Source organism: Streptococcus sp. 2342, assembly GCF_013276795.1.
Classification (GTDB): domain Bacteria; phylum Bacillota; class Bacilli; order Lactobacillales; family Streptococcaceae; genus Streptococcus.
In genome coordinates this window covers 255,987-303,912 of sequence record NZ_VMLR01000002.1, presented here as the reverse complement: position 1 = coordinate 303,912, position 47,926 = coordinate 255,987, and the positions used below count along the sequence as shown (strand labels likewise).

General features: G+C 39.7%; 41 protein-coding genes (1 of these 41 running past the window's edge). 36 read left to right on the top strand and 5 right to left on the bottom strand.

Annotated elements, in window-relative coordinates:
• The first annotated feature begins 450 nt into the window (after positions 1 to 450).
• From HT689_RS02605 to HT689_RS02535, 16 genes are all read left to right on the top strand, one after another.
• Positions 451 to 903, top strand: coding sequence for a YhcH/YjgK/YiaL family protein (locus tag HT689_RS02605; protein ID WP_173225682.1), 453 nt, complete (start codon positions 451 to 453; stop codon positions 901 to 903).
• A gap of 18 nt (positions 904 to 921) precedes the next feature.
• A complete protein-coding gene (locus HT689_RS02600; protein ID WP_173280788.1) occupies positions 922 to 2,259 on the top strand; it encodes a sugar ABC transporter substrate-binding protein in 1,338 nt (445 codons plus the stop codon).
• 78 nt (positions 2,260 to 2,337) lie between these two features.
• Complete coding sequence (locus tag HT689_RS02595; RefSeq protein WP_173280786.1) at positions 2,338 to 3,222, top strand: sugar ABC transporter permease; 885 nt, start codon at positions 2,338 to 2,340, stop codon at positions 3,220 to 3,222.
• Positions 3,222 to 4,055 (top strand): carbohydrate ABC transporter permease, encoded by an 834-nt coding sequence (locus HT689_RS02590; RefSeq protein WP_023935698.1) that lies wholly within the window; start codon positions 3,222 to 3,224, stop codon positions 4,053 to 4,055. Before HT689_RS02595 ends, HT689_RS02590 begins: the two co-directional genes overlap by 1 nt.
• Positions 4,056 to 4,285: 230 nt before the next feature.
• Entirely contained in the window at positions 4,286 to 5,389 is a 1,104-nt protein-coding gene (locus HT689_RS02585) for a Gfo/Idh/MocA family oxidoreductase (protein ID WP_138704630.1), read from the top strand.
• A gap of 179 nt (positions 5,390 to 5,568) precedes the next feature.
• Positions 5,569 to 6,267 carry an N-acetylmannosamine-6-phosphate 2-epimerase gene (locus HT689_RS02580; protein WP_173280784.1) on the top strand — a complete coding sequence of 233 codons (699 nt, stop codon included), beginning with the start codon at positions 5,569 to 5,571 and terminating at the stop codon, positions 6,265 to 6,267.
• Positions 6,268 to 6,381: 114 nt separating this feature from the next.
• Entirely contained in the window at positions 6,382 to 7,710 is a 1,329-nt protein-coding gene (locus HT689_RS02575; protein WP_173225694.1) for an ABC transporter substrate-binding protein, read from the top strand.
• A 251-nt stretch (positions 7,711 to 7,961) separates the two neighbouring features.
• Positions 7,962 to 8,828, top strand: coding sequence for a sugar ABC transporter permease (locus tag HT689_RS02570; RefSeq protein ID WP_162278974.1), 867 nt, complete (start codon positions 7,962 to 7,964; stop codon positions 8,826 to 8,828).
• A 15-nt stretch (positions 8,829 to 8,843) separates the two neighbouring features.
• Entirely contained in the window at positions 8,844 to 9,683 is an 840-nt protein-coding gene (locus tag HT689_RS02565) for a carbohydrate ABC transporter permease (protein WP_001192006.1), read from the top strand.
• 227 nt (positions 9,684 to 9,910) lie between these two features.
• Positions 9,911 to 10,363: a YhcH/YjgK/YiaL family protein gene (locus HT689_RS02560; protein WP_173225697.1), complete on the top strand. Its 453-nt coding sequence runs from the start codon at positions 9,911 to 9,913 to the stop codon at positions 10,361 to 10,363.
• Between the two features lie 282 nt (positions 10,364 to 10,645).
• On the top strand, positions 10,646 to 10,840 hold the full coding sequence (locus HT689_RS09685; RefSeq protein ID WP_025169385.1) for a hypothetical protein: 195 nt from the start codon (positions 10,646 to 10,648) through the stop codon (positions 10,838 to 10,840).
• A gap of 82 nt (positions 10,841 to 10,922) precedes the next feature.
• The gene (locus tag HT689_RS02555; protein WP_173225702.1) at positions 10,923 to 11,567 is read left to right on the top strand and encodes a YesL family protein; all 645 of its coding nucleotides are present in this window, start codon (positions 10,923 to 10,925) and stop codon (positions 11,565 to 11,567) included.
• A gap of 173 nt (positions 11,568 to 11,740) precedes the next feature.
• Positions 11,741 to 12,658, top strand: coding sequence for a dihydrodipicolinate synthase family protein (locus HT689_RS02550; protein WP_050274060.1), 918 nt, complete (start codon positions 11,741 to 11,743; stop codon positions 12,656 to 12,658).
• 17 nt (positions 12,659 to 12,675) lie between these two features.
• Positions 12,676 to 13,560, top strand: a complete 885-nt coding sequence (locus HT689_RS02545; protein ID WP_023933715.1) for an ROK family protein — start codon at positions 12,676 to 12,678, stop codon at positions 13,558 to 13,560.
• 96 nt (positions 13,561 to 13,656) lie between these two features.
• The gene (locus HT689_RS02540) at positions 13,657 to 13,944 is read left to right on the top strand and encodes a hypothetical protein (protein WP_000150673.1); all 288 of its coding nucleotides are present in this window, start codon (positions 13,657 to 13,659) and stop codon (positions 13,942 to 13,944) included.
• Positions 13,934 to 14,284, top strand: a complete 351-nt coding sequence (locus tag HT689_RS02535; RefSeq protein WP_119920027.1) for a type II toxin-antitoxin system RelE/ParE family toxin — start codon at positions 13,934 to 13,936, stop codon at positions 14,282 to 14,284. The genes HT689_RS02540 and HT689_RS02535 overlap by 11 nt, the downstream gene beginning before the upstream one ends.
• Before the next feature lie 61 nt (positions 14,285 to 14,345).
• On the opposite strand, the gene HT689_RS02530 is transcribed toward HT689_RS02535, so the two are convergent.
• Positions 14,346 to 15,197 (bottom strand): MurR/RpiR family transcriptional regulator, encoded by an 852-nt coding sequence (locus HT689_RS02530; RefSeq protein WP_173280783.1) that lies wholly within the window; start codon positions 15,195 to 15,197, stop codon positions 14,346 to 14,348.
• A 193-nt stretch (positions 15,198 to 15,390) separates the two neighbouring features.
• On the opposite strand from HT689_RS02530, the gene pbp2b reads away from it, so the two are divergent.
• The 19 genes from pbp2b (at position 15,391) to HT689_RS02435 (ending at position 43,832) form a co-directional block, all read left to right on the top strand.
• Positions 15,391 to 17,448 carry a penicillin-binding protein 2B gene (pbp2b, locus tag HT689_RS02525; protein ID WP_173225722.1) on the top strand — a complete coding sequence of 686 codons (2,058 nt, stop codon included), beginning with the start codon at positions 15,391 to 15,393 and terminating at the stop codon, positions 17,446 to 17,448.
• Between the two features lie 10 nt (positions 17,449 to 17,458).
• On the top strand, positions 17,459 to 18,055 hold the full coding sequence (recR, locus tag HT689_RS02520; RefSeq protein WP_000966754.1) for a recombination mediator RecR: 597 nt from the start codon (positions 17,459 to 17,461) through the stop codon (positions 18,053 to 18,055).
• A gap of 175 nt (positions 18,056 to 18,230) precedes the next feature.
• The gene (locus HT689_RS02515; protein WP_173225726.1) at positions 18,231 to 19,274 is read left to right on the top strand and encodes a D-alanine--D-alanine ligase; all 1,044 of its coding nucleotides are present in this window, start codon (positions 18,231 to 18,233) and stop codon (positions 19,272 to 19,274) included.
• Between the two features lie 83 nt (positions 19,275 to 19,357).
• Positions 19,358 to 20,728: a UDP-N-acetylmuramoyl-tripeptide--D-alanyl-D-alanine ligase gene (gene murF, locus HT689_RS02510; protein WP_173225729.1), complete on the top strand. Its 1,371-nt coding sequence runs from the start codon at positions 19,358 to 19,360 to the stop codon at positions 20,726 to 20,728.
• A complete protein-coding gene (locus HT689_RS02505; protein WP_173225732.1) occupies positions 20,718 to 21,329 on the top strand; it encodes an NUDIX hydrolase in 612 nt (203 codons plus the stop codon). Before murF ends, HT689_RS02505 begins: the two co-directional genes overlap by 11 nt.
• A 90-nt stretch (positions 21,330 to 21,419) precedes the next feature.
• Positions 21,420 to 22,124 (top strand): TIGR02206 family membrane protein, encoded by a 705-nt coding sequence (locus HT689_RS02500; RefSeq protein ID WP_173225735.1) that lies wholly within the window; start codon positions 21,420 to 21,422, stop codon positions 22,122 to 22,124.
• 217 nt (positions 22,125 to 22,341) lie between these two features.
• Positions 22,342 to 23,715 carry a cell division protein FtsA gene (gene ftsA, locus HT689_RS02495; RefSeq protein WP_173225738.1) on the top strand — a complete coding sequence of 458 codons (1,374 nt, stop codon included), beginning with the start codon at positions 22,342 to 22,344 and terminating at the stop codon, positions 23,713 to 23,715.
• Between the two features lie 16 nt (positions 23,716 to 23,731).
• Positions 23,732 to 24,991, top strand: a complete 1,260-nt coding sequence (gene ftsZ / locus HT689_RS02490; RefSeq protein WP_000144272.1) for a cell division protein FtsZ — start codon at positions 23,732 to 23,734, stop codon at positions 24,989 to 24,991.
• Positions 24,992 to 24,995: 4 nt separating this feature from the next.
• Entirely contained in the window at positions 24,996 to 25,667 is a 672-nt protein-coding gene (locus HT689_RS02485) for a YggS family pyridoxal phosphate-dependent enzyme (protein WP_173225744.1), read from the top strand.
• Between the two features lie 9 nt (positions 25,668 to 25,676).
• Positions 25,677 to 26,216: a cell division protein SepF gene (locus HT689_RS02480; protein WP_173225748.1), complete on the top strand. Its 540-nt coding sequence runs from the start codon at positions 25,677 to 25,679 to the stop codon at positions 26,214 to 26,216.
• A complete protein-coding gene (locus HT689_RS02475) occupies positions 26,216 to 26,479 on the top strand; it encodes a YggT family protein (protein ID WP_100104129.1) in 264 nt (87 codons plus the stop codon). Before HT689_RS02480 ends, HT689_RS02475 begins: the two co-directional genes overlap by 1 nt.
• Positions 26,476 to 27,261 (top strand): RNA-binding protein, encoded by a 786-nt coding sequence (locus HT689_RS02470; RefSeq protein WP_173225752.1) that lies wholly within the window; start codon positions 26,476 to 26,478, stop codon positions 27,259 to 27,261. Before HT689_RS02475 ends, HT689_RS02470 begins: the two co-directional genes overlap by 4 nt.
• A gap of 8 nt (positions 27,262 to 27,269) precedes the next feature.
• Positions 27,270 to 28,151: a DivIVA domain-containing protein gene (locus tag HT689_RS02465; protein WP_345789531.1), complete on the top strand. Its 882-nt coding sequence runs from the start codon at positions 27,270 to 27,272 to the stop codon at positions 28,149 to 28,151.
• A gap of 252 nt (positions 28,152 to 28,403) precedes the next feature.
• A complete protein-coding gene (ileS, locus tag HT689_RS02460) occupies positions 28,404 to 31,196 on the top strand; it encodes an isoleucine--tRNA ligase (RefSeq protein ID WP_173225755.1) in 2,793 nt (930 codons plus the stop codon).
• A gap of 183 nt (positions 31,197 to 31,379) precedes the next feature.
• Positions 31,380 to 36,989, top strand: a complete 5,610-nt coding sequence (locus HT689_RS02455; protein WP_173225758.1) for a ZmpA/ZmpB/ZmpC family metallo-endopeptidase — start codon at positions 31,380 to 31,382, stop codon at positions 36,987 to 36,989.
• 144 nt (positions 36,990 to 37,133) lie between these two features.
• The gene (locus tag HT689_RS02450) at positions 37,134 to 37,826 is read left to right on the top strand and encodes a phosphoglycerate mutase (protein ID WP_000240129.1); all 693 of its coding nucleotides are present in this window, start codon (positions 37,134 to 37,136) and stop codon (positions 37,824 to 37,826) included.
• Between the two features lie 52 nt (positions 37,827 to 37,878).
• The gene (locus tag HT689_RS02445; RefSeq protein ID WP_173225761.1) at positions 37,879 to 40,290 is read left to right on the top strand and encodes a glycoside hydrolase family 95 protein; all 2,412 of its coding nucleotides are present in this window, start codon (positions 37,879 to 37,881) and stop codon (positions 40,288 to 40,290) included.
• Between the two features lie 130 nt (positions 40,291 to 40,420).
• Positions 40,421 to 41,122: an ABC transporter ATP-binding protein gene (locus tag HT689_RS02440; protein ID WP_173225764.1), complete on the top strand. Its 702-nt coding sequence runs from the start codon at positions 40,421 to 40,423 to the stop codon at positions 41,120 to 41,122.
• A 1-nt stretch (position 41,123) separates the two neighbouring features.
• Positions 41,124 to 43,832, top strand: a complete 2,709-nt coding sequence (locus HT689_RS02435; protein ID WP_173225766.1) for an FtsX-like permease family protein — start codon at positions 41,124 to 41,126, stop codon at positions 43,830 to 43,832.
• 195 nt (positions 43,833 to 44,027) lie between these two features.
• On the opposite strand, the gene tpx is transcribed toward HT689_RS02435, so the two are convergent.
• The 4 genes from tpx to HT689_RS02415 form a co-directional block, all read right to left on the bottom strand.
• The gene (gene tpx, locus HT689_RS02430) at positions 44,028 to 44,519 is read right to left on the bottom strand and encodes a thiol peroxidase (RefSeq protein ID WP_000256026.1); all 492 of its coding nucleotides are present in this window, start codon (positions 44,517 to 44,519) and stop codon (positions 44,028 to 44,030) included.
• A 121-nt stretch (positions 44,520 to 44,640) separates the two neighbouring features.
• Positions 44,641 to 45,570 carry a metal ABC transporter substrate-binding lipoprotein/adhesin PsaA gene (gene psaA / locus HT689_RS02425; RefSeq protein ID WP_172922047.1) on the bottom strand — a complete coding sequence of 310 codons (930 nt, stop codon included), beginning with the start codon at positions 45,568 to 45,570 and terminating at the stop codon, positions 44,641 to 44,643.
• A gap of 31 nt (positions 45,571 to 45,601) precedes the next feature.
• Positions 45,602 to 46,450 carry a metal ABC transporter permease gene (locus tag HT689_RS02420; protein ID WP_173280781.1) on the bottom strand — a complete coding sequence of 283 codons (849 nt, stop codon included), beginning with the start codon at positions 46,448 to 46,450 and terminating at the stop codon, positions 45,602 to 45,604.
• The gene (locus HT689_RS02415; RefSeq protein WP_000619142.1) at positions 46,447 to 47,169 is read right to left on the bottom strand and encodes a metal ABC transporter ATP-binding protein; all 723 of its coding nucleotides are present in this window, start codon (positions 47,167 to 47,169) and stop codon (positions 46,447 to 46,449) included. Before HT689_RS02415 ends, HT689_RS02420 begins: the two co-directional genes overlap by 4 nt.
• A gap of 177 nt (positions 47,170 to 47,346) precedes the next feature.
• Between HT689_RS02415 and pepO the strand changes: the two genes are divergently transcribed.
• Positions 47,347 to 47,926, top strand: the start of a protein-coding gene (pepO, locus tag HT689_RS02410; RefSeq protein ID WP_173225770.1) for an endopeptidase PepO. 1,313 nt of this gene lie beyond the right edge of the window; 580 of the gene's 1,893 nt are visible here — the first part of the coding sequence; it begins with the start codon at positions 47,347 to 47,349; its stop codon lies off the right edge, out of view.

The following is a 47,926-nucleotide window of genomic DNA, read 5'->3' as shown; positions in this document are numbered from 1 at the left end:
GTTTGAATTTGATTTTCGAAGAGTATAAGTGAGCAGCTTATAAATTCAATTCCCCAAATAGATTCATACTAGTATCTTTTGCAAAAAATAAAGGGCGACTTCCTTCATGAATATCAATTTCATCTATAAGGAAGGTAGCTCATTGAACTAACTTATTTATTCTGTTTGTCGCTAGAAAAATCAGACCTCCTTGTGAAGATTGAGGAGATACTGAATGAAAATCAAAGAAGAAACTAGCAAGCTAGTAGCAGATTGCCCAAAACACCGCTTTGAGGTTGTAGATAAGACTGACCTATATAATTCAAGGTGAAGCGACTGCGGTTTGAAGAGATTTTCAAAGAGTATAGGCTAGAGAGTGTAGTGTTTTTATGTCCTTCTAGTAGAAAATGCTAGACAGAAGAATGGGGAACTTGGATAGGAAAAATAGATTGAGAAAGGAGGTTAGAAGAGATGATTATTACAAAAATTAGCCGTTTAGGAACTTATGTGGGAGTCAATCCACATTTTGCAACATTAATAGATTTTCTAGAAAAAACAGGACTAGAAAATTTAACAGAAGGTCCGATTGCTATCGATGGTGATCGATTGTTTGGGAATTGCTTTACTTATCTAGCAGATGGTCAAGCAGGGGATTTCTTTGAAACACACCAAAAATATTTGGATATTCATTTAGTTTTGGAAAACGAAGAAGCCATGGCTGTTACATCACCAGAAAATGTAAGCGTTACCCAAGAATATGATGAAGAGAAGGATATTGAATTATACACAGGGAAAGTGGAACAGTTGGTTCATTTGAGAGCTGGCGAATGTCTCATCACTTTTCCAGAGGATTTACATCAACCCAAGGTTCGTATAAATGATGAACCTGTGAAAAAAGTTGTCTTTAAAGTTGCGATTTCTTAATGTAGAAAGGGAAGAACGATGAAAAAAATGAGAAAGTTTTTATGTCTAGCTGGAGTTGCGCTAGCAGCTGTTGCCTTGGTAGCTTGTTCAGGAAAGAAAGAAAGTACAACTAGTACTGAACCACCGACAGAATTATCTGGTGAGATTACAATGTGGCACTCCTTTACTCAAGGACCGCGTTTAGAAAGTATTCAAAAATCAGCAGATGCTTTCATGCAAAAGCATCCAAAAACGAAAATTAAGATTGAAACATTCTCTTGGAATGATTTCTATACTAAATGGACTACAGGTTTAGCAAATGGAAATGTGCCAGATATCAGTACAGCTCTTCCTAACCAAGTAATGGAAATGGTCAACTCAGATGCTTTGGTTCCGCTAAATGATTCTATCAAGCGTATTGGACAGGATAAATTTAACGAAACTGCCTTAAATGAAGCAAAAATCGGAAATGATTACTACTCTGTTCCTCTTTATTCACATGCACAAGTTATGTGGGTTAGAACTGATTTGTTAAAAGAACATAATATTGAGGTTCCTAAAACTTGGGATCAACTCTATGAAGCTTCTAAAAAATTGAAAGAAGCTGGAGTTTATGGCTTGTCTGTTCCGTTCGGAACAAATGACTTAATGGCAACACGTTTCTTGAACTTCTACGTACGTAGTGGTGGAGGAAGCCTCTTAACAAAAGATCTTAAAGCAGACTTGACAAGTCAACTTGCTCAAGATGGTATTAAATACTGGGTTAAATTGTATAAAGAAATCTCACCTCAAGATTCTTTGAACTTTAATGTCCTTCAGCAAGCTACCTTGTTCTATCAAGGAAAAACAGCATTTGACTTTAACTCTGGCTTCCATATCGGAGGAATCAATGCCAACAGTCCTCAATTGATTGATTCGATTGATGCTTATCCTATTCCAAAAATCAAAGAATCTGATAAAGACCAAGGAATTGAGACCTCAAACATTCCAATGGTTGTTTGGAAAAATTCAAAACATCCAGAAGTTGCTAAAGCATTCTTAGAAGCACTTTATAATGAAGAAGACTACGTTAAATTCCTTGATTCAACTCCAGTAGGTATGTTGCCAACTATTAAGGGGATTAGCGATTCTGCAGCCTATAAAGAAAATGAAACTCGTAAGAAATTTAAACATGCTGAAGAAGTGATTACTGAAGCTGTTAAAAAAGGTACTGCTATTGGTTATGAAAATGGACCAAGTGTACAAGCTGGTATGTTGACTAACCAACACATTATTGAACAAATGTTCCAAGATATCATTACAAATGGAACAGATCCTATGAAAGCTGCAAAAGAAGCAGAAAAACAATTAAACGATTTATTTGAGGCTGTTCAGTAGATGTAAAAGACTAGAAAATAGGTGGGCTAGTGAGCTGAAAAGCCCTAGCCCAATCTTGTAAAAGAAGGGAGAAGGAGAATGGTTAAAGAACGTAATTTAACTCGCTGGATATTTGTTTTACCAGCTATGATTATCGTAGGATTACTCTTTGTTTATCCGTTTTTCTCGAGTATTTTTTATAGCTTTACCAATAAGCATTTGATTATGCCCAATTATAAATTTGTTGGTTTAGCTAACTATAAAGCTGTGCTATCAGATCCCAACTTCTTTAATGCGTTCTTTAATTCAATTAAGTGGACCATTTTCTCATTAGTTGGTCAAGTTTTAGTAGGGTTTGTATTGGCTTTAGCTCCTCACAGAGTACGCCACTTCAAGAAATTATATAGGACCTTATTGATTGTTCCTTGGGCATTTCCTACCATCGTTATTGCCTTCTCTTGGCAGTGGATTCTAAACGGGGTTTATGGCTACTTACCTAATCTAATCGTAAAATTAGGTTTAATGGAACATACACCTGCATTTTTGACAGATAGTACATGGGCATTCCTATGTTTGGTGTTTATCAACATTTGGTTTGGAGCACCAATGATTATGGTTAATGTGCTTTCAGCTTTGCAAACAGTACCAGAAGAACAATTTGAGGCTGCTAAGATAGATGGTGCTTCAAGTTGGCAGGTGTTCAAGTTTATCGTCTTTCCACATATTAAAGTAGTTGTAGGGCTTCTAGTTGTTTTGAGAACTGTATGGATCTTTAATAACTTTGACATTATCTACCTTATTACGGGTGGTGGACCGGCTAATGCTACAACGACGCTTCCAATTTTTGCTTACAACCTGGGTTGGGGCACTAAATTGTTGGGTCGTGCTTCAGCAGTTACAGTGTTGCTCTTTATCTTCTTGATGGCGATTTGCTTTATCTACTTTGCTATCATCAGTAAGTGGGAAAAGGAGGGTAGAAAATAATGAAGAAGAAATCCAGTATTTATTTAGATATTCTCTCACATGCACTCTTGATTGGTGCGACTATTGTTGCAATTTTCCCATTGGTATGGATTATCATATCGTCTGTCAAGGGGAAAGGGGAATTGACTCAGTATCCAACACGATTTTGGCCTGAACAGTTTACATTAGATTATTTTATACATGTTATCAACGATTTGCACTTTATTGATAACATTCGAAATAGTTTAATCATTGCCTTAGCTACAACCCTTATTGCGATTATTATTTCTGCTATGGCAGCCTACGGTATTGTTCGATTCTTCCCTAAATTGGGAGCAATCATGTCGAGACTACTCGTCATTACCTATATTTTCCCACCAATTTTGTTAGCAATTCCCTATTCAATTGCCATTGCTAAAGTTGGGTTAACAAATAGTTTATTTGGCTTGATGATGGTTTATCTATCTTTTAGTGTTCCATATGCAGTTTGGCTCTTAGTTGGATTTTTCCAAACAGTTCCAATTGGAATTGAAGAAGCAGCTCGAATTGATGGTGCAAATAAATTTGTAACGTTTTATAAAGTTGTGCTACCGATTGTAGCACCAGGTATTGTAGCAACAGCTATTTATACATTTATCAATGCTTGGAATGAATTCCTGTATGCCTTGATTTTGATTAACAATACAGGAAAGATGACAGTAGCAGTAGCCCTTCGTTCACTTAATGGTTCAGAAATACTAGACTGGGGAGATATGATGGCAGCGTCTGTTATTGTAGTTCTTCCATCAATCATTTTCTTCTCTGTCATCCAAAATAAGATTGCAAGTGGATTGTCAGAAGGATCTGTGAAGTAATACTCAATGAAAATCAAAGAGCAAACTAGCCGCAGGCTGCTCAAAGTACAGCTTTGAGGTTGCAAATAAAACTGACGAAGTCAGCTCAGAACACGTTTTTGAGGTTGTAGATGAAGCTGACGAAGTCAGTAACCATACGCACAGTAAGGCGACGTTGACTCGGTTTGAAGAGATTTTTGAAGAGTATAAGTTAAAATTAGAAAGTTTATTCAATAATAAAGGAGAAAAACATGGTTAAATATGGTGTTGTTGGAACAGGGTATTTTGGAGCTGAATTGGCTCGTTATATGCAAAAGAATGATGGAGCAGAGATTACTCTTCTCTATGATCCAGATAATGCAGAAGTAATTGCAGAAGAATTGGGAGCAAAAGTAGCAAGTTCCCTAGATGAGTTGGTTTCTAGCGATGAAGTAGATTGTGTTATCGTCGCAACTCCAAATAATCTTCATAAAGAACCGGTTATTAAGGCTGCACAGCATGGTAAAAATGTTTTCTGTGAAAAACCAATTGCGCTTTCTTATCAAGATTGTCGCGAGATGGTAGATGCGTGTAAAGAAAACAATGTAACCTTTATGGCAGGACATATTATGAATTTCTTTAATGGTGTTCATCATGCAAAAGAACTCATTAATCAAGGAGTTATCGGAGACGTTCTATATTGTCATACAGCTCGTAATGGTTGGGAAGAACAACAACCGTCAGTATCATGGAAAAAAATTCGTGAAAAATCAGGTGGTCACTTGTATCACCACATCCATGAATTGGATTGCGTTCAATTCCTTATGGGTGGCATGCCTGAAACTGTAACTATGACAGGTGGAAATGTAGCCCATGAAGGTGAACATTTCGGTGATGAAGATGATATGATTTTTGTCAATATGGAATTTTCTAGTAAGCGTTTTGCCTTGTTAGAATGGGGTTCAGCTTATCGTTGGGGTGAACATTATGTCTTAATCCAAGGAAGCAAAGGTGCCATTCGCTTAGACTTATTCAACTGTAAAGGAACTCTTAAGCTAGATGGACAAGAAAGTTATTTCTTGATTCACGAATCGCAAGAAGAAGATGATGATCGGACTCGTATCTATCATAGTACAGAGATGGATGGAGCAATTGCTTATGGTAAACCAGGTAAACGTACTCCATTATGGCTATCATCTGTCATTGATAAAGAAATGCGCTATCTGCATGAGATTATGCAAGGAGCTCCAGTATCAGAAGAATTTGCAAAACTTTTGACAGGTGAAGCTGCCCTAGAAGCAATTGCTACTGCAGATGCTTGTACCCAGTCTATGTTTGAAGATCGCAAAGTAAAATTGTCAGAAATTGTAAACTAAATTTTGGTATTCTCCTATTATAGGTCGACTTGCTCCTCTGAAAGTACTTTTAGAGGAGCTGTTTGACTTGGCTAGTTTTTGAAACTGAAATCTATTATACTACAAACTCTTGAAAGCGTTTTAATTTTAAGGTATAATAATCTCATAGAAATAAAGAAAAAAGAAAGGGAGGAAAGAAGATGCCACAGATTAGTAAAGAAGCCTTGATTGAACAAATCAAAGATGGAATCATCGTTTCTTGTCAGGCTCTTCCTCATGAACCGCTTTATACAGAAGCGGGAGGGGTGATTCCCTTGCTGGTCAAAGCGGCTGAGCAAGGTGGAGCAGTCGGTATCCGAGCCAATAGTGTTCGCGATATCAAGGAAATTAAGGAAGTCACCAAACTTCCGATTATTGGGATAATCAAACGAGATTATCCGCCACAAGAACCCTTCATCACGGCTACTATGAAAGAAGTTGATGAATTGGCAGAACTGGACATCGAGGTGATTGCTCTGGATTGTACCAAGCGTGAACGCTACGATGGTTTGGAAATTCAAGAGTTCATTCGTCAGGTCAAGGAGAAATATCCTAACCAGCTCTTGATGGCTGATACTAGTATATTCGAAGAAGGACTAGCAGCTGTAGAAGCAGGAATTGACTTTGTCGGAACAACCTTATCAGGATACACATCCTACAGTCCAAAAGTGGACGGTCCAGATTTTGAACTCATCAAAAAACTCTGTGATGCTGGTGTAGATGTCATTGCAGAAGGGAAAATTCATACACCAGAACAAGCCAAACAAATCCTGGGATATGGAGTGCGAGGTATCGTTGTTGGTGGCGCTATTACTAGACCAAAAGAGATTACAGAACGCTTTGTTGCTGGTCTCAAATAACACAATCTTAAAAAAGAGGAGAGTGGTGGATGAGTAGGATGAAATGAAATCGCATACAAGAAATAAAGAACTTATTATCCAAGTTGGATACGCTTATTACATAGGAGAATACAAATGAAATTTAGAAAATTAGCTTGTACAGTACTTGCGAGTGCTGCGGTTCTTGGTCTTGCTGCTTGTGGCAATTCTGGCGGAAGTAAAGAAGCTGCCAAATCAGGTGGTGACGGTGCCAAAACAGAAATCACTTGGTGGGCATTCCCAGTATTTACCCAAGAAAAAACTGGTGACGGTGTTGGAACTTATGAAAAATCAATCATCGAAGCGTTTGAAAAAGCCAATCCAGATGTAAAAGTGAAATTGGAAACTATTGACTTCAAGTCAGGTCCTGAAAAAATCACAACAGCTATCGAAGCAGGAACAGCTCCAGACGTACTCTTTGATGCACCGGGACGTATCATCCAATACGGTAAAAACGGCAAATTGGCTGAGTTGAACGACCTTTTCACAGATGAATTTGTTAAAGATGTCAACAATGAAAACATCGTACAAGCAAGTAAAGCTGGAGACAAGGCTTACATGTATCCAATTAGTTCTGCCCCATTCTACATGGCAATGAACAAGAAAATGCTAGAAGATGCTGGAGTTGCAAACCTTGTAAAAGAAGGTTGGACAACTGATGATTTTGAAAAAGTATTGAAAGCACTCAAAGACAAGGGTTACACACCAGGTTCATTGTTCAGTTCTGGTCAAGGGGGAGACCAAGGAACACGTGCCTTTATCTCTAACCTTTATAGTGGTTCTGTAACAGATGAAAAAGTTAGCAAATATACAACTGATGATCCTAAATTCGTCAAAGGTCTTGAAAAAGCAACTGGCTGGATTAAAGACAATTTGCTCAATAATGGTTCACAATTTGACGGTGGAGCAGATATCCAAAACTTTGCCAACGGTCAAACATCTTACACAATCCTTTGGGCACCAGCTCAAAATGGTATCCAAGCTAAACTTTTAGAAGCAAGTAAGGTAGAAGTGGTAGAAGTACCATTCCCATCAGACGAAGGTAAACCAGCTCTTGAATATCTTGTAAACGGATTTGCAGTATTCAACAATAAAGACGACAAGAAAGTCGCTGCATCTAAGAAATTCGTTCAATTTATCGCGGATGACAAAGAATGGGGTCCAAAAGACGTTGTTCGTACAGGTGCCTTCCCAGTCCGTACTTCATTTGGCAAACTTTATGATGACAAACGCATGGAAACAATCAGCGGCTGGACTCAATACTACTCACCATACTACAACACTATTGATGGATTTGCTGAAATGAGAACACTTTGGTTCCCAATGTTGCAATCTGTATCAAATGGTGACGAAAAACCAGCGGACGCTTTGAAAGCCTTCACTGAAAAAGCGAACGAAACAATTAAAAAAGCTATGAAACAATAGTCCTTAGTTATTCTATAAAAAGTAGTTTTTTAAAGAACCTAAGAGTGTATACCCCCTTTTCCCTCTACACAGATAGTGTAAGAAAAGGGGGGCTTTTGTTTAAAATGTAAGAAATTGTCACGAAATTAAAATGAAGTTCTTACATAAGCGAATCATAAAAAATTTCATTTTGATTTTAAAACAGTTCAAGAAAGTCAAAAAATATTCTATTTGAAAGAGAGGTGCCTACTGTGAAAGTCAATAAAATCCGTATGAGGGAAACAGTGATTTCCTATGCTTTCCTAGCACCAGTGTTGTTCTTCTTTATTATCTTTGTTTTAGTACCAATGATTATGGGCTTCATCACAAGTTTCTTTAACTACTCTATGACTAGTTTTGAATTTGTGGGCTTAGATAACTATGTCCGTATGTTTAAAGATCCTGTCTTTACAAAATCTCTGATTAACACAGTTATTTTGGTTGTTGGCTCTGTACCGATTGTTGTTCTCTTCTCGCTCTTTGTAGCGTCACAGACCTATCATCAAAATGCTATTGCCAGATCTTTCTACCGTTTCGTTTTCTTCCTTCCTGTTGTAACAGGTAGTGTTGCTGTAACGGTTGTATGGAAATGGATTTATGATCCGCTATCAGGTATCTTAAACTTTGTTTTGAAATCTAGTCATATCATCACTCAAAATATTTCATGGCTGGGCGACAAGCACTGGGCATTGCTGGCGATTATGATTATCCTCTTGACAACGTCTGTTGGTCAACCGATTATCCTTTATATCGCCGCTATGGGGAATATTGACAATTCATTGGTTGAAGCAGCTCGTGTTGATGGTGCAACTGAATTTCAAGTTTTCTGGAAGATTAAATGGCCAAGCCTTCTTCCAACAACTCTTTATATCGCAATCATCACGACAATCAACTCCTTCCAAGTTTTCGCCTTGATTCAATTGTTGACATCTGGTGGGCCAAACTACTCTACAAGTACCTTGATGTACTACCTGTACGAAAAAGCCTTCCAATTGACAGAATATGGTTATGCAAATACAATTGGTGTCTTCTTGGCAGTCATGATTGCGATCGTAAGTTTTGTTCAATTTAAGGCGCTCGGAAACGACGTAGAATACTAAAGAAAGGAGACAGCTATGCAATCTACAGAAAAAAAACCATTAACAGCCTTTACTGTTATTTCAACAATCATTTTGCTCTTGTTGACTGTGCTGTTCATCTTTCCATTCTACTGGATTTTGACAGGGGCATTCAAGTCACAGCCTGATACCATTATGATTCCGCCACAATGGTTCCCTAAAATGCCAACCATGGAAAACTTCCAACAACTTATGGTGCAGAACCCTGCCTTGCAATGGATGTGGAACTCAGTATTTATCTCATTGGTAACCATGTTCTTAGTTTGTGCAACCTCATCTCTAGCAGGTTATGTATTGGCTAAAAAACGTTTCTATGGTCAACGCATTCTCTTCGCTATCTTCATCGCTGCTATGGCGCTTCCAAAACAAGTTGTCCTTGTACCATTGGTACGTATCGTCAACTTCATGGGAATTCATGACACTCTTTGGGCAGTTATTTTGCCTTTGATTGGATGGCCATTTGGTGTCTTCCTTATGAAACAATTCAGCGAAAATATCCCTACAGAGTTGCTCGAATCAGCTAAGATTGACGGTTGTGGTGAGATTCGTACCTTCTGGAGCGTAGCCTTCCCAATTGTAAAACCAGGGTTTGCGGCTCTTGCAATCTTTACCTTCATCAATACTTGGAATGACTACTTCATGCAATTGGTTATGTTGACTTCACGTAACAATTTGACTATTTCACTTGGGGTTGCGACCATGCAGGCTGAAATGGCAACCAACTATGGTTTAATTATGGCAGGAGCAGCCCTTGCTGCTGTGCCAATCGTAACAGTCTTCCTAGTCTTCCAAAAATCCTTCACACAGGGTATTACTATGGGAGCGGTCAAAGGATAATACTCTGCGAAAATCGAATGCAAACTAGGTCAGCGTCACCTTGCCATACTTAAGTATTGCCTGCGGTTAGCTTCCTAGTTTGTTCTTCAATTTTCATTGAGTATAAGAGAATATAGAGTTATAAGTGTCTACAAAATGGAGGGTATGCAGTTACTTTATGAAGTTTTGTCAGACACTTATCAACTTAAGAATGGTTTTAGTTAACTATCAGAAACGAAGGAAAGAGTATGATTTTTGACGATTTGAAAAACATCACCTTTTACAAAGGGATTCATCCTAATTTAGACAAGGCTATCGACTATCTCTACCAACATCGTAAAGATTCTTTCGAATTAGGAAAGTATGAGATTGATGGAGATAAAGTCTTTCTAGTTGTTCAGGAAAATGTCCTCAATCAAGTTGAGAATAATCAATTTGAGTATCATAAGAACTATGCAGATTTGCATTTGTTGGTAGAAGGGCATGAATATTCGAGCTACGGTTCACGTATCAAAGATGAAGCAGTAGCATTTGACGAAGCGAGTGACATTGGCTTTGTTCATTGTCATGAACACTACCCACTCTTGTTGGGTTATCACAATTTTGCGATTTTCTTCCCAGGAGAGCCACATCAACCAAATGGTTATGCAGGTATGGAAGATCAAGTTCGCAAGTATTTGTTTAAAATTTTAATTGATTAAAAATAGGATGAATTGTTTTTTGTAAAGCTTTGATAATACTCTACCATGAAATTGATCTTTGTGAGGTAGAGAAATGAGCTCTTATTGTCAGTATCTTTATTCAGAAATGCTATTGGTATAGCAGGATTGAAGTTCAGCAAAGTCTTTATGGCTGCGGCAGCAAGAGTAGGATTACTGACCAAGATTTCTGGAAGGATTTTACAAATAGCTGTGAATCTAGTTGATGTATATGGTTGTATAAACTTTTAAAATGTGAGAATGAAAGCACTTTGTATTTTTTTATTGAAAGCACTTTGTATTTTTTTATTGAATATGTTAGCTTGGACAGTGCTTGCAATGATAGTCCGTGGAGGGCTAGATGGATTTAATGAGCATACTTGGAGTACTATTTTAATTGCTTCGCTGTCCGGGATATATATAGATTATATGTCCATAGATAAAAATAGAAAAAAGTCCAAAAGAAAAAAGAAAAAATAGCTTTGTTCATGGTAGGGACTTATGAAAGCTTTACTGATAAAAAAGAAAATAGTTTACAAAGAAAAATGATGGGGGAGCAAAGATGTCACAAAAAGGAAGAAGTCTCATCAAGGCTGCATTTGATACAGATAATTTTCTAATGCGAATTAGTGAGAAGGTTTTAGATATTGTAACAGTCAATCTTCTCTTTGTAGTAACTTGTTTGCCAATCGTAACGATTGGAGTGGCTAAAATCAGCCTCTACGAGACCATGTTCGAAGTTAAGAAGAGCAGACGTGTTCCAGTTTTTAGAACCTATCTAAGAGTTTTCAGGCAAAATCTGAAACTAGGTTTTCAGTTGGGGATGTTAGAATTAGGAATTGTATTTCTAACCCTTTCAGATCTCTATCTTTTCTGGGGTCAAACAGCTTTGCCCTTCCAATTGGTTAAAGCTATTTGTCTAGGTATTCTGATTTTCCTTACCATTGTGATGTTGGCTAGCTATCCAATCGCGGCACGTTATGACCTATCTTGGAAAGAAATTCTTCAAAAAGGATTGATGTTGGCTAGTTTTAATGCTCCTTGGTTTATCTTGATGATTGCAATTATCTTTTTGATTTTGATGATTCTATATCTATCAGCTTTTACCCTTCTATTGGGAGGATCAGCTTTTATTCTCTTTGGTTTTGGACTTCTTGTTTTTTTACAAGTGGGAGTGATGGAAAAGCTATTTGCTAAGTATGAGTAAGGGGGGCAATTATTTCTGAAACTACTTTCAAACGCTCCAAACGCTATTCTATAAGCGAGAAACTAAAATCTAAGTGTCCATAAGATATTGAAAGCCTTTTCGGTAAAGTGTATACTAAAGAAGTAAAGAAAGAATCTGCTTTAGCAGAAAATAAAAATAATAGGAGAAAATCTATGTCAGATTTGAAAAAATACGAAGGTGTCATTCCAGCCTTCTACGCATGTTATGATGATCAAGGAGAAGTAAGTCCAGAGCGTACGCGTGCCTTGGTTCAATACTTCATTGATAAAGGTGTTCAAGGTCTTTATGTCAATGGTTCTTCTGGTGAATGTATCTACCAAAGCGTTGAAGACCGCAAGTTGATTTTGGAAGAAGTCATGGCAGTTGCCAAAGGTAAATTGACCATTATTGCCCATGTTGCTTGCAATAATACTAAAGATAGTATGGAACTTGCTCGCCATGCTGAAAGCTTGGGAGTAGATGCTATTGCAACGATTCCACCAATTTATTTCCGCTTGCCAGAATACTCAGTTGCTAAATACTGGAATGACATTAGTGCTGCAGCACCAAACACAGACTATGTCATCTACAACATTCCTCAATTGGCAGGGGTTGCTTTGACTCCAAGCCTTTACACAGAAATGTTGAAAAATCCTCGTGTTATCGGTGTGAAGAACTCTTCTATGCCAGTTCAAGATATCCAAACCTTTGTCAGCCTTGGTGGGGAAGACCATATCGTCTTTAACGGTCCAGATGAACAGTTCCTAGGTGGTCGCCTCATGGGTGCCAAAGCTGGTATCGGTGGTACTTATGGTGCTATGCCAGAACTCTTCTTGAAACTCAACCAATTGATTGCGGATAAAGATTTAGAAACAGCGCGTGAGTTACAGTATGCTATCAACGCTATCATTGGTAAATTGACTGCTGCACATGGAAATATGTACGGTGTCATTAAAGAAGTCTTGAAGATCAATGAAGGATTGAATATTGGTTCTGTTCGTTCACCATTGACGCCAGTAACGGAAGAAGATCGTCCAGTTGTAGAAGCAGCTGCAGCCTTGATTCGTGAAACCAAGGAGCGCTTCCTCTAATCCATAAGGAGGTATTTATGACACACTACGTTGCAATTGATATAGGTGGAACCAACATCAAGTATGGTTTGGTTGATCAAGAGGGGCAACTTCTTGAATCGCATGAAATGCCAACTGAAGCGTATAAGGGTGGACCTCATATCTTACAAAAAACCAAAGATATTGTAGCCAGCTATTTAGAAAAAGGCCCAGTAGCAGGTGTTGCCATTTCTTCTGCAGGAATGGTGGATCCTGATAAGGGGGAAATTTTCTACGCTGGACCTCAGATTCCAAATTATGCAGGAACCCAGTTCAAGAAGGAAATCGAAGAAAGCTTTGCTATTCCTTGTGAGATTGAAAATGATGTCAACTGTGCAGGTCTGGCTGAGGCAGTATCTGGTTCAGGTAAGGGAGCAAGTGTCACCCTTTGCTTGACCATTGGAACAGGTATCGGTGGTTGCTTGATTATGGATGGGAAAGTCTTCCATGGTTTTAGCAATTCGGCCTGTGAAGTCGGGTATATGCATATGCAAGATGGAGCTTTTCAGGATCTCGCTTCTACCACAGCCTTGGTGGAGTATGTAGCAACATCTCATGGAGAAGATGTTGATCAGTGGAATGGCCGACGCATTTTCAAGGAAGCCACTGAAGGCAATAAACTCTGCATGGAAGGTATTGACCGCATGGTAGACTATCTAGGAAAAGGTCTGGCAAATATTTGCTACGTTGCCAATCCAGAAGTGGTTATTCTTGGTGGTGGTATCATGGGGCAAGAGGCTATCCTCAAACCTAAGATCCGCACAGCCTTGAAAGAGGCTTTGGTACCAAGTTTAGCAGAAAAAACACGATTAGAATTTGCCCATCACCAGAATACAGCAGGTATGCTTGGTGCATATTATCATTTTAAGACAAAACAATCCTAGTTTGGCTCAGCCAAACTAGGATTTTCTAATCAAATTCCCTTGACTTTCTTTATAATTGTGAGATAATAAATAAAATATATAAAGGAATTATATAAAATGACTATAGCGAATTCAAGTAAGATTGTGACCTTCCAAGCTAATAGAGAATTAGTAAATGATGCCATGGAAGTGTTAAAAGAAAAAAATCTCTCTCTTTCATCAGCACTCAGATTATTTTTAAAGAATGTTGCCGTAACAAATGAAGTAGATTTACTGAGTGAAGAGGAATTAGAGAAGGAGTATTTGTTTAGACAATTACAAGCAGAAGTTCAAGAAAGTTATGCCAAGATTGAGGCTGGAAATTACTTGACAGATGAGGATGTCGTGACACGCTATGGATTATAAAAGATATAGGATTTTGTATTCTCCTAGAGTGATTGATAGTCTGGATAAAATATATCAGTATATAGCGGAGGAAATCGGTTCTGTAGAGGCTGCGAGACGAAAAGTAGCCAATATTAGAAAAGATATTAATCGGATAGAAATTTTCCCCCAAGCTGGATTTGATGCTGATGAAAAATTTGGTAAGAAATTAGACCCTCGCTACCAAACGCGAGGATTGACCTTGAGTAAGGATTACATTGTATTGTATACAATTGTTGAGGATACCGTCAGACTTGCTTATTTACTCCCTTCAAAAAGTGATTACATGAAATTATTCAAGACTAAGTCAAGATATGACTAATTCATAATCTTGAAGAGGTATATTTGGTGATGAATAAAAATCCTAGTTTGGCTTAGCCAAACTAGGATTTTCTGACACGTTTTTGTCTACGATAGCCGTTGAGTTTCTTATTTTCCCAGTAGCTATTAAAGATTTTTTCCTTGCTTTCGCGATTGATTTCCAAAAAGTAGGCATAAATCAAATCGATAAAGAAGAGCATAGGAAGTTGAGCGGATATTCGTTGGATATAGGAAGGCTGGCTGTGGGTGGCTACAAGAACAGTCTCTGTGTAGGCCTGGCTATCTTTATTGGGAACACTTGAAAAGAGTACAGTCTTTGCCCCCATCTCCTTGGCATCTAATAGACTATCTAAAATAGAAGGTGTTGTACCAGAAAGTGAGAAACCAAGTACGAGACAATTTTCGTCCATAATACTGGTTGTCCAGGCAAAGCCGTCTTGATCGGTCAAAGCTTCGCAGACCACACCCAGACGCATGAAGCGCAATTTCATTTCACGAGCAACAAGGCCAGAACTACCTGTTCCGAAGAAGTAGACACGCTCAGCATCTTCGATTAATTGGGCAATTCGTTCTAGTTGGACTTCGTCAATCAAGTCTTGTGTTTGTTCCCGCATATTGCTATAGCTTCTGAGGACTCGTTTGGTCAGTGGACTGTGCTTGAAGACTTGGTTGGCTTGATGTTCTGCCTCATGTTGGTATTGGAAAATAAATTCTCGATAACCTGTAAAGCCACACTTTTTAGCAAAGCGGGTCAGAGCAGCCTGAGAGATATGTAATTTTTGAGTGACCTGTTGGGAGGAAAGGTCATCTTGAATGGTTTCTGCTTGTAAAAAATAGCGAGCGATTTCTTGCTCTAGGTCTGTCATTTCTTCAAAATGTGAATCAATGACAGTTGCGATATCTGGTTTGTCCATAGGGAAGGCTCCTTTAAATGAGTCGTGTTGGAAAAAGACTAGATTATTGAACTTTTACATTCATTATAACATATAATATAGGGATGGATAAATAAAAACGTATCTTACTGTAAAAACGAAAAAAAGCTTCTTTCTTTTCCATAATTTTCTGCTCAAATTGTGGTACAATTAAGAGTAAGATTTTAAGTTAGAAATGAGACTGATTTGTATGAGAAAATTTAACAGCCATTCGATTCCGATTCGGCTTAATTTATTGTTTTCAATCGTCATTTTACTCTTTATGACCATTATTGGTCGTTTGTTGTATATGCAGATTTTGAACAAGGATTTTTACGAAAAAAAGCTAGCCTCAGCTAGTCAGACCAAGGTCACAACCAGTTCTGCCCGTGGGGAAATCTATGATGCTAGTGGAAAACCTTTGGTAGAAAATACGTTAAAACAGGTTGTTTCCTTTACGCGTAGCAATAAAATGACGGCTACAGACTTAAAAGAAATAGCTAAAAAGTTACTGACTTATGTGAGCATCAGTTCGCCAAATTTGACAGAACGCCAGCTGGCTGATTACTATTTGGCTGATCCTGAAATCTATAAAAAAACAGTGGAAGCTCTCCCAAGTGAGAAACGCTTGGATTCAGATGGCAATCGCCTATCCGAATCAGAACTGTATAACAATGCGGTCGATAGTGTCCCAACAAGTCAACTAAACTATACAGAGGATGAAAAGAAAGAAATCTATCTTTTTAGTCAGTTAAATGCTGTTGGAAACTTTGCGACAGGAACCATTGCGACAGATCCTCTAAATGATTCTCAGGTGGCTGTTATTGCCTCTATTTCAAAGGAGATGCCTGGCATTAGTATTTCTACTTCTTGGGATCGAAAGATTTTGGAAACTTCCCTTTCTTCTATAGTAGGGAGTGTATCCAGTGAAAAAGCTGGTCTCCCAGCGGAAGAAGCAGAATCCTATCTTAAAAAAGGCTATTCTCTAAATGACCGTGTTGGAACCTCGTATTTGGAAAAGCAATATGAAGAGACCTTACAAGGAAAACGCTCGGTAAAAGAAATCCATCTGGATAAATATGGCAATATGGAAAGCGTGGACACAATTGAGGAAGGTAGTAAGGGAAACAATATCAAACTGACCATTGATTTGGCCTTCCAAGATAGCGTGGATGCTTTGCTGAAAAGTTATTTCAATTCCGAGCTAGGAAATGGTGGAGCCAAGTATTCTGAGGGTGTGTATGCAGTCGCCCTTAACCCCAAAACAGGTGCTGTTTTGTCTATGTCAGGACTCAAACATGACCTGAAAACGGGAGAGTTGACTCCTGATTCCTTGGGAACGGTAACCAATGTCTTTGTCCCAGGGTCAGTAGTTAAGGCCGCTACCATCAGCTCAGGTTGGGAAAATGGTGTTTTATCAGGAAACCAAACCTTAACAGATCAGCCTATTGTTTTCCAAGGTTCAGCTCCAATTTATTCTTGGTATAAATTGGCATATGGATCTTTTCCTATTACAGCTGTGGAAGCCTTGGAGTATTCATCTAATGCTTACATGGTTCAAACCGCTCTTGGAATCATGGGCCAGACCTATCAACCAAATATGTTTGTTGGAACCAGCAATTTGGAAACAGCTATGGGAAAACTTCGTGCGACCTTTGGCGAATATGGCTTGGGGGCTGCGACCGGAATTGACCTACCAGATGAATCTACTGGATTTGTTCCCAAAGAGTATAGCTTTGCTAATTACATCACCAATGCCTTTGGGCAGTTTGATAACTATACGCCCATGCAGTTGGCTCAGTATGTAGCAACTATTGCAAATGATGGTGTTCGTGTGGCTCCTCGTATTGTGGAAGGTATTTATGGAAATAATGATAAGGGAGGCCTGGGCGACTTGATTCAGCAACTGCAACCGACAGAGATGAATAAGGTCAATATATCCGACTCCGATATGAGTGTCTTGCACCAAGGTTTTTATCAGGTTGCTCATGGGACTAGTGGATTGACAACCGGTCGTGCCTTTTCAAATGGCGCAGCGGTATCCATTAGTGGAAAAACAGGTACTGCCGAAAGTTATGTTGAGGGAGGTCAAGAAGCTAACAATACCAATGCTGTGGCCTATGCACCATCAGATAATCCTCAAATCGCTGTAGCTGTTGTCTTCCCTCATAACACCAACCTTACAAATGGTGTCGGACCTTCCATTGCGCGCGATATTATCAACCTCTATAACCAACATCATCCAATGAATTAGAAAGGAACAGATGCTTTATCCAACACCTATTGCTAAGCTAATTGACAGTTATTCTAAGTTACCGGGTATCGGGATTAAGACGGCTACACGTCTGGCCTTCTATACTATTGGAATGTCTGATGACGATGTCAATGAATTTGCTAAAAATCTCCTTTCTGCTAAGAGAGAGCTGACCTACTGTTCCATCTGCGGTCGCCTGACTGATGACGATCCTTGCTCTATCTGTACCGATCCGACTCGTGACCAGACAACGATTTTAGTTCTCGAAGATAGTCGCGATGTGGCAGCCATGGAGAATATCCAAGAATACCATGGACTCTATCATGTCCTGCATGGACTCATTTCTCCCATGAATGGTATTAGTCCAGATGATATCAATCTCAAGAGTCTCATGACTCGTCTGATGGATAGTGAGGTTTCAGAAGTAATCGTAGCAACCAATGCCACAGCAGATGGGGAAGCGACTTCCATGTATCTTTCCCGCTTACTCAAGCCAGCTGGGATCAAGGTTACGCGTCTGGCACGAGGCCTTGCTGTGGGAGCAGATATCGAGTATGCGGACGAAGTCACCCTCTTACGGGCTATTGAAAATCGAACAGAGTTGTAAGTCTAGATAAATTTACGAACTCCATTCATTTATAAAAAATCAAGGAGGCTGAAAATCGTTCATATCGGCCTCTTTTTGTATAGTGTGATGAGTAGGATCAGGTTCAAGTTTTAAAAAAACAAGCAAATATGATATACTAAAGAGCGAGTATTCTAGTAGAATTAGGACAAATAATATGAAACAAACGATTATTCTTTTATATGGTGGACGGAGTGCGGAACGCGAAGTCTCTGTCCTTTCAGCGGAAAGTGTCATGCGTGCGGTTAATTACGACCGTTTCACAGTCAAGACTTTCTTCATCAGCCAGTCAGGTGACTTTATCAAAACGCAGGAATTTAGTCAGACTCCAGGTCAAGAGGACCGTCTCATGACCAATGCGACCATTGATTGGGATAAGAAAGTTGTACCAAGTGCCATCTACGAAGAAGGGGCAGTTGTCTTTCCAGTTCTTCACGGTCCGATGGGAGAAGATGGCTCTGTTCAAGGATTCTTGGAAGTTTTGAAAATGCCGTATGTCGGCTGCAATATCTTGTCATCGAGTCTTGCCATGGATAAAATCACGACCAAGCGTGTGTTAGAATCTGCTGGCATTGCCCAAGTTTCTTATGTGGCTATCGTTGAAGGGGATGATGTGACTGCTAAAATCGCTGAAGTGGAAGAAAAATTGGCTTATCCAGTCTTCACTAAGCCGTCAAACATGGGTTCTAGTGTCGGTATTTCTAAATCTGAAAATCAAGAAGAACTCCGCCAAGCTTTGGAACTTGCCTTCCGATATGACAGTCGTGTCTTGGTAGAGCAAGGGGTAAATGCCCGTGAAATCGAGGTTGGTCTACTGGGCAACTACGATGTCAAAAGCACCCTTCCAGGAGAAGTAGTCAAGGATGTTGCCTTTTATGACTACGATGCCAAGTATATTGACAACAAGATTACTATGGACATCCCAGCCAAAATCAGTGATGATGTAGTAGCTGTCATGCGCCAAAATGCAGAAACAGCTTTCCGTGCGATTGGTGGGCTCGGTCTATCTCGTTGCGATTTCTTCTATACAGATAAGGGAGAGGTTTTCCTAAACGAGCTCAATACCATGCCAGGTTTCACCCAGTGGTCAATGTATCCACTTCTTTGGGACAATATGGGAATCAGCTATCCAGACTTAATCGAGCGTTTGGTTGACCTTGCCAAGGAAAGTTTTGACAAGCGCGAAGCGCATTTGCTATAAAATGAAAGAGAGGGTAGAAGCCAGAACCATCACTGCAAGGTGACTAGAGTTCTCGGATTTCGACCCTTTTTAAAGGAGTAGAAATGAAATTAACAATTCATGAAGTGGCCCAAGTTGTCGGAGCTAAAAATGATATCAGCATCTTTGAGGACACCCAGTTAGAAAAGGCTGAGTTTGACAGTCGTTTGATTGCGACAGGAGATTTATTTGTGCCACTTAAAGGTGCGCGTGACGGTCATGACTTTATCGAAAGAGCTTTTGAAAATGGTGCAGCAGCAACCCTGTCTGAGAAAGAGCTTGCAAATTATCCTTATATTCTGGTAGATGACGTTTTGACTGCCTTTCAACAACTAGCTGCCTACTATCTTGAAAAAACGGCAGTTGATGTCTTTGCAGTTACAGGTTCAAATGGTAAGACAACGACCAAGGATATGTTGGCACACTTGCTATCGACAACCTACAAAACCTACAAAACACAAGGAAACTACAACAACGAGATTGGTCTTCCCTACACAGTTCTCCATATGCCTGAAGGAACAGAAAAGTTGGTCTTGGAGATGGGGCAGGATCACTTGGGAGATATTCATCTCTTGTCTGAATTGGCTCGTCCAAAAGCAGCCATCGTGACCTTGGTTGGAGAAGCCCATTTGGCCTTTTTCAAAGACCGTTCTGAGATTGCTAAAGGGAAAATGCAAATTGCAGATGGCATGGCTGAAGGTTCCTTGCTTTTAGCTCCGGCTGACCCTATTGTAGAGGCCTACCTGCCAGCTGATAAAAAGGTGGTCCGTTTTGGGCAAGGAGCAGAGCTGGAAATCACAGACTTGATTGAGCGCAAGGACAGTCTGACCTTTAAGGCTAATTTCTTGGAACAAGCGCTTGATTTACCGGTGACTGGTAAGTACAATGCCACTAATGCCATGATTGCGTCTTATGTTGCCCTACAAGAAGGGGTTTCAGAGGAGCAAATTCATAAGGCTTTCCAAAACCTTGAATTGACGCGTAACCGTACCGAATGGAAGAAAGCAGCCAATGGAGCAGATATCTTATCAGATGTTTACAATGCCAATCCAACTGCTATGAAGCTGATTTTAGAGACTTTCTCTGCCATTCCAGCCAACGAAGGTGGCAAGAAAATCGCTGTCTTGGCGGACATGAAGGAACTTGGTGACCAGTCAGTTCAGCTCCATAACCAGATGATTTTGAGCCTCTCGCCAGATGTGCTGGATACCGTTATTTTCTATGGAGAAGACATTGCTGAATTAGCCCAACTTGCTAGTCAAATGTTCCCAATCGGCCACGTTTACTACTTCAAGAAAACAGAAAACCAAGACCAATTTGAAGACCTAGTTAAGCAGGTCAAGGAAAGTCTAGGAGCTAATGATCAAATCTTGCTCAAGGGCTCTAACTCCATGAATCTAGCTAAGCTGGTAGAAAGTTTAGAAAATGAATGCTAGTGATTTTGCCAAGTATCTTCAAAGAATGATTGCCCTTACAGATACTGGATTAACCTTTACAAAAGATCCTTTCGACCGTGAGCGCTATGAAGACTTGCGAAGTCTGTTATCTGAAATGTTGAATCAAGCATCAGACCTTGATGCCGAAGAAGTGGCAGAAGTTTTGAAGCCAACTTCCGCTTATGCAACTCCGTTAATGGACGTCCGTGCTTGGATTGTTGAGGACGAAAAGATTTGTCTGGTTAGGGGACAAGGAGAGAATGATTGGGCTTTGCCAGGTGGCTTTGGTGAGGTTGGTTATTCTCCAACAGAAAATATTCTCAAGGAAATTGAAGAAGAAACCGGTTTTAAAGCCAAAGTTGAACGACTACTAGCTGTTTTTGATACCAATCGTTTCCAACTACAGAGCAAGCAATATGCAAAGTTTGTTTTTGAATGTAAGCTTCTTGATGGACAATTCCAAGAAAATCAAGAAATTGCTGACCTTCAATTTTTTGCCATTGACCAACTGCCAGTCTTATCTGAAAAACGCATTACCAAGGAGCAAATAGAGCTTCTTTGGCAGGTTTATCAAGGTCAGAGGGAGCAATATCTTGACTAAGAAGATGATTATCGTATTTCTAAATCCATTTTTGACAAATAGCATGGTATAATAAAATGCAGGAAAATTTTGAATCATGAGGAAGACTAGATGAATTTATGGGATATTTTCTTTACGACCCAAGCAACAGAACCACCCAAGTTTGATCTTTTTTGGTATATCAGTATATTTACACTCTTGGGTTTGACCTTTTATACAGCCTATCGCTATCGTGAAACGAGGGTTTACCAACGATTTTTCCAGATTTTACAGGCCGTTCAGTTAATCCTACTTTATGGTTGGTATGGGGTCAACCATATGCCACTATCAGAAAGCTTACCCTTTTACCATTGCCGTATGGCTATGTTTGTGGTGCTTTTGCTTCCTGGTCAGTCTAAATATAGGCAGTATTTTGCATTACTAGGAACATTTGGGACATTAGCAGCCTTTGTTTATCCAGTGTCAGATGCCTATCCTTTCCCCCATATCACCATTTTATCCTTTATTTTTGGGCATTTAGCACTCTTGGGGAACTCTCTAGTTTATCTATTGAGACAGTATAATGCGCGATTGTTGGATGTGAAGGGAATTTTTCTCATGACCTTTGCATTAAATGCCTTGATTTTTGTGGTCAATTCGGTAACAGGTGGAGATTACGGATTCCTGACAAAACCACCATTGGTTGGAGACCATGGCTTAATAGCTAATTATTTAATCGTTTCTCTGGCCCTGTCAGCAGCGATTACGTTAACAAAGAAAATCTTGGAACTATTTTTAGAACAAGAAGCAGAAAAAATGATTGCAAAGAAAGCTTAACACAGAGCTTTCTTTTTTTGTCTTAGAGTGTTTTACAAGTAGCCTATAAAACAAAAATTTCTGAATAGACAAATTCAAAAATTGGCTGGGAAATTTAGGAAAAAAGCAAGCACGATTAAATTTTTTGTGTTATAATATTCTGTGAATAGCTATGCCTATGTTTAGCTATGGAATAATACGAAGTGCGAAACTTGGAAGATAGAGAGGATGCGATGTAATGGCTAGAGAAGGCTTTTTTACAGGTCTAGATATTGGAACAAGCTCTGTCAAGGTGCTTGTGGCCGAGAAGAGAAATGGTGAATTAAATGTAATTGGCGTGAGTAATGCCAAAAGTAAAGGTGTAAAGGATGGAATTATTGTTGATATTGATGCAGCAGCAACTGCTATCAAATCAGCTATTTCCCAAGCGGAAGAAAAGGCAGGCATTTCGATTAAATCAGTGAATGTCGGCTTGCCTGGTAATCTTTTGCAGGTCGAACCAACTCAAGGGATGATTCCAGTAACATCTGATACCAAGGAAATTACGGATCAAGATGTTGAAAATGTTGTCAAATCAGCTTTGACAAAGAGTATGACACCTGACCGTGAAGTCATTACCTTTATTCCTGAAGAATTTATTGTGGATGGTTTCCAAGGGATTCGTGACCCACGTGGCATGATGGGGGTTCGCCTTGAAATGCGTGGTTTGCTTTATACAGGACCTCGTACTATCTTGCACAATTTGCGTAAGACAGTTGAACGTGCAGGTGTCCAGGTTGAAAATGTTATCATTTCGCCACTAGCAATGGTTCAATCAGTTTTGAACGAAGGGGAACGTGAATTTGGTGCTACAGTGATTGATATGGGGGCAGGTCAAACGACTGTCGCTACAATCCGTAACCAAGAACTCCAGTTTACCAATATTCTCCAAGAAGGCGGAGATTATGTAACTAAGGATATCTCTAAAGTCTTGAAAACTTCTCGCAAATTAGCGGAAGGCTTGAAACTGAATTATGGGGAAGCCTATCCGCCTCTTGCAAGCAAAGAAACCTTCCAAGTAGAAGTTATTGGAGAAGTAGAAGCAGTCGAAGTGACGGAAGCCTACTTGTCAGAAATTATTTCTGCACGAATTAAGCACATCCTTGAACAAATTAAGCAAGAATTAGATAGAAGACGTCTATTGGAGCTCCCTGGTGGTATTGTCTTAATCGGTGGGAATGCCATTTTACCGGGTATGGTTGAACTTGCTCAGGAAGTCTTTGGCGTCCGTGTCAAGCTTTATGTTCCAAATCAAGTTGGTATCCGTAATCCAGCCTTTGCGCATGTGATTAGTTTATCAGAATTTGCGGGTCAATTAACAGAAGTTAATCTTTTGGCTCAGAGAGCTATAAAAGGTGAGAATGACTTAAGTCATCAGCCGATTAGCTTTGGTGGGATGTTGCAAAAGACAGCTCAGTTTGTACAATCAACGCCTATTCAACCAGCTCCAGCTCCAGAAGTAGAGCCGGTGGCGCCTACAGAACCAATGGCGGATTTCCAACAAGCTTCACAAAATAAACCGAAATTAGCAGATCGTTTCCGTGGCTTGATCGGAAGCATGTTTGACGAATAAAGAGGAAAAATAAATTATGACATTTTCATTTGATACAGCTGCTGCTCAAGGTGCAGTGATTAAAGTAATTGGTGTCGGTGGAGGTGGTGGCAATGCCATCAACCGTATGGTCGACGAAGGTGTTACAGGTGTAGAATTTATCGCAGCAAACACAGATGTACAAGCATTGAGCAGTACAAAAGCTGAGACTGTTATTCAGTTGGGACCTAAATTGACTCGTGGTTTGGGTGCAGGAGGTCAACCTGAGGTTGGTCGTAAAGCTGCTGAAGAAAGCGAAGAAACACTGACGGAAGCTATCAGTGGCGCAGATATGGTCTTCATCACTGCTGGTATGGGAGGAGGCTCTGGAACTGGAGCTGCTCCTGTTATTGCTCGTATCGCCAAAGATTTAGGTGCTCTTACAGTTGGTGTTGTAACACGTCCGTTTGGTTTTGAAGGAAGCAAGCGTGGACAATTTGCTGTAGAAGGAATCAATCAACTACGTGAGCATGTAGATACTCTATTGATTATTTCAAACAACAACTTGCTTGAAATTGTTGATAAGAAAACACCGCTCTTGGAGGCTCTTAGCGAAGCGGATAACGTTCTTCGTCAAGGTGTTCAAGGAATTACCGATTTGATTACCAATCCAGGATTGATTAACCTTGACTTTGCCGATGTGAAAACGGTGATGGCAAATAAAGGGAATGCTCTTATGGGGATTGGTATCGGTAGTGGAGAAGAACGTGTGGTAGAAGCGGCGCGTAAGGCAATTTACTCTCCACTTCTTGAAACAACAATTGACGGTGCTGAGGATGTTATCGTCAACGTTACTGGTGGGCTCGACTTAACCTTGATTGAGGCAGAAGAGGCTTCACAAATTGTGAACCAGGCAGCAGGTCAAGGAGTGAACATCTGGCTCGGTACTTCAATTGATGAAAGTATGCGTGATGAAATTCGTGTAACAGTTGTCGCAACGGGTGTTCGTCAAGACCGCGTAGAAAAGGTTGTGGCTCCACAAGCTAGACCGACTACTAACTACCGTGAGACAGTGAAACCAGCCCATTCACATGGGTTTGATCGTCATTTTGATATGGCAGAAACAGCTGAATTGCCAAAACAAAATCCACGTCGTTTGGAACCAACTCAGGCATCTGCTTTTGGTGATTGGGATCTTCGCCGTGAATCGATTGTTCGTACAACAGATTCAGTCGTTTCTCCAGTTGAACGCTTTGAAGCCCCAACATCACAAGATGAAGATGAATTGGATACACCTCCATTTTTCAAAAATCGTTAAGTAAATGAATGTAAAAGAAAATACAGAACTTGTTTTTCGAGAAGTTGCAGAGGCTAGTCTGAGTGCTCATCGAGAGAGTGGTTCAGTCTCTGTCATTGCAGTTACCAAGTATGTAGATGTACCGACAGCGGAAGCCTTGCTTCCGCTAGGTGTTCATCATATCGGTGAAAATCGTGTCGATAAGTTTCTGGAGAAATATGAAGCTTTAAAAGATCGAGATGTGACTTGGCATTTGATTGGTACCTTACAAAGACGTAAGGTGAAAGATGTCATTCAATACGTTGATTATTTCCATGCTTTGGATTCAGTCAAGCTAGCAGAGGAAATTCAAAAAAGAAGTGACCGAGTCATCAAGTGTTTCCTTCAGGTAAATATTTCTAAAGAAGAAAGCAAGCACGGTTTTTCGAGAGAGGAACTGCTGGAAATCTTGCCAGAGTTAGCCAGACTAGATAAGATTGAATATGTTGGTTTAATGACGATGGCACCCTTTGAAGCTAGCAGGGAGCAGTTGAAAGAGATTTTCAAGGCGACCCAAGATTTGCAAAGAGAAATTCAAGAAAAACAAATTCCAAATATGCCTATGACTGAGTTAAGTATGGGAATGAGTCGTGATTATAAAGAAGCGATTCAATTCGGTTCCACCTTTGTTCGTATAGGTACAGCATTTTTTAAGTAGGAGAGAACCATGTCTTTAAAAGATAGATTCGATAGATTTATAGATTATTTTACGGAGGATGAGGATTCAAGTCTCCCTTATGAAAAAAGAGATGAGCCTGTGTTTACTCCAGTAAATTCTTCACAGGAACCGGCTCTCCCAATGCATCAACCTTCACAGTCTGCTGGTGCAAAAGATAGCAATATCACCAGACTTCATGCAAGACAACAGGAATTGGCAAATCAGAGTCAGCGTGCAACGGATAAGGTCATTATAGATGTTCGTTATCCTAGAAAATATGAAGACGCAACAGAAATTGTTGATTTATTGGCAGGCAACGAAAGTATTTTGATTGATTTTCAGTATATGACAGAGGTGCAGGCCCGTCGTTGTTTGGACTATTTGGATGGAGCTTGTCATGTTCTAGCTGGTAATCTGAAAAAGGTAGCTTCTACCATGTATCTGTTGACACCAGTGAATGTCATTGTCAATGTAGAAGATATTCGCTTGCCAGATGAAGAACAAAATGGTGAGTTTGGCTTTGATATGAAGCGAAATAGAGTACGATAATGATTTTTTTAATTCGTATGATTTATAATGCAGTGGATATTTACTCCCTGATTTTAGTAGCCTTCGCTGTCATGTCTTGGTTTCCAGGTGCCTATGAATCCAGTTTAGGTCGTTGGATTGTAGCATTGGTAAAGCCAGTGCTTTCTCCCTTGCAACGCCTGCCTTTACAGATAGCAGGTCTTGATTTATCTGTTTGGGTTGCGATTGTTTTGATTCGATTTTTAGGAGAAAACCTAGTCCGTTTTCTGGCGATGATAGGATGAATAAAGGGATTTACCAGCATTTCTCCATAGAAGATCGTCCATTTCTTGACAAGGGAATGGAATGGATAAAGAAGGTAGAAGATAGCTATGCTCCTTTTTTAACTCCTTTTATCAATCCTCATCAGGAGAAGCTATTAAAGATTTTGGCCAAAACCTATGGTCTTGCTTGTAGCAGTAGTGGGGAATTCGTCTTGAGTGAGTATGTTCGAGTTTTATTATACCCAGATTATTTCCAGCCAGAGTTTTCAGATTTTGAAATATCTCTCCAGGAAATAGTGTATTCCAATAAATTTGAACACTTAACGCATGCTAAGATTTTAGGGACAGTCATCAATCAATTAGGGATTGAACGGAAACTTTTTGGAGATATCCTAGTAGATGAAGAACGGGCGCAGATTATGGTCAATCAGCAATTTCTTCTTCTCTTTCAAGATGGATTAAAGAAAATTGGCCGTATACCCGTTTCGCTGGAGGACCGTCCTTTCACCGAGAAAATAGATAAGCTAGAACAGTATCGAGAGCTGGATTTATCTGTGTCTAGTTTTAGATTAGATGTTCTTTTATCAAATGTTTTGAAACTATCTAGGAATCAAGCAAACCAGTTGATTGAAAAGAAACTTGTCCAAGTAAATTATCATGTGGTAGACAAATCAGATTATATTGTTCAAGTTGGAGACTTGATTAGTGTGAGAAAATTTGGGCGCTTGAGATTGCTTCAAGATAAGGGACAAACGAAAAAAGAGAAGAAAAAAATAACCGTCCAGTTATTATTAAGTAAGTGAGGAATAGAATGCCAATTACATCATTAGAAATAAAGGACAAAACCTTTGGAACTCGATTCAGAGGTTTTGATCCAGAAGAAGTCGATGAATTTTTAGATATTGTGGTTCGTGATTACGAAGATCTTGTTCGTGCGAATCATGATAAAGATTTGCGTATTAAGAGTTTAGAAGAGCGTTTGTCTTACTTTGATGAGATGAAAGATTCATTGAGCCAGTCTGTATTGATTGCCCAAGACACAGCTGAGCGAGTGAAACAGGCGGCGCATGAACGTTCAAACAATATCATTCATCAAGCAGAGCAGGATGCGCAACGCTTGTTGGAAGAAGCTAAATATAAGGCAAACGAGATTCTTCGTCAAGCAACGGATAATGCTAAGAAAGTTGCTGTTGAAACAGAAGAATTGAAGAACAAGAGCCGTGTCTTCCACCAACGTCTTAAATCTACAATTGAGAGCCAGTTGGCTATTGTTGAATCTTCAGATTGGGAAGATATTCTCCGTCCAACAGCTACTTATCTTCAAACCAGTGATGAAGCCTTTAAAGAAGTGGTTAGCGAAGTACTTGGGGAACCGATTCCAGCTCCAATTGAGGAAGAACCAATTGATATGACACGTCAGTTCTCTCAAGCAGAAATGGCAGAGTTACAAGCTCGTATTGAGGCAGCCAATAAAGAATTGGCTGAATTTGAAGCTCAGGCTAAACAGGAAGTGGAAAATCCAACTCCTGTAGTGAGTCCTCAAATGGAAGAAGAGCCTGCTCATCCAGTTGGTCCAATGTACGAAGAACCAGAAGTAGCTCCAGTACATCCTTCGGCTCCAACACCAACTACAGAAACGTTTGATTCAGCACCAGGATTTGAAGCACCGCAAGAATCTGTTACAATTTTATAAGAAATATTCTGAGAACAATATCTTATCCTTATATTTCCAGCGAGCAGGAGATGGTGTGAGTCCTGCATTCCCTAACGATAAGATTATCCTCTCAAAAACTCAAGTCTGAAGCTAGTAAGATTTGACGTTCCCCACGTTACGGGATAAGAGGGAGAAAGACTAAATCTTTTTCCGAATAAAGGTGGTACCACGATTTTCGTCCTTTTTGGCAGTCGTGGTTTTTAATTTGTTATTATTTATAAAGGAGATACCATGAAACTCAAAGATACCCTTAACCTTGGGAAAACAGCTTTCCCAATGCGTGCAGGCCTTCCGACCAAAGAGCCAGTTTGGCAAAAGGAATGGGAAGATGCAAAACTTTACCAACGTCGTCAAGAATTGAACCAAGGAAAACCTCATTTCACCTTGCATGATGGCCCTCCATACGCTAACGGAAATATCCACGTTGGACATGCTATGAACAAGATTTCAAAAGATATCATTGTTCGCTCAAAATCTATGTCAGGTTTTTACGCACCATTTATCCCGGGTTGGGACACTCATGGTCTGCCAATCGAGCAAGTTTTGGCAAAACAAGGTGTCAAACGCAAAGAAATGGACTTGGTTGAGTACTTGAAACTTTGCCGTGAATATGCTCTTTCTCAAGTAGATAAACAACGTGAAGACTTTAAACGTTTGGGTGTTTCTGGTGACTGGGAAAATCCATATGTGACTTTGACTCCTGACTATGAGGCAGCTCAAATCCGTGTATTTGGTGAGATGGCTAATAAAGGTTACATTTACCGTGGTGCCAAGCCAGTTTACTGGTCTTGGTCATCTGAGTCAGCCCTTGCGGAAGCAGAGATTGAATACCATGACTTGGTTTCAACTTCCCTTTACTATGCCAACAAGGTCAAAGATGGCAAAGGTGTTCTAGATACAGATACTTACATCGTTGTTTGGACAACTACTCCATTTACCATCACAGCTTCTCGTGGTTTGACGGTTGGTGCAGATATTGATTACGTTTTGGTTCAACCTGCTGGTGAAGCTCGTAAGTTTGTCGTTGCTGCAGAGTTGTTGACTAGCTTGTCTGAGAAATTTGATTGGGCTGATGTTCAAGTGTTGGCAACTTACCGTGGTCAAGAATTGAACCACATCGTAACAGAACACCCATGGGATACAGCTGTAGATGAGTTGGTGATTCTTGGTGACCATGTTACAACTGACTCTGGTACTGGTATTGTCCATACAGCCCCTGGTTTTGGTGAGGACGACTACAATGTCGGTATTGCTAATGATCTTGAAGTCGCAGTCACTGTTGACGAACGTGGTATCATGATGGCTAATGCTGGTGCTGAGTTTGAAGGTCAATTCTATGAAAAGGTAGTTCCAACTGTTATTGAAAAACTTGGTAACCTCCTTCTTGCCCAAGAAGAAATCTCCCACTCATACCCATTTGACTGGCGTACCAAGAAACCAATCATCTGGCGTGCAGTACCACAATGGTTCGCCTCTGTTTCAAAATTCCGCCAAGAAATCTTGGATGAAATTGAAAAAGTGAAATTCCACTCAGAATGGGGTAAAGTCCGTCTTTACAATATGATTCGTGACCGTGGCGACTGGGTTATCTCTCGTCAACGTGCTTGGGGTGTTCCGCTTCCTATCTTCTACGCTGAAGATGGTACAGCGATCATGACTGCTGAAACGATTGAACACGTAGCTCAACTTTTTGAAGAACATGGTTCAAGCATTTGGTGGGAACGTGATGCTAAGGACCTCTTGCCAGAAGGATTTACTCATCCAGGTTCACCAAATGGTGAGTTCAAAAAAGAAACAGATATCATGGACGTTTGGTTTGACTCAGGTTCATCATGGAATGGAGTTGTAGTAAACCGTCCTGAGTTGACTTACCCAGCAGACCTTTACCTAGAAGGTTCTGACCAATACCGTGGTTGGTTCAACTCATCACTCATCACATCTGTTGCCAACCATGGTGTAGCACCTTACAAGCAAATCTTGTCACAAGGTTTTGCCCTTGACGGTAAAGGTGAGAAGATGTCTAAATCTCTTGGAAATACCATTGCTCCAAGTGATGTTGAAAAACAATTTGGTGCTGAAATCTTGCGTCTTTGGGTAACAAGTGTGGATTCAAGCAACGACGTGCGTATCTCTATGGATATTTTGAGCCAAGTCTCTGAAACTTACCGTAAGATTCGTAACACTCTTCGTTTCTTGATTGCCAACACATCTGACTTTAACCCAGCTCAAGATGTAGTCGCTTACGATGAACTTCGTTCAGTTGATAAGTACATGACGATTCGCTTTAACCAGCTTGTCAAGACCATTCGTGATGCCTATGCGGACTTTGAATTCTTGACAATCTATAAGGCCTTGGTGAACTTTATCAACGTTGATTTGTCAGCATTCTACCTTGATTTTGCTAAAGATGTTGTTTACATCGAAGGTGCCAAATCACTGGAACGCCGTCAAATGCAGACTGTCTTCTATGACATTCTTGTGAAAATCACCAAACTCTTGACACCAATCCTTCCTCACACTGCGGAAGAAATCTGGTCATACCTTGAGTTTGAAGCAGAAGATTTTGTTCAATTATCAGAATTGCCAGAAGCGGAAACTTTTGCTAACCAAGAAGAAATCTTGGATACATGGGCTGCCTTCATGGACTTCCGTGGACAAGCTCAAAAAGCCTTGGAAGAAGCTCGTAATGCAAAAGTAATCGGTAAATCACTTGAAGCACACTTGACAGTTTATCCAAATGAAGTTGTGAAAACTTTACTCGAAGCAGTAAACAGCAATGTAGCTCAACTTTTAATCGTGTCTGAATTGACCATCGCAGAGGGACTAGCTCCAGAAACTGCTGTTAGCTTCGAAGATGTAGCCTTCACAGTTGAACGCGCTGCAGGCCAAGTATGTGACCGTTGCCGTCGTATCGACCCAACAACAGCAGAACGCAGCTACCATGCAGTCATCTGTGACCACTGTGCAAGCATCGTAGAAGAAAACTTTGCAGACGCAGTCGCAGAAGGATTTGAAGAGAAATAAGGTTGAGAAGTCTCTATGCGTCTAGTATATAAAAATTAGTTATTCTAAGTTTATAATCTCTCTTGTGAGGTGCTAAAGTTTGATGAGAATTGGTTTTGCTAATACTAGGAGAAAGTAAGTATGATAAAATCGCAAGATTGTTTTTCTTGCGATTTCTTAAACTAGTGAGGAGAAATAAACATTATGAGACAAACAAATGTTAGAGGAAGCTTGTCCCTCCGTGGCTTTAGAAAATTAAGAACTGGTGCAATTGTTGCGACAGGTGTGATTTTGCTAGGTCTGGGCTTTTTAGCTCCAACTGTATCAGCCAGTGAACAAGATGGTGTCTGGGTAGCTAGAACAGTTGAGGAAGTGAAAGCTGACCTTCAAAAAGAAGGTGATTTATTTAAGTATGTCATTAAGTGGGGAGATACATTAAGTGTTATCAGCGAAGCAAGTAATATCCCTGTAGATGTACTCCAAGAAATGAATCAAGCTTCAGGCAAGAATTTATTCTTACCGCACAATGAATTGTACTTTACCGAAGCTGAAACGGTTTCAGATACAGTCACAAAACACAAGATTGTCATCAAAGAAAGTGGTGCAAGTGGCGAAGTTCGCACTTACGAAGTCTTGCTCAAGAAAGATCAGGAAACAAAAGCTGTTACCTTTGAATTAACAGATGTCACTGAGAAAGTTGAAAAAATGACTGTGAACTATAGCCCAGTTTATCAGCCTGTATCAGCACCAGTAGTGGAAAGAGCGGAAGAATCGGGTGAAGAACCTGATTCAGAAGCACCAGCAGAGACAAGCCCAGAAGTTAAAGAAGAAACAGAAGCTCCAGTAGCACAAAAAGCAGAAGAGCCAACTGTAACAACGCCAAAAGCAGAAAAACCAGTGTCTCCAGCACCAACAGAATCAGCGCCAGAGGTAGAAAAACCAGCTGAGCCTAAAGAAGCAGAATCAACACCTGAAGGAACATTTACAGGAACAGCAGAATCAGCACCAGATTCAACAGAATTAGTGGCAAATGGAGCTTCAGGAAGAACAGAAGGGGCTTCAGAAGTAACTCCAGGAGTAACAGGAAAAGAAACTGAAGAATCAGGAACAGAAGCACCTACAACTCCAAAAGAAGATACACCTGAAGGAACAGTTTCAGAAGGAGAAACAGGAACAGAGTCAGCAGAATTGGCTGAACCAAAAACAGAAGCACCTACAACTCCAGAAAATAAAGAAGAACAACCAGGTGCAACAGAAGCACCGGAACCAAAAGTAACAGAGTCCGAGGCAGCGAAACCAGCTCCAAAAGAAGCAGGAACAACAGCAGGAAATGAAGTAAAAGAAACTGAAGAAGCAGGAACAGGTTCAGAAGTAGCTACAACAGGTGCACCAGCAGCGGAAGGAAGTTCAGAAGCGACTCTAGGTTCAACAGAAGAAGCTTCAGGAACAACACCAAAAGCAGAAGTTTCAGAAGCACCAGTGGTAGAGGCTACAACTTCAGGAGAACAAAGCCAACCAGCAGAAGCAACCCCAGCACCAAAAGAATCAGGAGAAGAAGGTAAAGCGGAGGATTCAGTTTCTTCAACTGAATCTTCATCAACTGCTTCTGAAGGGGAGTCAACAGCTACGCAACCAGCTGGAGAAGAAAATAAATCCGAACCAACGTCAGAAACTTCAACTATTCCATCTGTAGATGCTACAAATGATTCAGGTAATTCAGAGTCATCACCTTCAGTAACAGAAGGCAATAAAGAAGAAACAAATTCACAAAATACTGAAGCTTCGACTGTGAACGAAAACTCAGAATCATCTAATTCAGATTCAGAAAAACCACAGGGTGATGAACCAGCTGTACAAGTAGGATCAGACCCAACAGCGTCAATAGAAGGAACATCTACAGGAAAAGAAGAATCATCACCAAAAGCAGAAGAAAAACAAGTCGACAAGAAACTAGAACTTAGAAATATTTCAAATGTGGAATTGTTTACAGTAGAAAATAATAAATATCGACATGTAACTTCACTTGCGAGTGTTCCAACTAATCCAACAAATTACTTTATGAAAGTAAAATCGGAGAATTTTAAAGATGTTATGTTACCCGTTAAGAGTATTGAAAGTGCTACAAAAGATAATCAAGATGTTTATAAAATTGTAGGACAAGCTAATGATTTAATTCAACATGAAAACAATAGTACTTTAGACAATTACACTTACTACCTACCTAAGATGGTGAGAAGTGAAAATGGAGTTTATACATCGTTTAAAAATCTAGTAGATGCTATGAATAGTAATCCTTCTGGAGAGTTTCGTTTAGGAGCAACTATGGATGCTCGTGAAGTAGAACTTCAAGATGGTCAAGAAAGCTATGTTAGTAATGAGTTTACAGGTACATTAATTGGTAAAAATAATGATAAGTACTACGCTATATATAATCTGAAAAAACCATTATTTAGAACTTTAAACCGTGCTACAGTAAAAGATATTTCAATAAAAGAAGCAAATATTTCTTCTAAAGATGATGCTGCTACAATTGCTAAAGAAGCGAAAAATGGTACTAACATTACTAACGTTCATTCATCTGGTGTAATTGCTGGTGAGCGTAGCATTGGTGGTTTAGTTTCACAAGTTACTAACTCTATAATTTCTGAAAGTAGTTTTACTGGTAGAATAACGAATACTTATGATACAAAAGCTACTTATCAAATAGGTGGTTTAGTAGGAAAACTTTCAGGAGTTAGTGCTTTGATTGATAGATCAATTTCATCTATTGATATGGCGACAAATGCTAATACAGGAGATCAGGTTGTTGGTGGCATAGCGGGAGTTGTTGATAAAAATGCAACTATCAGAAATAGTTATGTTGAAGGAAATCTTAATAATGTAAAACATTTTGGTTATGTTGGAGGAGTTGCAGGGTATCTTTGGGATAGAGAATCATCAGATGAAAGAAACTCAGGTCAACTTACAAATGTATTAAGTGACGTTAATGTTACGAACGGTAATGCTATTGCTGGTTATGATTTTAAAGGAATAAGAGCAACTAACACTTATAGTAATCAAAATAATAAGGTAGTCAATGTAGTACAAGTAGATGATGAAATACTAAGTAGAGATTCAGAAATACAAAGAGGAACTGTATTAGAAAATAATAAAGTTCTCGAGAAAAAAGCTGAACTTGTTCCTAAGAAAAATACTAAGATAGAAGACTTTAATTTCTCTTCTAGATATGAAACAGATTATAAAAACTTAAAAGATGCTGATGTTAACAGATTAAGAGTATATAAAAATATTGAGAAACTATTACCTTTCTATAACAGAGAGACTATTGTTAAGTATGGTAATTTAGTAGACACTAATAATGATTTATTTACTAAAGAGGTTGTGTCTGTAGTTCCAATGAAGGATAAAGAAGTAATCACAGATATTAATAAACATAAAGCTAGTATTAATAAACTGTTACTTTATTATTCAGATAATACTTCTCAAACATTGGATGTAAAATATCGACAAGATTTCTCTAAAGTAGCAGAATATGAAATAGCTAATACAAAATTAATATACACACCTAATACGCTATTACATAATTATGATAATATTGTAAAAACTGTTTTAAATGACCTGAAATCTGTTCAATATGATTCAGGTGCTGTTAGAAAAGTATTAGATATTTCTAGTAACATAAAATTAACAGAATTATATCTAGATGAACAATTTGAAAAAACAAAAGAAGCTATAGGTGATAGTTTAGCGAAACTTCTGTCAGCAGATGCAGCAATCGCTGAGAATAGTAATTCGATAATTGATAATTATGTAATCGAGAAAATCAAGAAAAATAAAGAGGCGTTACTTCTAGGTTTAACATATCTTGAACGCTGGTATAATTTTAAATATGATAATGCAAGTGCAAAAGATTTAGTATTATATCATTTAGATTTCTTTGGTAAATCAAATAGTTCAGCTCTAGATAATGTTATTGAATTAGGTAAATCTGGCTTTAACAATTTATTAGCTAAAAATAATGTAATTACTTACAATGTATTATTATCTAAAAATTATGGGACAGAAACTTTATTCAAGGCATTAGAAGAATATAGAAAAGTATTCTTACCAACTACTTCTAATAACGACTGGTTCAAAACACAATCTAAAGCTTATATAGTTGAAGAAAAATCTACTATTCCTGAAGTAAGTTCTAAGCAGTCAGAACAAGGAACAGAACACTCTATAGGTGTTTATGATAGATTAACTAGTCCATCATGGAAATATCAAAGTATGGTCTTACCGTTATTAACTTTACCAGAAGAAAAAATGATATTTATGATTGCCAATATTTCAACTATAGGATTTGGTGCTTATGATAGATATAGAAGTCCTGAACATCCTAAGGGAGAGAAATTAAATAAATTTGTAGAAGATAATGCACAAGCAGCGGCTAAACGATTTAGAGATCATTATGATTATTGGTATAAAATTCTAGATAAAGAAAATAAAGAAAAATTATATAGAAGTGTACTAGTTTATGATGCATTTAGATTTGGAAATGATAAAGATAATAAGTTACAAGAAGCTAACTTTGAAACTAATCATCCAGCTATTAAAAACTTCTTTGGTCCTGCTGGAAACAATGTTGTTCATAATCAACATGGAGCATATGCGACAGGTGATGCATTCTACTATATGGCTTATCGTATGCTAGATAAATCTGGTGCAGTAACATATACTCATGAAATGACACATAACTCAGATAGAGAAATTTATCTTGGAGGCTATGGAAGACGAAATGGACTTGGACCAGAGTTTTATGCTAAAGGATTACTTCAAGCTCCTGACCACCCATATGATCCAACAATAACAATTAACTCTGTCTTGAAATATGAGGATTCAGAAAATTCAACAAGACTTCAAGTAGCTGATCCAACTCAACGATTTAATAGTGCAGAAGACTTGCAAAAATATATGCATAATATGTTTGATTTAATATATACACTTGAAATATTAGAAGGACGTGCTGTAGCTAAATTAGGTTATAATGAGAAAAATGATCTATTGAGAAAAATTGAGAATATATATAAGAAAGATCCAGATGGTAATAAAGTATACGCAACAAATGCTATTCGTAGATTAACGATGGATGAAATTTATAAATTAAACTCATTTGATAGTCTTATAGAAAATGATGTTATTACACGAAGAGGATATAAAGATGAAGGTGAGTATGAAAGAAATGGATACCACACAATTAATCTATTTTCACCAATATACTCTGCTTTAAGTAGTAAAATAGGGACTCCAGGAGATTTAATGGGACGCCGTATGGCATTCGAATTATTAGCTGCAAAAGGATATAAAGAAGGCATGGTACCTTATATCTCAAATCAATATGAAAAAGATGCAAAAGCGGCGGGAAGTAAGATTAAGTCTTATGGTAAAGAAGTAGGTTTAGTTACAGATGAATTAGTACTTGAAAAAGTATTTAATGGTCAATATAAAACTTGGACACAATTCAAGCAAGATATGTATAATAAACGTGTAGCTCAATTTGATAGACTGAATAAAGTTACTTTTAATGATACAACAAAACCTTGGACTAGTTTTTCTACGAAAACTATAAGTAGTGTTACAGAGTTGCAGCGATTAATGGATGAAGCTGTTCGAAAGGATGCAGATGAGAATCGATATTCTTGGAGTAATTACAAACCAGAATTTGACAGTTCAGTTCATAAGTTGAAGAGAGCAATCTTTAAAGCCTATCTTGACCAAACTAATGATTTTAGAACTTCAATATTTGATGAGGAAAATAAATTTACTAATTAGGGTAGCACATGAAGATAGGTTTCGTTTCTTCATGTGTGAAACTCTTTCCTTTTTGGTTTTGACTAGCTTTTTTGTGAAAAATTGTGTAAAATAGAATAGATAAACGAGGGGAAACCTCGGAAAATTTAAAGGAGAATCCATCTAATGGTAAAATTGGTTTTTGCTCGCCACGGTGAGTCTGAATGGAACAAAGCTAACCTTTTCACTGGTTGGGCTGATGTTGATTTGTCTGAAAAAGGTACACAACAAGCGATTGACGCTGGTAAATTGATCAAAGAAGCTGGTATCGAATTTGACCAAGCTTATACTTCAGTATTGAAACGTGCGATTAAAACAACTAACTTGGCTCTTGAAGCTTCTGACCAATTGTGGGTTCCAGTTGAAAAATCATGGCGTTTGAACGAACGTCACTACGGTGGTTTGACTGGTAAAAACAAAGCTGAAGCTGCTGAACAATTTGGTGATGAGCAAGTTCACATCTGGCGTCGTTCATACGATGTATTGCCTCCAAACATGGATCGTGATGATGAGCACTCAGCTCACACAGACCGTCGTTACGCTTCACTTGACGATTCAGTTATTCCAGATGCTGAAAACTTGAAAGTGACTTTGGAACGTGCCCTTCCATTCTGGGAAGATAAAATCGCTCCAGCTCTTAAAGATGGTAAAAACGTATTCGTAGGAGCTCACGGTAACTCAATCCGTGCCCTTGTAAAACACATCAAAGGTTTGTCAGACGACGAAATCATGGACGTGGAAATCCCTAACTTCCCACCATTGGTATTCGAATTCGACGAAAAATTGAACGTAGTTTCTGAATACTACCTTGGAAAATAAAAAATTGTAAGTCTAGAATTGATTTCTAGGCTTTTTATGTTAGTATGGTAGTATGATAAGGAATAAAAAACAAGATTATGTATTGGCCTACAAGAGACCAGCTTCAACAACATATAAGGGTTGGGAAGAAGAGGCTTTACCAATAGGCAATGGTTCTTTAGGGGCAAAAGTATTTGGGATTATAGGGGCTGAGAGGATTCAATTTAATGAAAAAAGTCTCTGGTCTGGTGGTCCACTTCCTGATAGTTCCGATTATCAGGGTGGAAATCTTCAGGACCAGTATGGTTTTTTAGCTGAGATTCGGCAGGCTTTGGAAAAGAGAGATTACAATCGGGCTAAGGAACTGGCTGAACAGCACCTGATCGGGCCAAAAACGAGTCAATATGGGACCTATCTATCCTTTGGGGATATTCACATTGAGTTTAGTCAGCAAGGTACGACTTTGTCTCAGGTTACGGATTACCAGAGGCAACTGAATATCAGTAAGGCGCTTGCGACGACTTCTTATGTCTATAAGGGAACGAAATTTGAACGTGAAGCTTTTGCGAGTTTTCCAGATAATCTCTTGGTTCAGCGCTTTACTAAGGAAGGGGCGGAAACTCTAGATTTTACTATAGAACTGTCGCTAAGTCGTGATTTGGCTTCTGATGGAAAGTATGAGGAGGAAAAGTCTGATTACAAGGAGTGCCAACTGGATATTACTGATTCTTATATCTTGATGAAGGGAAGAGTTAAGGATAATGATCTGCGGTTTGCTAGTTATCTAGCTTGGGAAACGGATGGAGACATTAGAGTCTGGTCAGATAAGATTCAGATATCAGAAGCCAGTTATGCCAACCTCTTCTTGGCCGCTAAGACGGATTTTGCCCAAAATCCTGCTAGTAATTATCGCAAGAAACTAGATTTGGAGCAACAGGTGAAGGACTTGGTGGAGAAAGCTAAAGAAAAGGGATATGCCCAATTGAAATCAAGGCATATTGAGGACTACCAAGCTTTATTTCAGCGTGTTCAATTGGATTTGGGAGCTGATGTTGATGCATCCACTACAGATGATTTGCTAAAAAATTATAAGCCACAAGAGGGGCAGGCTTTGGAGGAATTGTTCTTCCAGTATGGACGGTATTTATTGATTAGTTCTTCTAGAGACTGTCCGGATACTCTACCAGCTAATCTACAGGGAATCTGGAATGCGGTCGACAATCCTCCGTGGAATTCGGACTATCACCTGAATATCAATCTGCAGATGAATTATTGGCCAGCCTATGTTACCAATCTCCTAGAGACGACCTTTCCGGTCATCAACTATGTAGATGATTTGCGTGTCTATGGTCGTCTAGCGGCTGCAAGGTATGCAGGAATCGTCTCTCGGGAAGGAGAGGAGAATGGTTGGTTGGTTCATACTCAAGCGACTCCCTTTGGTTGGACGGCACCTGGTTGGGATTACTATTGGGGTTGGTCGCCAGCTGCCAATGCGTGGCTGATGCAAACTGTTTATGAAGCCTATTCATTTTATAGGGACCAAGACTATCTCAGGGATAAAATTTATCCCATGTTGAGGGAAACGGTTCGTTTTTGGAATGCCTTTTTACATGAGGATCAGCAGGCGCAGCGTTGGGTTTCTTCTCCATCTTATTCGCCAGAACATGGTCCGATTTCGATTGGCAATACCTATGACCAATCTCTGATTTGGCAATTATTTCATGATTTTATTCAGGCTGCTCAGGAATTGGGACTGGATGAGGCTTTGTTGACTGAGGTCAAGGAGAAGTTTGACTTGCTTAATCCTCTTCAAATCAATCAATCTGGTCGAATCAGGGAGTGGTATGAGGAGGAAGAGCAGTATTTTCAAAATGAGAAAGTTGAGGCCCAACATCGGCATGCTTCCCATCTGGTGGGACTTTATCCTGGAAATCTCTTTAGCTACAAGGGACAAGAGTATCTTGAAGCGGCGCGTGCTAGCCTCAATGATCGTGGAGATGGCGGCACAGGCTGGTCCAAGGCCAATAAGATCAATCTTTGGGCGCGTCTAGGAGATGGTAATCGAGCCCATAAATTATTAGCAGAGCAGTTAAAGTCATCCACCTTGCCAAATCTTTGGTGTAGCCACCCTCCTTTTCAGATAGATGGTAATTTTGGTGCTAGCAGTGGCATGGCAGAAATGTTACTCCAGTCTCATTCAGCTTATCTGGTACCTCTAGTAGCCCTACCCGATGCATGGTCAAGAGGTTCCGTTTCAGGCTTAATGGCACGTGGACATTTTGAAGTGAGCATGAGGTGGGAGGATAAAAAACTCTTACAGTTGACCATTTTATCAAGAAGTGGGGGAGATTTGCGAGTCTCTTATCCAGATATTGAAAAAAGTGTGATTGAAGTGAATCAAGAAAAAGCAAAAGTGAAATGCATAGAGAAAGATTGTGTTTCGGTGGCAACAGCAGAAGGTGATCTGGTTCAATTTTATTTTTAAGAAGATGATAAAAGGCAGTAATTTGAAACTGCCTTTTAATAAGGATTTGAGAATGTAAGCAGTTTCCAACTAGTTGAAAAAGCGTTATAATGGTAATAGGAAGTAATTTGTTTGAGAGAGGGTGGGTCTGATGGCTTATATTGAGATGAAACACTGTTACAAGCGTTATCAGGTTGGGGACACGGAAATTGTGGCCAATCGTGATGTGAATTTTGAAATTGAAGAAGGCGAGTTGGTCATCATTCTAGGTGCATCAGGTGCAGGCAAGTCAACAGTTCTTAACCTTCTTGGAGGCATGGATACCAATGACGACGGGGAAATCTGGATTGATGGTGTCAATATTGCAGACTATAGTTCCCACCAGCGAACCAATTACCGCCGCAACGATGTCGGTTTTGTTTTTCAGTTTTACAATCTAGTGTCCAATCTAACTGCTAAGGAAAATGTGGAACTGGCTTCTGAAATCGTGATGGATGCCTTGGATTCTGAGCAGGTCTTGACAGATGTAGGTCTGGCTCATCGTTTCAATAATTTTCCAGCTCAGCTTTCTGGAGGGGAGCAACAGCGAGTCTCCATTGCACGCGCGGTAGCCAAAAATCCTAAAATCCTCCTTTGTGATGAACCGACTGGAGCCTTGGATTATCAGACAGGCAAGCAAGTCTTGAAGATTCTCCAAGACATGTCTCGTCAAAAGGGAGCGACGGTGATCATCGTGACTCATAATGGAGCTTTAGCGCCCATTGCTGATCGCGTAATTCATATGCACGATGCCAGTGTCAAGGATGTGGTGGTCAACCAGCATCCTCAGGATATTGACAGTTTGGAGTACTAGCATGATCAAGCGAAAAACCTATTGGAAGGACTTAATTCAGTCCTTCACAGGCTCCAAGGGGCGTTTTTTATCCATCATGACCTTGATGATGTTAGGGTCTCTAGCCTTAGTAGGCCTCAAAGTAACCAGTCCCAACATGGAGGCGACAGCTAATGCTTATTTAACAACTGCTCAAACCTTGGATTTGGCAGTCATGTCTAACTATGGTTTGGATCAAGCAGATCAAGAAGAACTAGGACAGACGCAGGGCGCAGAGATTGAGTTTGGCTATTTGACAGATGTGACTATGGAGAATGGGCAGGATGCCATTCGACTGTACTCCAGACCAGAGCGAATTTCAATCTTTCAGCTAAGAGAGGGACGACTTCCTCAGTCAGACAAGGAAATCGCTTTGGGCACTCATTTACAAGGCCAATACAGCGTGGGAAAGGAGATTAGTTTTAAAGAAAAAGAAGAGGGTCATTCCTCTTTAAAAGACCATACTTATACCATTACTGGTTTTGTGGATTCGGCTGAAATCCTCTCCCAGCGAGATATGGGCTACGCAGGCAGTGGAAGTGGGACTCTGACAGTCTATGGGGTGATTTTACCGAGTCAGTTTGATCAGAAAGTCTACAATATAGCTCGTTTGAAATATCAAGATTTAGCAGGCTTAAATGCTTTTTCAGTAGCTTATGAAGAAAAATCCAAGCAACATCAGGAAGACCTTGAACAAGTTCTATCAGATAATGGCAAGGCACGTCTGCAAGTATTGAAAAAAGAAGGGCAAGAGTCTCTCGATAAGGGGCAAGAGATCCTTGACAAGGCTCAGGCTAATTTGCAGGAAGGCAAGCGTCGTTTAGCAGCTGCTCAAGCTCGTTTACAGTCTCAGGAAAGTCAACTAGCCTTGCTTCCTCAATCTCAGAGAGAGCATGCCAGTGCTCAACTTACCCAAGCTAAGCAGGAATTGAGCAAGGAAGAGGACAAACTAAAGCAGGCTGAACAAAATCTAGCCCAAGAAAAGGAAAAATTAGAAAAACATCAGCAAGTCTTGGATGATTTAGCTGAGCCCAAGTATCAAGTATATAATCGTCAGACCATGCCAGGTGGTCAGGGCTATCTCATGTATAGCAATGCTTCATCCAGTATTCGAGCAGTGGGCAATATCTTTCCTGTGGTTCTTTATGCCGTAGCGGCTATGGTTACCTTCACAACTATGACTCGTTTTGTGGATGAAGAGCGAACACATGCAGGGATTTTTAAGGCCTTGGGCTATCGTAGCAAGGATATTATCGCCAAGTTTCTCCTCTACGGCCTAGTAGCTGGAACTGTCGGAACGGCTCTAGGTAGTATACTTGGCCATTATTTACTAGCCAGTGTGATTTCAAGTGTCATTACAAAAGGCATGGTGGTGGGAGAAACCCAGATTCAGTTCTATTGGAGCTATAGTATACTAGCTCTTGGATTGAGTTGGTTGGCGAGTGTGTTACCAGCCTATCTGGTGGCTCGGAGGGAACTTCATGATGAAGCAGCCCAGCTTTTACTGCCTAAACCTCCTGTTAAAGGAGCTAAAATTTTACTGGAGCGTCTCAGTTTTATCTGGCGTCGTCTCAGTTTTACTCATAAGGTAACAGCTCGCAATATCTTCCGTTATAAGCAGCGGATGTTGATGACAATATTTGGTGTGGCGGGCTCAGTCGCTCTGCTTTTTGCAGGTTTAGGAATTCAATCCTCTGTAGCAGGAGTTCCGTCTAGACAGTTTCAACAAATCCAACAGTATCAGATGATTGTCTCTGAAAATCCTAGTGCGACCAATCAAGACAAGGCAGAGCTAGAAGAAGTGTTGAAAGGGCAGGACATCAAAGCCTACCAGAAAATCTATTCTAAAACGCTAGACAAGGATTTCAAAGGTAAGGCAGGTCTTCAAACTATTACCCTTATGATGACAGAGAAGGAGGATTTGACTCCCTTTATCCATCTTCAAAATCATCAGCAGGAGCTGACATTAAAAGATGGCGTCGTTATTACAGCTAAACTTGCCCAGCTGGCAGGTGTCAAGGTTGGGCAGACTCTAGAAATTGAAGGTAAGGAATTAACAGTCGCTGCTATTACTGAGAACTACGTTGGTCACTTTATTTATATGAGTCAGGCTAGCTATGAGCAAATTTACGGACAGCTACCCCAAGCCAACACTTATTTGGTCTCGTTAAGGAATACCAGTGCTACTAGTATCGAAAGACAGGCTGGCTTACTTATGAATCAATCTGCGTTGTCCAGCGTTGTCCAGAATGCTTCAGCCATTCGACTCTTTGAATCCGTCGCTAGCTCACTCAATCAGACCATGACCATCTTGGTCATCGTATCGGTTCTATTGGCTATTGTTATCCTCTACAATTTGACCAATATCAACGTGGCTGAGAGAATCCGTGAACTCTCCACTATCAAGGTTCTCGGTTTTCATAATAATGAAGTCACTCTCTACATTTATCGTGAGACGATTGTGCTGTCCCTTGTGGGAATCGTACTTGGTTTGGTATCTGGTTTCTATTTACACCAATTTTTGATTCAAATGATTTCGCCTGCGACTATTCTCTTTTATCCACAGGTAGGCTGGGAAGTCTATGTAATTCCAGTGGCAGCAGTAAGCACCATTTTGACCTTGCTTGGTTTCTTTGTCAATCGTCATCTGAGAAAGGTTGATATGCTTGAAGCCTTGAAATCTGTAGAGTAATACTCAATGAAAATCAAAGAGCAAACTAGGAAGCTAGCCGCAGGTTGCTCAAAGCACCGCTTTGAGGTTGCAGATAAAGCTGACGTAGTTTGAAGAGATTTTCGAAGAGTATTAGCTGATTGAACTTATATTTACTCGTAAACAAAAATCCTCCGTTTCAAAGAGTGGGGAACTCTTTGTGACAGAGGATTTTTTCTATAGGGCTTTAGCAGCTGCAATTGCGGCTTCGAAGTTTGGTTCAGAGTTGATATTGTCCACGTATTCAACGTAGCGAATCGTATTGTCAGTATCGAGGACAAAGACTGCGCGTGCCAATAGGTGCCACTCATTGATTAAGAGGGCGTAATCACGTCCAAAGGAATGGTCGAAATAGTCTGAGAGCATGATGGCATTTTCAATACCTTCAGCACCGCACCAACGTTTCTGGGCAAAAGGCAGGTCCATGGAAACAGTCAAGACGACCGTGTTGTCCAGTCCAGCCAATTCTTCATTAAAACGACGTGTTTGAGTTGAGCAGATGCCTGTATCAATAGAAGGCACGACACTCAAGACTTTTTTCTTCCCATCAAAATCAGCCAGAGATTTTTTAGAAAGGTCTGTTGTAGTGAGTGAAAAATCAAGTGCCTTGTCGCCGACTTGTAGTTGTTTACCTGTAAAGCTCACAGGATTTCCGAGAAAAGTTACCATAGGATACTCCAATCTTTTTTCTTCCATTTTAGCTGAAACAGCCGGAATTTTCCAATGATTTGACCGGAAATGTGGGCATAGAAAAAACGCCAGCTCATGTGAGAATGACGTTTTCATAGGATTATTTTGCCAATCCTTCAGCAATCTTATCAAGGTTGTATTTCATCATGCTGTAGTAGCTGTCGCCTTCTTTACCTTGTTCTGCGATAGAGTCAGTAAAGATTTGTGCGTAGATTGGGATGTTTGTGTCTTGAGAAACAGTTTTCATTGGACGGTCATCCACACTTGATTCTACAAAGAGTGATGGAACTTTTGTTTGGCGAAGTTTTTCAACCAAGGTCTTGATTTGTTCAGGTGTTCCTTCTTCTTCAGTATTGATTTCCCAGATGTAAGCACTTGGGACACCATAGGCTTTAGAGAAGTATTTGAATGCTCCTTCGCTGGTTACAATGAGTTTCTTTTCAGCAGGGATGTTATTAAATTTATCCTTACTTTCTTTATCAAGTTTGTCTAACTTATCAGTATATTCTTTGAGATTTTTTTCATAGAATTCCTTGTTGTTAGGGTCTTTGGCGCTCAATTGTTTAGCGATATTTTTAGCAAAGATAATCCCATTTTCAAGGTTGAGCCAAGCGTGTGGGTCTTCTTTACCTTTTTCATTTTTTCCTTCAAGGTAGATAACTTCAACCCCTTCGCTGACTGCAAAGTAGTCTTTGTTTTCAGTTTTCTTGGCATTTTCTACCAATTTTGTAAACCAAGCATTGCCACCTGTTTCAAGGTTGATACCGTTATAGAAAATGAGGTCTGCCTCAGAAGTTTTCTTAACATCTTCAGGAAGTGGTTCGTATTCGTGTGGGTCTTGTCCAATCGGAACGATACTGTGAAGATCAATCTTGTCACCAGCAATATTTTTAGTAATATCAGCGATGATTGAGTTTGTAGCAACAACTTTTAGTTTTTGACCAGAAGCTGCCTCTTTTTTTCCACTAGCACATGCTACAAGAGCAATAACGGAAAGAAAGAGAACGAGTAATGTACCTAATTTTTTCATTAGATCCTCCAATTTATTGGGGCTTTACCCCTTATTTTAACAAATGTTTATTTTTCAGTTTCAAATATCGTTGTTTGGGAGCGATAAAGAAGCTAATGAGAAAGAAACTAGCAGCTGTAAGCACGATACTAGAACCTGCCGCAATGTTAAAGCTATAACCGATAAAGAGTCCCAAAACTGAAGCTGTAGCTCCAAAGGTTGAGGAAAGGAAAATCATGCTTTTCAGGCTATTAGCATACAGATAAGCAGTTGCAGCTGGGGTAATCAGCATGGCTACAATCAGGATAGTTCCGACACTTTGCATGGCTGTCACAGACACGAGAGTCAAGAGTACCATGAGAAGGTAGTGATAGAAATTGACAGGCATTCCCATGGCTTTAGCCAAGAGTTCATCAAAGGAAGTGATCAAGAGTTGCTTGAAGAAAATCCAGATTAACAAGAGAATGACTGCCCCAACACCCATAGTAATAAACATATCCGTATCTTGGACGGCCAAGATATTACCAAAAAGGATATGGAAAAGGTCAGTTGAACTTTTAGCGACACTAATCAAGATGATACCGAGGGCTAAGAAAGAAGAAAAGGTAATGCCGATGGCGGTATCGCTTTTGATAATCGAGTTTCCCTTGATGTAGGTAATGATGATGGCAGCTAGCAGTCCAAAGACAATGGCTCCGATAAAGAAGTCAAGGCCCAAGATGAAGGAGAGGGCTACACCTGGTAAGACAGCATGTGAAATGGCATCTCCCATGAGTGACATCCCGCGTAGAATGATGAAACATCCCACAGCTCCAGCTACGACCCCGACGACAATGGCTGTTATCAAGGCATTTTGTAAGAAATGGAATTTTTGCAATCCATCGATAAATTCTGCAATCATAGGTCACCTCCATTGAAAAAGAGTCGATTACCGTAAGCTTCTTTGAGATTGGTTTCGGTAAAGGTTTCTTTGGTTGGACCAAAGGCAATCACTTCTCGATTGACAAGCAAGACTTGATCGAAGTAGTGGGGAACCTTGCTGAGGTCGTGGTGGACGATGAGAACCGTCTTCCCAGCTTTTTTCAAATCTCTCAGCGTATTCATGATGATTTCCTCACTGACAGAGTCAATCCCAACAAAGGGTTCATCCAAGAGGATATAGTCGGCTTCCTGTACCAAACATCTGGCAATCAAAACCCGCTGGAATTGACCTCCAGATAGTTGACTGATTTGACGCTCAGCGTAGTCAGCTAGACCGACGATTTCAAGGGCTTCTTTCACTTTCTTCCAATGTTTAGCCTTTAAACTTCGAAAGAGAGGGATAGAGGGAAAGAGTCCTAACGAGACACATTCCTTGACCTTGATGGGAAAGTTGTAGTCGATATTGATTTTTTGTTCGACATAGGCAATTCGGTGTAAGGATTTTTTAACTTCCTTGTCATCGAGAAATGCCTGACCTTGATGTGGGATAATTCCCAGCATACCTTTTAATAGTGTTGATTTCCCAGCGCCGTTTGGGCCAATGATACCGGTAATTGTTGGTCCATGGAGCACTAGTGAAATATCCTTAAGTGCCAACGTTTCTTTGTAGGAGACACTGAGGTTTTCGATACGTATCATAAACTTATATTCCTCCTGTCTCTTAATATACCTTAAAAAAAAAATTAAGTCAAGTTAATTTTTAAAAAAATTAAAATAATAACTGAAAAATGATGGTAAGAGAAAGTTCATTTTTAATTGCATTCCTAGGTAATTTTTGTTAAGCTAAAAACAAGTACAAATGAAAGCGAGAACAAGATGACACGTTATCAAGATGATTTTTATGATGCAATCAATGGGGAATGGCAGAAAACAGCTGAAATTCCAGCAGATAAGTCTCAAACAGGAGGTTTTGTTGATTTAGACCAGGAAATTGAAGATCTGATGCTGGCGACAACAGACAAGTGGTTGGCAGGAGAAGAAGTGCCTGAGGATGCTATCTTGGCAAACTTTGTCAAATACCACCGCCTAGTTCGTGATTTCGACAAGAGAGAAGCTGACGGTATCAAACCTGTCTTACCACTTCTTAAAGAATTCCAAGAATTGGAGACTTTTGCGGATTTTACAGCTAAACTAGCAGAGTTTGAGCTTGCAGGAAAACCTAATTTCCTTCCTTTTGGTGTATCGCCAGACTTTATGGATGCCAGAATCAATGTTCTATGGGCTAGTGCTCCAAGCACGATCCTTCCAGATACGACCTACTATGCTGAAGACCATCCTCAGCGTGAAGAGCTTTTGACTCTTTGGAAAGAAACCAGTACAAATCTTCTCAAGGCTTATGATTTCTCTGATGAAGAAATTGAAGACTTGCTAGAGAAAAGACTAGAATTGGACCGCC

Bases quoted from the DNA above. Each gene is read 5' to 3' on its own strand.
- HT689_RS02570 (WP_162278974.1), top strand. From the start codon at position 7,962: ATGAGGGAAACAGTGATTTCCTATGCTTTCCTAGCACCAGTGTTGTTC.
- recR (WP_000966754.1), top strand. From the start codon at position 17,459: ATGCTTTATCCAACACCTATTGCTAAGCTAATTGACAGTTATTCTAAG.
- HT689_RS02600 (WP_173280788.1), top strand. From the start codon at position 922: ATGAAAAAAATGAGAAAGTTTTTATGTCTAGCTGGAGTTGCGCTAGCA.
- HT689_RS02515 (WP_173225726.1), top strand. From the start codon at position 18,231: ATGAAACAAACGATTATTCTTTTATATGGTGGACGGAGTGCGGAACGC.
- HT689_RS02485 (WP_173225744.1), top strand. From the start codon at position 24,996: ATGAATGTAAAAGAAAATACAGAACTTGTTTTTCGAGAAGTTGCAGAG.
- ftsA (WP_173225738.1), top strand. From the start codon at position 22,342: ATGGCTAGAGAAGGCTTTTTTACAGGTCTAGATATTGGAACAAGCTCT.
- HT689_RS02435 (WP_173225766.1), top strand. From the start codon at position 41,124: ATGATCAAGCGAAAAACCTATTGGAAGGACTTAATTCAGTCCTTCACA.
- HT689_RS02465 (WP_345789531.1), top strand. From the start codon at position 27,270: ATGCCAATTACATCATTAGAAATAAAGGACAAAACCTTTGGAACTCGA.
- HT689_RS02605 (WP_173225682.1), top strand. From the start codon at position 451: ATGATTATTACAAAAATTAGCCGTTTAGGAACTTATGTGGGAGTCAAT.
- HT689_RS02450 (WP_000240129.1), top strand. From the start codon at position 37,134: ATGGTAAAATTGGTTTTTGCTCGCCACGGTGAGTCTGAATGGAACAAA.
- HT689_RS02595 (WP_173280786.1), top strand. From the start codon at position 2,338: ATGGTTAAAGAACGTAATTTAACTCGCTGGATATTTGTTTTACCAGCT.
- HT689_RS02445 (WP_173225761.1), top strand. From the start codon at position 37,879: ATGATAAGGAATAAAAAACAAGATTATGTATTGGCCTACAAGAGACCA.
- HT689_RS02545 (WP_023933715.1), top strand. From the start codon at position 12,676: ATGACACACTACGTTGCAATTGATATAGGTGGAACCAACATCAAGTAT.
- HT689_RS02555 (WP_173225702.1), top strand. From the start codon at position 10,923: ATGTCACAAAAAGGAAGAAGTCTCATCAAGGCTGCATTTGATACAGAT.
- tpx (WP_000256026.1), bottom strand. From the start codon at position 44,519: ATGGTAACTTTTCTCGGAAATCCTGTGAGCTTTACAGGTAAACAACTA.
- HT689_RS02415 (WP_000619142.1), bottom strand. From the start codon at position 47,169: ATGATACGTATCGAAAACCTCAGTGTCTCCTACAAAGAAACGTTGGCA.
- HT689_RS02455 (WP_173225758.1), top strand. From the start codon at position 31,380: ATGAGACAAACAAATGTTAGAGGAAGCTTGTCCCTCCGTGGCTTTAGA.
- HT689_RS02530 (WP_173280783.1), bottom strand. From the start codon at position 15,197: ATGGACAAACCAGATATCGCAACTGTCATTGATTCACATTTTGAAGAA.
- HT689_RS02500 (WP_173225735.1), top strand. From the start codon at position 21,420: ATGAATTTATGGGATATTTTCTTTACGACCCAAGCAACAGAACCACCC.
- murF (WP_173225729.1), top strand. From the start codon at position 19,358: ATGAAATTAACAATTCATGAAGTGGCCCAAGTTGTCGGAGCTAAAAAT.
- HT689_RS02480 (WP_173225748.1), top strand. From the start codon at position 25,677: ATGTCTTTAAAAGATAGATTCGATAGATTTATAGATTATTTTACGGAG.
- HT689_RS02420 (WP_173280781.1), bottom strand. From the start codon at position 46,450: ATGATTGCAGAATTTATCGATGGATTGCAAAAATTCCATTTCTTACAA.
- pbp2b (WP_173225722.1), top strand. From the start codon at position 15,391: ATGAGACTGATTTGTATGAGAAAATTTAACAGCCATTCGATTCCGATT.
- psaA (WP_172922047.1), bottom strand. From the start codon at position 45,570: ATGAAAAAATTAGGTACATTACTCGTTCTCTTTCTTTCCGTTATTGCT.
- HT689_RS02535 (WP_119920027.1), top strand. From the start codon at position 13,934: ATGGATTATAAAAGATATAGGATTTTGTATTCTCCTAGAGTGATTGAT.
- HT689_RS02505 (WP_173225732.1), top strand. From the start codon at position 20,718: ATGAATGCTAGTGATTTTGCCAAGTATCTTCAAAGAATGATTGCCCTT.
- HT689_RS02440 (WP_173225764.1), top strand. From the start codon at position 40,421: ATGGCTTATATTGAGATGAAACACTGTTACAAGCGTTATCAGGTTGGG.
- HT689_RS02565 (WP_001192006.1), top strand. From the start codon at position 8,844: ATGCAATCTACAGAAAAAAAACCATTAACAGCCTTTACTGTTATTTCA.
- HT689_RS02590 (WP_023935698.1), top strand. From the start codon at position 3,222: ATGAAGAAGAAATCCAGTATTTATTTAGATATTCTCTCACATGCACTC.
- HT689_RS02540 (WP_000150673.1), top strand. From the start codon at position 13,657: ATGACTATAGCGAATTCAAGTAAGATTGTGACCTTCCAAGCTAATAGA.
- ileS (WP_173225755.1), top strand. From the start codon at position 28,404: ATGAAACTCAAAGATACCCTTAACCTTGGGAAAACAGCTTTCCCAATG.
- HT689_RS02475 (WP_100104129.1), top strand. From the start codon at position 26,216: ATGATTTTTTTAATTCGTATGATTTATAATGCAGTGGATATTTACTCC.
- HT689_RS02470 (WP_173225752.1), top strand. From the start codon at position 26,476: ATGAATAAAGGGATTTACCAGCATTTCTCCATAGAAGATCGTCCATTT.
- ftsZ (WP_000144272.1), top strand. From the start codon at position 23,732: ATGACATTTTCATTTGATACAGCTGCTGCTCAAGGTGCAGTGATTAAA.
- HT689_RS02560 (WP_173225697.1), top strand. From the start codon at position 9,911: ATGATTTTTGACGATTTGAAAAACATCACCTTTTACAAAGGGATTCAT.
- HT689_RS02585 (WP_138704630.1), top strand. From the start codon at position 4,286: ATGGTTAAATATGGTGTTGTTGGAACAGGGTATTTTGGAGCTGAATTG.
- HT689_RS02550 (WP_050274060.1), top strand. From the start codon at position 11,741: ATGTCAGATTTGAAAAAATACGAAGGTGTCATTCCAGCCTTCTACGCA.
- HT689_RS02575 (WP_173225694.1), top strand. From the start codon at position 6,382: ATGAAATTTAGAAAATTAGCTTGTACAGTACTTGCGAGTGCTGCGGTT.
- HT689_RS02580 (WP_173280784.1), top strand. From the start codon at position 5,569: ATGCCACAGATTAGTAAAGAAGCCTTGATTGAACAAATCAAAGATGGA.